At 49.5% G+C, this 57,671-nt stretch carries 38 protein-coding genes (1 of these 38 running past the window's edge); 32 read left to right on the top strand and 6 right to left on the bottom strand.

What is annotated here, in order from left to right:
• Positions 1 to 242: the 5' portion of an SDR family oxidoreductase gene (locus CFI03_RS23130; RefSeq protein ID WP_248760195.1), read on the bottom strand. 520 nt of this gene lie to the left of the window's left edge; only the first 242 of its 762 coding nucleotides appear in the window; the start codon lies at positions 240 to 242; the stop codon falls past the left edge of the window.
• Positions 243 to 554: 312 nt separating this feature from the next.
• Between CFI03_RS23130 and CFI03_RS23125 the strand changes: the two genes are divergently transcribed.
• The 7 genes from CFI03_RS23125 (at position 555) to CFI03_RS23095 (ending at position 13,612) form a co-directional block, all read left to right on the top strand.
• Positions 555 to 1,625 carry an alpha/beta hydrolase gene (locus CFI03_RS23125; protein ID WP_248760193.1) on the top strand — a complete coding sequence of 357 codons (1,071 nt, stop codon included), beginning with the start codon at positions 555 to 557 and terminating at the stop codon, positions 1,623 to 1,625.
• A gap of 164 nt (positions 1,626 to 1,789) precedes the next feature.
• Complete coding sequence (locus CFI03_RS23120; RefSeq protein ID WP_248760191.1) at positions 1,790 to 3,586, top strand: cache domain-containing sensor histidine kinase; 1,797 nt, start codon at positions 1,790 to 1,792, stop codon at positions 3,584 to 3,586.
• A 74-nt stretch (positions 3,587 to 3,660) separates the two neighbouring features.
• Positions 3,661 to 5,262 (top strand): response regulator, encoded by a 1,602-nt coding sequence (locus tag CFI03_RS23115; RefSeq protein WP_248760189.1) that lies wholly within the window; start codon positions 3,661 to 3,663, stop codon positions 5,260 to 5,262.
• Positions 5,263 to 5,466: 204 nt separating this feature from the next.
• Positions 5,467 to 6,834: an ABC transporter substrate-binding protein gene (locus CFI03_RS23110; protein WP_248760187.1), complete on the top strand. Its 1,368-nt coding sequence runs from the start codon at positions 5,467 to 5,469 to the stop codon at positions 6,832 to 6,834.
• Between the two features lie 77 nt (positions 6,835 to 6,911).
• Positions 6,912 to 7,796, top strand: coding sequence for a carbohydrate ABC transporter permease (locus CFI03_RS23105; RefSeq protein WP_248760178.1), 885 nt, complete (start codon positions 6,912 to 6,914; stop codon positions 7,794 to 7,796).
• 91 nt (positions 7,797 to 7,887) lie between these two features.
• On the top strand, positions 7,888 to 8,625 hold the full coding sequence (locus CFI03_RS23100; protein ID WP_236013215.1) for a carbohydrate ABC transporter permease: 738 nt from the start codon (positions 7,888 to 7,890) through the stop codon (positions 8,623 to 8,625).
• A 61-nt stretch (positions 8,626 to 8,686) separates the two neighbouring features.
• The gene (locus CFI03_RS23095; protein ID WP_248760176.1) at positions 8,687 to 13,612 is read left to right on the top strand and encodes an Ig-like domain-containing protein; all 4,926 of its coding nucleotides are present in this window, start codon (positions 8,687 to 8,689) and stop codon (positions 13,610 to 13,612) included.
• 68 nt (positions 13,613 to 13,680) lie between these two features.
• Here CFI03_RS23095 and CFI03_RS23090 read toward each other — a convergent pair whose 3' ends face one another.
• Positions 13,681 to 15,951 (bottom strand): glycoside hydrolase family 127 protein, encoded by a 2,271-nt coding sequence (locus CFI03_RS23090; protein WP_248760174.1) that lies wholly within the window; start codon positions 15,949 to 15,951, stop codon positions 13,681 to 13,683.
• Between the two features lie 171 nt (positions 15,952 to 16,122).
• Between CFI03_RS23090 and CFI03_RS23085 the strand changes: the two genes are divergently transcribed.
• From CFI03_RS23085 to CFI03_RS23035, 11 genes are all read left to right on the top strand, one after another.
• A complete protein-coding gene (locus CFI03_RS23085; protein WP_248760172.1) occupies positions 16,123 to 16,968 on the top strand; it encodes an AraC family transcriptional regulator in 846 nt (281 codons plus the stop codon).
• A 232-nt stretch (positions 16,969 to 17,200) separates the two neighbouring features.
• Positions 17,201 to 18,184 (top strand): ABC transporter permease, encoded by a 984-nt coding sequence (locus tag CFI03_RS23080; RefSeq protein ID WP_248760170.1) that lies wholly within the window; start codon positions 17,201 to 17,203, stop codon positions 18,182 to 18,184.
• Between the two features lie 15 nt (positions 18,185 to 18,199).
• Positions 18,200 to 19,081, top strand: coding sequence for a carbohydrate ABC transporter permease (locus CFI03_RS23075; RefSeq protein WP_015845843.1), 882 nt, complete (start codon positions 18,200 to 18,202; stop codon positions 19,079 to 19,081).
• Positions 19,082 to 19,146: 65 nt separating this feature from the next.
• Positions 19,147 to 20,739: an extracellular solute-binding protein gene (locus tag CFI03_RS23070; protein ID WP_248760168.1), complete on the top strand. Its 1,593-nt coding sequence runs from the start codon at positions 19,147 to 19,149 to the stop codon at positions 20,737 to 20,739.
• Between the two features lie 163 nt (positions 20,740 to 20,902).
• The gene (locus CFI03_RS23065; protein WP_248760233.1) at positions 20,903 to 22,675 is read left to right on the top strand and encodes a sensor histidine kinase; all 1,773 of its coding nucleotides are present in this window, start codon (positions 20,903 to 20,905) and stop codon (positions 22,673 to 22,675) included.
• Positions 22,623 to 23,369, top strand: a complete 747-nt coding sequence (locus tag CFI03_RS23060; protein WP_248760165.1) for a response regulator transcription factor — start codon at positions 22,623 to 22,625, stop codon at positions 23,367 to 23,369. Before CFI03_RS23065 ends, CFI03_RS23060 begins: the two co-directional genes overlap by 53 nt.
• A 5-nt stretch (positions 23,370 to 23,374) precedes the next feature.
• Positions 23,375 to 25,678 (top strand): glycosyl hydrolase family 95 catalytic domain-containing protein, encoded by a 2,304-nt coding sequence (locus tag CFI03_RS23055; RefSeq protein ID WP_248760163.1) that lies wholly within the window; start codon positions 23,375 to 23,377, stop codon positions 25,676 to 25,678.
• Between the two features lie 228 nt (positions 25,679 to 25,906).
• Complete coding sequence (locus CFI03_RS23050; RefSeq protein WP_248760161.1) at positions 25,907 to 26,827, top strand: ABC transporter permease subunit; 921 nt, start codon at positions 25,907 to 25,909, stop codon at positions 26,825 to 26,827.
• The gene (locus tag CFI03_RS23045; RefSeq protein WP_127490679.1) at positions 26,824 to 27,735 is read left to right on the top strand and encodes a carbohydrate ABC transporter permease; all 912 of its coding nucleotides are present in this window, start codon (positions 26,824 to 26,826) and stop codon (positions 27,733 to 27,735) included. Before CFI03_RS23050 ends, CFI03_RS23045 begins: the two co-directional genes overlap by 4 nt.
• A gap of 42 nt (positions 27,736 to 27,777) precedes the next feature.
• Complete coding sequence (locus CFI03_RS23040; RefSeq protein WP_248760159.1) at positions 27,778 to 29,559, top strand: type 2 periplasmic-binding domain-containing protein; 1,782 nt, start codon at positions 27,778 to 27,780, stop codon at positions 29,557 to 29,559.
• A gap of 28 nt (positions 29,560 to 29,587) precedes the next feature.
• The gene (locus tag CFI03_RS23035) at positions 29,588 to 31,126 is read left to right on the top strand and encodes a carboxylesterase/lipase family protein (protein WP_248760157.1); all 1,539 of its coding nucleotides are present in this window, start codon (positions 29,588 to 29,590) and stop codon (positions 31,124 to 31,126) included.
• On the opposite strand, the gene CFI03_RS23030 is transcribed toward CFI03_RS23035, so the two are convergent.
• Positions 31,119 to 31,910: a helix-turn-helix transcriptional regulator gene (locus CFI03_RS23030; RefSeq protein WP_201002196.1), complete on the bottom strand. Its 792-nt coding sequence runs from the start codon at positions 31,908 to 31,910 to the stop codon at positions 31,119 to 31,121. The two genes, CFI03_RS23035 and CFI03_RS23030, sit on opposite strands and share 8 nt — an antisense overlap.
• Positions 31,911 to 32,129: 219 nt before the next feature.
• Entirely contained in the window at positions 32,130 to 33,836 is a 1,707-nt protein-coding gene (locus tag CFI03_RS23025) for an RICIN domain-containing protein (protein ID WP_248760154.1), read from the bottom strand.
• 338 nt (positions 33,837 to 34,174) lie between these two features.
• On the opposite strand from CFI03_RS23025, the gene CFI03_RS23020 reads away from it, so the two are divergent.
• The 5 genes from CFI03_RS23020 (at position 34,175) to CFI03_RS23000 (ending at position 41,624) form a co-directional block, all read left to right on the top strand.
• Positions 34,175 to 35,848, top strand: a complete 1,674-nt coding sequence (locus CFI03_RS23020) for an extracellular solute-binding protein (protein ID WP_248760231.1) — start codon at positions 34,175 to 34,177, stop codon at positions 35,846 to 35,848.
• Positions 35,829 to 37,577, top strand: a complete 1,749-nt coding sequence (locus tag CFI03_RS23015; RefSeq protein WP_248760152.1) for a sensor histidine kinase — start codon at positions 35,829 to 35,831, stop codon at positions 37,575 to 37,577. Before CFI03_RS23020 ends, CFI03_RS23015 begins: the two co-directional genes overlap by 20 nt.
• On the top strand, positions 37,570 to 39,213 hold the full coding sequence (locus tag CFI03_RS23010) for a response regulator transcription factor (RefSeq protein WP_248760150.1): 1,644 nt from the start codon (positions 37,570 to 37,572) through the stop codon (positions 39,211 to 39,213). Before CFI03_RS23015 ends, CFI03_RS23010 begins: the two co-directional genes overlap by 8 nt.
• Positions 39,214 to 39,334: 121 nt before the next feature.
• The gene (locus CFI03_RS23005) at positions 39,335 to 40,765 is read left to right on the top strand and encodes a glycoside hydrolase family 43 protein (protein WP_248760148.1); all 1,431 of its coding nucleotides are present in this window, start codon (positions 39,335 to 39,337) and stop codon (positions 40,763 to 40,765) included.
• Between the two features lie 55 nt (positions 40,766 to 40,820).
• A complete protein-coding gene (locus tag CFI03_RS23000) occupies positions 40,821 to 41,624 on the top strand; it encodes an AraC family transcriptional regulator (RefSeq protein WP_248760146.1) in 804 nt (267 codons plus the stop codon).
• 196 nt (positions 41,625 to 41,820) lie between these two features.
• Here the strand turns inward: CFI03_RS23000 and CFI03_RS22995 are convergent, their stop codons facing one another.
• A complete protein-coding gene (locus CFI03_RS22995; RefSeq protein ID WP_248760144.1) occupies positions 41,821 to 42,981 on the bottom strand; it encodes a glycoside hydrolase family 27 protein in 1,161 nt (386 codons plus the stop codon).
• Positions 42,982 to 43,292: 311 nt separating this feature from the next.
• On the opposite strand from CFI03_RS22995, the gene CFI03_RS22990 reads away from it, so the two are divergent.
• The 9 genes from CFI03_RS22990 to CFI03_RS22950 all read left to right on the top strand — a co-directional run bounded on the left by CFI03_RS22990 (position 43,293) and on the right by CFI03_RS22950 (position 57,054).
• Complete coding sequence (locus CFI03_RS22990; protein ID WP_248760142.1) at positions 43,293 to 45,476, top strand: ABC transporter ATP-binding protein; 2,184 nt, start codon at positions 43,293 to 43,295, stop codon at positions 45,474 to 45,476.
• Positions 45,476 to 45,973: a DUF1854 domain-containing protein gene (locus tag CFI03_RS22985; protein ID WP_248760139.1), complete on the top strand. Its 498-nt coding sequence runs from the start codon at positions 45,476 to 45,478 to the stop codon at positions 45,971 to 45,973. The genes CFI03_RS22990 and CFI03_RS22985 overlap by 1 nt, the downstream gene beginning before the upstream one ends.
• Before the next feature lie 33 nt (positions 45,974 to 46,006).
• Positions 46,007 to 47,518: a glycoside hydrolase family 43 protein gene (locus CFI03_RS22980; protein ID WP_248760137.1), complete on the top strand. Its 1,512-nt coding sequence runs from the start codon at positions 46,007 to 46,009 to the stop codon at positions 47,516 to 47,518.
• A 48-nt stretch (positions 47,519 to 47,566) separates the two neighbouring features.
• Complete coding sequence (locus CFI03_RS22975; RefSeq protein WP_248760135.1) at positions 47,567 to 48,577, top strand: endo-1,4-beta-xylanase; 1,011 nt, start codon at positions 47,567 to 47,569, stop codon at positions 48,575 to 48,577.
• 178 nt (positions 48,578 to 48,755) lie between these two features.
• Entirely contained in the window at positions 48,756 to 49,493 is a 738-nt protein-coding gene (locus tag CFI03_RS22970; RefSeq protein ID WP_248760133.1) for an ABC transporter ATP-binding protein, read from the top strand.
• On the top strand, positions 49,456 to 50,508 hold the full coding sequence (locus tag CFI03_RS22965) for an efflux RND transporter periplasmic adaptor subunit (RefSeq protein ID WP_248760131.1): 1,053 nt from the start codon (positions 49,456 to 49,458) through the stop codon (positions 50,506 to 50,508). The genes CFI03_RS22970 and CFI03_RS22965 overlap by 38 nt, the downstream gene beginning before the upstream one ends.
• Positions 50,509 to 50,555: 47 nt before the next feature.
• Positions 50,556 to 53,426, top strand: a complete 2,871-nt coding sequence (locus CFI03_RS22960) for an ABC transporter permease (protein WP_248760129.1) — start codon at positions 50,556 to 50,558, stop codon at positions 53,424 to 53,426.
• Between the two features lie 3 nt (positions 53,427 to 53,429).
• The gene (locus CFI03_RS22955) at positions 53,430 to 54,317 is read left to right on the top strand and encodes an ABC transporter ATP-binding protein (RefSeq protein ID WP_127490662.1); all 888 of its coding nucleotides are present in this window, start codon (positions 53,430 to 53,432) and stop codon (positions 54,315 to 54,317) included.
• Positions 54,318 to 54,375: 58 nt separating this feature from the next.
• Positions 54,376 to 57,054 (top strand): endo-1,4-beta-xylanase, encoded by a 2,679-nt coding sequence (locus tag CFI03_RS22950; RefSeq protein WP_248760127.1) that lies wholly within the window; start codon positions 54,376 to 54,378, stop codon positions 57,052 to 57,054.
• A gap of 107 nt (positions 57,055 to 57,161) precedes the next feature.
• Here CFI03_RS22950 and CFI03_RS22945 read toward each other — a convergent pair.
• Positions 57,162 to 57,671 (bottom strand): transposase (locus CFI03_RS22945; RefSeq protein WP_248760125.1); only part of this gene is annotated, 510 nt, incomplete at its 5' end.

Raw genomic sequence — 57,671 nt, 5'->3', positions numbered from 1 at the left:
AAGAAAGCATATGCGGCTTGACGATCGTCAGCCAGCAGCACATCGAATTTCATGCTTTCCGCTTGGATGCCTTCTGCCTGCAGCGCTGCTGCCGCGACTTTTCCTCTCTCTCCATCGCGCGAACCGATGACGACATGAGCGCCGAGCTTGCCTAATCCGCGTGCCGTCTCCAGGCCGATGCCCCGGTTTCCTCCAGTAATGAAAGCGACTTTCCCTTCGAGATTGCTTTGGTATGCAGTCATGTTAATTTGCTCCTTCTCCCGGTTATTTGGTGAATCAAATTGAGTTTAGCCATATTCGACGTCTTTTTTAGAATGATCATTCCCAATAGACTCGAATTCATCATATCCTATTGAGAACGATCGGTAAAGAATTTTTTTTTTGCCGGTTGAACAGCTCTTGGTTGTTTAATTGCTCCTATGTTAATCACGGTGACGATGCATATCTCAGTTAAATAATTGCAAGTGAATATATAATTTGTAAGGTTACGTCGCTCTTTATCGTCATGATACTATTAACCTATTACCAAGCGACCGAAGGGGCGATCATGAACGATGAGAAATAGGAATGTAACTGCCGTGCCGGCTGAATATTTTAAATCAGTGAAGTCAGAGCTTCAAGGTACGATTCAAGAGGTTTCCTACGAGGCAAGCAGCTATATTGATATATCCCGGCAGCTTGTCGCCAAGGAGAACATCGCCATCAGCGAAGCGGGGAGAGGAACCGTTGCGGGCGATGCCATCTGGAAAAGATGCAATGTTTACCTGCCAGCGGGTTATGATTCGAGCGACAAGGACACCAGATACAATGTCATGTATTTGCTTCACGGCGTTGGCGGGAGTCAATTCGAATGGTTAAGCAGCAACGGTCAGGTTGACGAGCGATATATCATTTGCAACATATTCGATAATCTCATTGCAAAGGGGGACATCGAACCGCTGATCGTCGTATTCCCCAACGGAAGAAGCGCCCATGACTGGACGGACGCATCCTTTACGACCGAAGGAACCAATATGCTGGGATTCTATTACTTCGATTACGAGCTGAGACACGATCTGATTCCGTTTATAGAATCCAATTACAAAACTTACGCGAACATAACGGACACATCCCCTGAGGGAACCCTATTTAATCGCGCGCATCGAGCGATCGCCGGACTTTCGATGGGTGGAATGCAGGCTCTGAATCTGATTGTCGGCGGTTACAGATACGACTCGACGCGATTCACGGGAACCGAAAGTTCCTGGAACAACGGGTTGGATAAGACGGTGCCGGCGCCAGGCATGATAGATTTGTTCGCTTATGTCGGTGCTTTTTCGAATGCTCCCACATCGAGTGAAGGCAGCGTTCTTGGAGCAAGCCTGGGATCCTCCGATCATAAGCTCCAGCTGCTGTATATGACCTGTGGAGATGCCGATGGCGTAGCCATTACGAGCTACGCGAAATCGATAGAGGGGCTTACAGAACATGCGGGAAATCATCTTGGTCCTTTTTATCAAGTTCTGATTAAGGACGGTTTTCACGATTTTAATGTTTGGAATAACGGTGCCTACAACTTTAGCCGCCTGATATTTGGAAATAGCGAAGAGTATGCAGAATCGGATGTTATTCGGAAGACGCTTTAGAACCAAGGTTCCGGGAGAAAGCTGGTCATTTGCCGGCTTTCTTTTTTTAGTTTATTCCAACCTTTCAAGTTGACACTCCTTAAACCTCTGTTATTCTGAATGTACCCCGGTTGTTCTTTCCGCACATTCATTGTCCTAGTGAAGAGAAAGGAAGTAATGACGAAATGAAAGGGTTCGCGAAGTTTATAGGCGGGATTTCCATAAAGAATAAAATATTCATCTCGAATATTTTAATCATTGTCGTATTCATTTCCACCCAATCGATTTTTGCCAACACGATTTCACAGAAGGCGATTATCGATAAAGCCACAAATAACTCATCCCGGGAGCTTGTGCTCATCAAAAACAATCTTCAAACCTTGCTATCCTCCATCGAAGATTACTCCAAAATTCTAGCCAGCGATTATCGATTGCAGAACGCCCTCTATTACGATTATCTATTAAATAACGAGCCCAATGCGATCAAGCCGGTTGAAGGTTTGAACAACCTCTCGATGAACAAAACCCTTTCCGAGACGATCAGCAACATTGTCGAGCCTAACACCAAAATCAAGGCCGTCAGCATTCTTACCTCCAATCAACATTGGGTGGACGTTGGATTCGCCGACAATGCCTACGCCGCACGTCTATTCGGATACGGTTACGGAGCGGATGACCGGACCTATCTGCCCATTTGGACGGGGTTGATCAAATTCAGATTCCTATACGAAGGGGAAGACAACGTATTTGCGGTTTCCAAAACGGTCATTCACAAAGATACGGGAAAAACGATCGGCCGAATTTTTCTGTACGTCAAGGAAACGACCATCGCTTCCATTTACGAGGAAGGGAAAAATAAAGGCGGTAAATTTTATATCGTAGATGCCGACGGCCGGATTATTTCCGCGCAGAATAAAGCCATGCTATACCGGGACTTCAAGGAAGCCGCCTCCATCAGCATCCCCGAAGACGGTAAAGACGCAAGCTTCACTCAAGGTAGCGGAAGTCAAGAAATGCTGATACTCACCCATCGTTTCGAACCGCTGAAATGGACAATTGTAAGCGCTATCCCAATGAATGAGATAACGTCGGAGCGGAAGGAAATCAATCAGTTGATAATCGGGATTGGCGCGGCATGCTTGCTGCTGGCATTAATGGTCTCCTTCCAATTGTCACGCTCGATCACCAGCCCAATCTTCCGGCTTGCCAAGACAATGAGGGAAATCCGGACCGGAAAGATGCAGGTCAGAAGCTCGTACCAATCAACGGACGAGATTGGATATTTAAGCGAGGGCTTCAATAATTTAATGGATCGAATTGAGGCGCTTATGGCTGAGAACGTCGAGAAACAAAGGACAAAGGCCGAGATTGAATTTAAATTGCTGCAATCGCAAGTGAAGCCTCATTTTCTGTACAATACGGTGGAAACGATTATTTCTCTAATTAAGCTGGGGTTGGGGAAGCAGGCCATAACGGCCGCCCAATACATGGCCAATTTCTATAAGATCTCGTTAAGCAAAGGCAACGATATTATATCCATCGGTGAAGAGATGCGTCTTACGGAAAGCTATTTGGAAATTCAGCAGCTTCGTTACGTGGAATATATGGCATATACGATGGATATCGACGATGACATTTTGACCTATTCGATACCGAAGCTGACCTTGCAGCCCATCGTGGAGAATGCCATTTATCACGGATTGAAGCTCAAACAGGAAAAAGGAATCGTACGCGTCACGGGGAGACGCTCTGGCAATCATATCGAAATCGAAATTTACGATAACGGGGCTGGCATGCACAAGGATCAAGCGAAGGCGATATCAGCGGAATCGGGCGTCCCTGCGGAAGGCGGGGGATTTGGAATCAGAAGCGTATCCAATCGGATCCGAATGCTGTATGGGGACCGATACGGACTGCAGGTTGAAAGCGAATTCGGCGTTTACACGAAAATTATTATCGTATTGCCGCTTCGTCCCCAATAGCTTCTGCCGCATCCATGAGGCTCTTTTATATTATTCGCATGCCTAAGGATGGAATAGAACAGGAGGAACGGAATGTGTACAAAGTGCTTATCGTCGATGATGAATTCTACTTCAGGCAAGCCTTGAAGATCTCGCTGCCCTGGAGTGAGCTGGGGTTCCAAATAGCGGGTGAAGCCAAAAACGGGGCGGAAGCGCTGGAGCTGATGCCCGAGGTAGAGCCGGATGTCGTGTTAGTCGATATGAATATGCCGATCATGGATGGATTGGAATTTATACATAAAGCCAAGGAACGCGACCAGAAAACAAAATTTCTGGTGTTGTCGGGTCACAGCGAATTTGCGTATGCCAGGCAGGCCGTGCAATTGGGGGTTTCTAACTACGTGCTGAAACCGATCAATGAAGAAGAGCTCCAAAGCTCTTTGCTGAATATTAAGGACCTGATACGATCGGAGCGTTTGGGCGAGCTTGAACTCGACGATTTGAGAAAGCAGGCAAGCGAAGGCTTGTCTTACATGAAGGAACAAGTGCTCAATGATTGGCTGCAGGGCAGCTCCAGATCGCGACAGCAGCAGGACCGATTGCACGATTTGGGAATACCGCCGGAAGGCTTGCATTACCGGACGGTTGTCGTCGATCTGGATGCAGAAGATGAGAGACATCCTGATGAGGGGATGACCATTCATAAAGCCAAGGTGCAGGAAATCGCTAAGCGCTGCATGCAAAGCGCTTTTCACTGCGTTAGTTGTCAGGATCAAGACGGGCGTCTGGTTCTGATCCTAGGTGCGCCTGAAGGATCCTTCAACAATCTGGAAGCGATATGCGAAAGGATTCGATTAACCGTACAGAACGATACAGCCTATACGGTTACGATCGGCTTAGGCAATGGCTGCGATACGTATGAGTCCATCCCAAGTTCGTATAAGGAAGCGATAATCGCCTTGAAGCATCGGTTTGTATGGGGCGGCAACAAGGTGTTCGTTCACTCCCTGAAGGGTGAACCCGGAATGAAGACCGGATTGTACTCGGTGGAGAAGAGAAGCGGCTTGCTGATGCTCATGCGAATCGGGAACATCACCGAGACGGAAGAATGGCTCGTCCGATTTTTTCGTGATGCCCGCGATCAAAAGGCATCCATGGAAATGCTGCTTCTTGCCGGAATCGAAATCGTTTCCACATGCCTTGAATTTTTAGCCGAAGCGTCGCAAAGCTTTGAGGATGTTTTCCGGGATACGACGCAGCCCGACATGATACAGCATGTTCAGCGAATGAAGACGTTCAAAGAATTGGAGGAGTGGATACACGATCTGATTCTAAAGGCGATGGATCATGTGCATAGCCGCAAAACCAATAGAGCCGTCAAAGTCATAGAGGAGGTTAAGGCGTATATTTCGAATCACTACGGCAATGAGGAATTGCGAATCGAAGATATCGCAAGAAGCGTCCATATGAATTACAATCATCTCTGCTTCGTGTTCAAAAAGGAAACGACCTTTACGATCAATGACTACCTGACCGAAATACGGATTATTAAAGCGAAAGAGCTGTTTGATCAGGGAGAGAAGGTTATCCAAAACGTAGCGAGCCGGGTGGGCTATGCCGACGCCAATTATTTCAGCAAATGCTTCAAAAAATATATGGGAATTACGCCCAGCAAATATGTGAATCAAATCCAATAGCGCCTATCTACGGCAGATGCTAGACGAGAGTGAAAGTTTCTCTATCGTCTATTTTTTTTGCCGTTAATTTTACTGCCAGCCCGAGAATACTCTCTGTACGAAATTTAGGAAGATTCGTAAAATTAGCTCATGGTTAAGGTTGATACCGCTTTCAACGGCTGGATTCAACCGGTATCCGTTTCGACAAATAGGGGAGGTATAACAATGGTAACGAAGTCAAAGGCAGCGGCCATGGTCCTTATGGCAAGTACTCTACTGGTTTCATCGGCATGCGGAAGCGGGAACAACGCAAATTCCAACCAGCCGTCCAACAATCCGTCGGCCCCGGCGGCAAGCACGGAAGATAATAAGGAGACCGCGGCGCCGGACGGCAAAAAAATCAAGATGAGAGTTATCACGATTACGACGGACGAGAATCGCAATAACATCATGGAAAAATACATCAAGCCTAACATTGCCGCAGCGCTTCCGAATCTTGAAGTCGAGTTTGAGCCCGGCGGCGGCGGCGAGGATATGGCCAACAAATTGAAGACGTTGAATTCCTCCGGCGATATGCCGGACGTATTTTGGAGCGATGCGGGTTACTTTACCCCGCTGAAGAACACGGGCAGCATTCTCGATCTGACCCCTTATATTTCGAAAGACGGCTTCTTGGAGAAATATGCGGTGCCGGATGCGCTGAAGCACGTCGATAACGGGATTTACAGCCTCTCCTCCGGAGCCGATACGTATTTCACTCCCGTCATCTTTTACCATAAAGATATGTTCGAGGAAGCCGGGGTTAAAGTGCCGACCACGTTCGACGAGCTGATTCAAACCTCGAAGACGCTTAAGGGTAAAGGCATGGTTCCGGCCGTAACGCCAGGCAAGGACGGATGGGGGCCGAAGCTCTTCATGCTGCAGCAAATGATTCAAATCGGGGACCCGCAGGCGATGGCGGACCTCGTCAGCAACAAAACGGACTTTACCAATCCATCCGTCAAGGAAGGTGCGGCCCGCATAGAGACGATGGTCAAGGAAGGCGTGTTCCCAGACGGCATAGCCAACCTGGATTACGGTCCGGCGATGGAGATGTTTACGTCCAAAAAGGCTGCAATGCTCATGATGTTTACTTGGGAGCTGCCGAATCTGGCAAAAGACGAAACGGTTGATTTCTTCCCGTTCCCAAGCGCGAGCGATAAGTACGATCCTTCGCAGACCGTGCAATTCTGGGGCTCTCCGGTTAACGGCTATGCGGTAAACGGGAAAACCAAGCATCCGGAAGAGGCCGTCAAGCTTGCCGAATTCCTGGCCATGCAGGATGCGTTGTACTTCGAATCCTCTGGAGCGCCAATATCCTTGCAGACGGGCAATCAGGCAAATAACAGAAGCCCGCTCATGCAGAAGTTCGTTGACTGGTATAATCCGATCCCGAATAAAATCGCGTCTTTTGCTCTTAATTCGATAGATGCGAAAACCTCTGCCGAAATTTCTACGCAAGGAGCGAACTTACTGACGGGCGAATACGCTGCCGAAGATTTCAATACCGCGATGAACAAGATTTGGAGCGAGAATACGTGGTTTAACAAGTAACAAAGAGGCATTGACAGCTAAATCCCCTTCGGCGATCCCGGGGGGATTTAGACACAAATTAAACGGTGGAGAGAGCGATGAACAAGTACTTTAGCACCAAAATGTCCATATTTGTATTTGCTTCCCCGGCCTTGCTGCTGTTTACCGTATTTTGCGTATACCCCTTGCTGCCGGAGATCTGGATGAGCTTGCATAAGCATGACGGGTTTCGAAATTTGGGATTTGTCGGTTTGGATAATTACAAAGACGTGATGGCTTCGCCTTCCTTTTGGAGCGCCCATAAAAATACGTACCTTATCGTAGGCATCTCCTTATTGCTTGGGCTGCCCCTCTCCATGATGCTTTCGCTTTTTATGGATGCTCAAACCCCTAGGTTTCGCCGATTTTTCAAGACGGCGGCGATGTTCCCGGCTATCCTATCGGTTACGGTGGTTGCCCAGATCTGGCTGGCTTTCTACGAACCGAATTGGGGATTGTTTAACAGCATACTCCACTCGCTCGGGCTGAGCTCCTGGACGCATTCGTGGCTGACGGAGAAGAAAACGGTCATGCCCAGTATCGGGGTGACATTCCTGTGGCAATACATCGGTCTCAACGCGATGCTGTTTTATACGGGAATCAAGACCATACCCAAAAGCTACTATGAAGCGGCTTTGATCGACGGTGCCAATTTCGTTCAAGTCTGTTTGCGAATAACGATCCCCTTGCTGCAGAATGTCATCAAATACGTACTTATTCTGTCTACCTTAGGATCAATGGCCTTCTATTCGCATGTGCGAGTCATGACGGCAGGAGGCCCGGGCGACACATCCAGGACGGTCATCTACCAGATGTATTATACGGCATTCGATACTTCCGAGTTTGGCAAAGGCACCGCGATCGCCGTTATCTTTATTCTGGAATGCCTCTTGATCTCCTATGTCATCCAAAGGTACGTAGCTAGGGAAAAACTAGAGTTTTAAGCTAGGGGGGAGTTTTCTGAAAGTATTAAGCCGAGTGTTTTGGATAGCCGTCGGATGCACGTTTCTGTTTCCCTTGTACTGGATGGTAACGATGTCGTTGAAGTCCAAAAGCGAAGCGTACGACAATCCTTTTGGCGTACCGTCTTCCTTGGATTGGCTGAACTTCAGCGAAGCGTTGTCCAAATATCATTTTTATACGTATTTCGAGAACAGCTTGATTTATACGGCAGGGACGATTGTCATAACGCTGGCAACGGGAAGCATGCTGGCCTACTGCCTCAGCCGCATGCAATGGAAGTTCAATTCGGCGGTGTTGTTTTATGTATCCATGGGATTGATTGTGCCGATCGAGGTCGTTGTTATTCCATTATTCCAGCTGGTTAAAGCGCTGCATATCAAAAATAGTTATTTAGGCCTTATCCTGCCGTATTCCGGCTTCGCCATCGCTTCCTGCGTACTTATGCTGTACGCCTTTCTCCGTTCGTTGCCCAAGGAGCTGGAGGAAGCGGCATGCATAGACGGAGCGAATGTCTATCAGACCTATATAAGAATCATATTTCCAATCGTGATGCCGGCATTGGTTACGCAATGCGTTCTTATATTCATTCGGATCTGGAACGAATTCCCGCTTGCTTTTATTATTGCCTCCAAGGATCAATTTCGGCCGCTAACCGTGGGATTGCTTGGTTTCTTCGTCAATGTGGGAGTGACGGATTGGGGGTTGATCGGCGCGAGTATGCTGCTATCCAGCTTGCCTATGATAATCGTTTATTTGGTAGGCAACGAGAAGATCGAAAATGCTTTGACAGCCGGGGCTATTCTGAAATAGCCTCGCTTATACCGCTTAGGCAGCCATGTGTATACAATTTACTTACATCCAAGGAGGTTTTATGGAAGTGAGAAAAAGAGCATTCATTTGGGTCATGACTTTCGTAATGGTATTTTCCATGCTGCCCTTATCACGGTCGGTAGTCTCGGCCGACGGCGCGGCTGGTACTACCATCTATGTTGCAACGAACGGCAATGACAGCACAGGTGACGGAACCAAAGATAAGCCGTATAAATCGATTGCCAAGGCAAAAGAAGTCGTAAGGACGCTGCCTAAGACCGGCGGCGATATCGTCGTTCAAATCGCGGATGGATTTTATCCGTTAAATGAAACCCTGGTTTTCTCCAAGGAAGATTCCGGCAGCGCAAGCAGCACGGTCCGCTATGAAGCGGCACCGGGTGCGAAGCCGGTAATCAGCGGCGGCGAAATGCTGGCAAAAGGCGTATGGACGGAAGCCGTTGGCCTTACCCAGACCGGAGGCTTAAAGGCGTATAAAACGACCCTTAACCGGAGCGATAAACTGCGCGCGATCTATGTAAACGATAAACGCGCCAACATGACGACAAGTCCTCAGATCGCTTCGACGGGCAGAACCGTCACGGGGACCCCTACCGTCAGTTTTACCTCAGCCGATAACCCTTGGGCGTGGCAGAACGGCAGCAATATTCGGGCCGGCATCGTATTTGATGCCAGCGTAGGGCTGACGACGGAAACGAAAAACCCTCAAAACATCGAAGCCGAAAGCATGGGCGGCTCCACCGCCAGATGGGCGAGACCTTTCGTCACTTTCGCGTCGATCGAAGAGGCGCCGGCAGCCAGCAACAAACCCGGCGGCGTCATGCTCCGGTTCCAGATGCCGTATGGGGCGGTTTCACAGTCTCTAGGCAATAACACGCAGTACAATCCAGGCAACAATCAAGTCATCCGCAATGCTTTCGAATTCCTCAATAAACGCGGAGATTTCTATTTCGACCAGGCGGAAAGCACGCTCTATTACATCCCGCTGGCCGGCGAAGATATTAATACCGCCGACGTCGTTGTTCCAAAGCTTGAGACGGTCCTCGACATTAGGGGAATCCCGGTAGGAGACCGGTTGAATCCGATTGAGGGCTCGGATGACGGGCGCGTCAAAAACATCACCTTCAACGGGCTGACATTTGCCCATACGGACTACAAACTGTTTGAACTGACGGGCACCTACACGCTTAGCGACGGATCCGGTCCGGTAACGACCAGCTCCCGCGGCTACGCGTCCGTTCAGGGCTCAATCGTAAACAAGGTTTATTTCCCAAGCAGCATCAACTGGCATGAGACGTTCTACCGGGGGTATGACATACCGCCTGCCGTCGTCATGATCAACGCGGCGAGGAACATTAAGGTACTTAACGGCGAGATCGGACTTGCCGGATTTAATGGCATTCATATCGAAAACGATGCCAAGAACATCGAGGTCACGGGCAACTATATCGTGGATACGCTCGCTTCAGGCATTGTGGTGGGACATCCGCAGCATATCTATGAGAACGATGAGCCGATTAAGCAGGAATCCAGCGTTTCCGTCTCCGGCACGCCAATCAGGAACTGGGCTGGCGTTGATAAGGAAAAGTTTGCGGCGGGTACGGAAGCCGTGCCGGAAAATATTTATATTACCAATAACTTCTTGTACAGAACCTGCTACGGATTTCCGGGCGCCAACGCGCTAGCCTCTTTCTACACCACGAATATGCAAGTCCTGCACAACTACATTTACGACACCACTTACGGCGCGATGAGCATCGGCTGGGGCTGGGACGAGTACGACGGGTTCGGCTTTACCGCCCAAGGCACGAACAAGACAGGCGGTCCTTACCACGGTACGCATGAAACAAGCGTCGCAAGATCTCCGATCATTTCCACAACCTCAAGAAACAACAAAATAAACTATAACCGGATAGAGGAAATTTGCACGGTCGTTAACGACTCCGGTGCCATTTACTCACTGGGACGCCAAGGCGATCCGGGTAATTTGCCGGGCGGAGGGACATGGGACACCGTCAACAATTTGACCAACGACCCCGTCACCGATAAGAACAGCAACTGGAATCCCGACAACTGGACGAATTTCACCGAGATGAACTACAACTTCCTTAATCCGAATCCAACCGATAAGCCTACAACCTCCAACAACTGGACAAACGGATTCCATCCCGACGAAGGCAGCACATTCATTAAGATGATCGGCAACGTTGTGCAGTCAAAGCTCTCCCATGCACCTGGACAGAGCCGCCTTTTCGAATTTAACAATTGGAAGCGCAAAAGCGATATGATTGCCACCCAAGGTTACGTGGACGGGGATAACAACCAGAATGGCGCTCCTAGGATTACTTACGACAATTACAAAAGCGAAGCCCGCATTTGGCCGGTTAAGGGCAACGAAATTGTTCTGAATTCGGGGCTTACCAACGAATACACCCATATGATCCCAAGAAGCCTAATTGCGGATACCGAATTTGAGCTCGCTTCCAATGTCATCATGGGTAAAGGCGAGAAGCTGAACCGCAGAGGCCTGTTAAATGCTCAAGATACGGTCTGGCTCGCGCCTGCGAACACAACGGTCTTCAACGAAGGCAATACGATGACGAAAGCTGCGGGCAACGAAAAGTCAATCAAAGCTCCTTCTACCGCGGGTGAATACAAGCTCTATATCCAATACGCAGACGGCAGAGATACGGCCTCTTCCAAGTATACGGTTTACGTCGACCAGAACGCGTCAGCGATCAATGTGACGGATGGGGAAAATTACGAAGTTTCAGCGGTAAGGCCTCTTGAACTGACTTTGAGCAGAGACTACACTTATACGCTTAACGGCAATCCCGTGGCGAGCGGGTACAAAATCGCCACCGAAGGAAGCTGGAGCTTGGTCGCCAGCACGCCGACCGAACCGAATTCCATGACCATCAACTTTACCACGACCGTATCGGTGGCAAACAGGCTGCTCCCGGCGGATGTATCGGTAGCCCCGGGCGGGCAAGTGAGATTTGCTATCGATTTGGACGACTCGACTAAAAAGATATGGATTTCCTCGTCGAGCGGCGGACATTTCGATGGAGGCGACGATGAAACCGTAGCTTCCGGCGATATGCTCGCGATGACCGCGCCAATGCTGCCTGGTCCGTACATTATATACGTACTGGCGGCAGACGGCGAAGTACTGAGTCAGTCGCACGCTCGCGTCGTGGTGAGCGATAAGACGCCTGCCGATATTCCTAGAAACGGTCTTGATTTATGGCTAAAAGCCGATGAAGGCGTAGAAAAAGACAGCAGCGGCAACGTAACCGGATGGACAAATATGGGAAGCGTCCCGGCGAAGCTTGTCCCGGCGAACGTTCCCGGCAGCGGCGGCGATAATCTTGGAACGCCAACCGGCAACCCTACATTAAAGAACGATGTATACGATTATGTAGATTTTGCCGCGAACTCGAGGCCGCTGAAGGCCGCAGGCTTTAAAGATTATAACGGCAGCACGCAGATGACGATCTACACGCTTGTTAGACCAACAACGACAGCCAACAACTCTAGCGACCAAAACGGCCTTGTTTATTTCGGATTGAATGAAGCTTACCAAACATGGGCTGCCAATGACGGCTGGAGTGGCATTAATCTCGGTGTGGGAACAAACAGAGTTAACATTCGCTTTGGTAACGCGGATGGAAGCGTATCGGGCGGCGGGCAGCAAATTGCGACAACTGCCACGGACGGCCTGGTCAGCGTTCGCGCTCAGCTAAACGGAACCAATAGAGCCGTTTACGTAAATAACAACGTCGTCGGTACCCCTGGAACCAATGCGAAGGCGCTTAAAGGGAACAAATCGGATCTAGGCGTAGGCTACTCGATGGCGGCCGCAACTCCTTTCCGCTTCATGGGCAGAGTCGCACAGATTCTGATCTACGACAGGGTGCTGACGGCTGAGGAAATTTCGAAAGTAGAAGCTTATTTTAACGAGGTCAAAGCCGGCCGCGGCGGTTCCGCTAACCCTATAAACCCTGTGGCGGTCGACAAAACGCTGCTGACCTCCTTCATAGGGACGGTCAACAACCTGGATGATACGCTTTATACCACCGATTCATGGAACACTTTTGCAAGCGCTTTAAGCGAAGCTCAAGCTGCCGTTGCCAATAGCGGAATCGGACAGGAGGCAGCTGACAATTCCTATTACGCGCTGCGTAACGCATTCAAAGCGCTTCAACTGGCCGTTCCCGTAACGGAAATTACCGTCAGCGGGGAGAACGGCTCGTCCGTCATCAATCAGATCGGCGGCACGCTGCGGATGATCGCAGCCGTGAAACCGGATAACGCGACGGAGCGAAGCGTCACATGGACGGTCTCCGGACTTGACGGCACGGCGACCGGCGCTGCGACGATCGACGGTACCGGCCTGCTTTCGGCAGTCGCTGATGGTAACGTCCGGGTAACGGCCACCGCAAGCGACGGGTCCGGGGTGAGCGGCTCCAGCGTGGTGATGATTGATTCCGCCGCGCCGACGATCACCGTCATCGGACTTACAGACGGAAGTACGCTCGGCAATGCCGGCGAGTTCTCGGTACAGGTTGCCTTAACCGACAATCTGTCAGGAGTTGACGGCAGCAAGACGACGGTCACGCTGGATGCGAATCCTTATGCGCCGGGTTCGCCAGTGCCGCTGTATACGCTGGCTCCGGGTTCACACGCACTTGCCGTGTCTTCAACCGATTTGGCGGGGAATACCGCTACAGTAACGTTGACTTTCACGATAGATGTCGACTTGGAAACCCTCCAGGAGCTGGTGACGCTTTTTGCGGACAACGGGTCGATCGATTCGCACGGCATTTCCAACAGCTTGCTGAAAAAGCTGGAGGCTGGCCAGCTTGAGGCGTTTATGAATGAAGTGAAAGCGCAGCGCGGGAAGCATATCGCCGAAGAATCGGCAGACTATTTACTTCGGGATGCACACCTTATAACGGGCCGGTAGTCGAAAGGGCTATCTCTCGAATCCAATCGGATCGGGAGATAGCCCTTCACGCTGCTTTGTCATTATTTTTAATCAGCCGTATGCTTAATTGTTCTTAGGACGCCATAAATGCCGTTTAGCTTCCCATTCGGAATAAACTTAACGGTTACGGATGTTTTGCCTGCTGTTATGGCATGGGGGAGTTCAAACTGTTTTTCATAGAAGCTTCTCTTCCATACGTCAGGAAAGTCTTCGGTTGCCAGCAGCTTATCGTCGACGTAAATATCAAAGCTTCTGTTCGTATGCATTCGGTTAAAGGTAACGGCTAACGCGGCTCCCGGCTGGATCTTCATTCGATAGCTGAACCATCCTCCGGCTTCCGCCATCCTTCCGTTTAATCCTTCCCACGTACCGCTATGCGTGCGCTCGCCCTCAACCTGATGCTCCAATTCATATTGATCGTTGCCAACCTGTACGGAATCAATTGTTGCCTCTCTTAACCTGCGTTCCCTGTCCACAGCTTCTGCATGCTGCCGCAATTCCTCGGATTCATGATCCAGGAGGCTCCAATAAATGCCGTACCTTTCCCGGTGCTGCAGATAGTGCGGGGTAAAAATTAACCGTTCATCCATATCGGTGTTTCTCAGCGAGAAGGCCAGTTCATTCCCAAGACGTACGACATGCTTGTCGAATTGGGCAAGCCATTCCTTCACGCTCATCCCTCGAGGGACGATATAATCCTTCACGGCTATCCTTCTTGTCGCGATGTTTACGATAACTCCGGTTCTTGATTCCACCATATCTTCCTTGCCAAGCGCAGCGCTTAGAACGACAGGACCGTATTGCATGCCAATGACATGAGGAGCATCCGGCAGAGATGAGAAAGTAACCTTCATTGGGATACGAGCTTCTATTGTATCCCCATCCTTCCAGATCCGGTCAAGAACGACATACTGCCGCTGAACAGGAGCAATAACGGCTTCTCCATTAAGCAAGATCTCGACTTCTCCAGCAGTCCAATGAGGGATACGAATATGAATAGCAAGTCGTTTCGGAGTGCCTGTGCTTACCGTCAAATGGACAAGGTCACTATGCGGCAGCGAAGTCGTCTGCGTGACAACAGTGTGCTGCTCCGTCCAATCCAGTCTGCTGCTGTAGAATTGATTGACATAAAGATTATGGTCCAAATGGAAGTAGATGCTGTCATTCAGCTTAGTAAAGCTCTCCATTCCCGTACCCGTACAACACCAAAAGTGCTCAAAGGGCGAGCTGTAAACTTTGAAGTAACCGGTGGCCATCGGCTGGAAATACATCGTCATGCCGGTCTCCGGATTTTGCGAAGAAAGGATGGCATTTATATACGTTTTCTCGTAAAAATCGGCGTATTTGCTGTTTTGCGTGAGCTTGAACAGCTCTTTCGTCAGCTTCAGCATATTATAGCTGTTACAGGTTTCGCAGGTTACGTCCGACCGCTTGCTGTCCAGAATATCCGGTTCTCCGAAATGCTCGCATTCGCTATTGCCGCCAGTGATATAGCTGTGATGATAGGCGACCGTATCCCAGAAGTTAACCGCCGCTTCCAGGTAGCCGCGTTCGCTTTCGCCAAGCGTTAAATAACGGTTCAAGGCACCGATAAACTTCGGAATCATGGTATTGGCATGCTTGCCTTTAAGTACATCCTTTCCTTCCCGAAGCGCTTCGAACAAGCTGATCTCGTCGAATTTGTGAGCGGCTTCCAGATGAAGGCTATTGCCTGTGAGCTTGTACAGATCATACATGCAGTCGTTCATGCCGCCGTATTCGACCGCCAGAACGGTAGCCTGAAGCTCCTCCGACCAGGAACAGGCACGGTCCGCGACCCAATCGCCTAAGCGGCTGACAACCTCATAAGCTTGCTGCAGGTTGGTCGCTTGATAGATGGCAATTAGCCCGGCAATGATTTTGTGCATGGTATACCAAGGAACCCAAGCCGGCTTTCGGTTCTCCACATTGTCAAACAACGTCTCTGGAAAAGCGGATAAATAACCGCTCTCCTGCTGAACTTCAGCCAGCTCCGCAACCAAGTATTTCAGTTTCTCCAGCAGCTCGAAATCCTGCGTTTGAGCATAGGCTTGGGATACGGCCGTTAAGTAATGACCTAACGTATGCCCGCGAATTTCGGTATTCTCCCAGCCGGGATACTTGTCTGCTTTCGGCTGCAGGCCGCTAGTCTCCCTGAATCCGGCAATCAGCCGGTCCACGTCATAGCTGCGCAAATAATTCAATTCTTTCTGAAAGGCGTTCGTTTGGTATTCACTGTACAACTTCACCCGGTTCAGATCAAAATGGTTCAAAGCCGTACTGCCTGTTAATGCCTTCATGAACATCATCCTCTCGCGAATATGATAAAAGCTTATTACTAGCAGGCGGTCCCGGTAAATGGCGTAAGGTTTGATTATGTGTCAAAAAGGAAGTTAATTCGCAGGGATCTATCCGATTTGTTTGATTTATTCTACAATGAGGTGTAAAAAGGGCAGAAAGGGTGGTGTTTCATGACCAGCTTCAGCTTCCGTGTAGATCGGCCCGTAACCCTCGTAATGACCGGGAAATTTGTGGCACCAACTCCGGAGTGGAGGCACATGCACCGCATGCTGCACGAATTTGAGCTGTTTATTCAAACCAGAGGCACTTTATATATAGCCAAGGACAACGAGCGCCATATTCTGAACGAGGGAGACTTTCTGCTCATGCCGCCGGGAGCTGAGCAAGCCGGTTACAGGGAGTCTGACTGCAGCTTTTATTGGCTTCATTTTGCGGTTCAGGACGGATATCAACTCGAAGATAATGATCCGGGCTATGAGCCGGGGAAGGTATGGATTCCGGAGAAGGGGACGCTTAGAAGTCAGGATAAATTGATCGTATTGCTCAAGCAGCTGCAGGATTCCGTCCGCAGCTACCGGGAGCAGACACTCAACAATTATTTGACCACCGGGATACTATGCGAGTTGTATAATCAGCTTTATTTCATTCAGAACCAATCGGGCAAAAAGTTAAAGCAGCAGCAGCTTTATAATGACCTTGTGGATTATATCAAGTGGAATCGGCAGGAGAGTTTGAAGGTCAGCCAATTGGCTGAGCATTTTGGTTATAATGCCAAGTATTTGTCCTCTCTTTTTTCTGAGATTGCAGGAGTCCCACTGAAACAATTTATGCTTCAGGAGAAGATGGATGCCGCCAAATCGCTTTTGGCCGATACCAATCAGAGTATTAAAGAGATATCGCAACAGCTTGGTTACCTGGATAGTCATCAGTTCATGCATAGCTTCAAGAGGATGACGGGATTAACCCCAACGGACTATCGCAATGCCTATGCCAACCGGCTTCTATTTTACAGATAAACCGAAGCGATAGAGTGACGCGGCCGGCCGCGGCTGGTGACAATGCTGGACGTTATTAAGACAATCCACTTTATATGGTGGATTGTCTTTTTTTGTTAGTTCTAAGATTCTGCTATTTTTCATTCGGCAAAGAGGAGAAAAGCGATCTTAAGAAATGACAACGCTTTCTTAAGAATGTTGGCTTTCGACGGCTTGGTCCCGGCGAGTACACTGAAACAAAGGAGGCGCAGTTATGGAGTTGGGTACTCGGGTAACGGGAACTACGGGAAAAACAGAAGCACGAGCACAGTTATGGAAGCGGTTTAAAAAACAAAAAACGCTGCACCTGTTCGTTGGGCTAGGCATGATTTTTTTGCTTGTCTTTGCCTATACGCCGATGTTCGGCATTCTAATGGCATTTAAGCAGTATTCCATCTCAACCGGAATTAAGGGCATTTTTACGAGCGAATGGGTGGGGTTGAAGCATTTCAAGGAATTCTTTAACGACTACCAGTTCGGGATGATCGTTCGAAATACGCTGGTCTTGAGTCTTTTGAAAGTCTTTTTCGCTTTTCCGGCTCCCATATTGCTTGCCATTCTATTGAGCGAAGTGAAAAATGCGCATTTTAAGCGTTTTGTTCAAACGGTCAGCTATTTGCCCCATTTCATTTCGTGGGTTGTCGTCGCGGGGATCGCTTTCGCATTCCTGTCTACGGATGTCGGGATGGTCAATAAGGCACTTTTAGGACTTGGCTTGATCGACAAGCCGCTCGACGTACTGACCAATCCCAATTACTTCTGGGGCTTCGCGACGGGAAGCGCCGTCTGGAAGGAAATGGGTTGGTGGACGATTATCTTCCTGGCCGCTATAGCGGGCATTAACCCGTCGCTGTACGAAGCCGCGCAGATCGACGGAGCGGGCCGCTTGGCTCGAATTCGACATATAACGTTCCCCGGAATGAAAGGAACGATCGTGGTCGTGCTTATTCTGACAATCGGAAGCATTCTGGGCGGAGGGTTGGTCGGCTCCAACTTCGAGCAGGCTTTCCTGTTCGGCAACAGCATCAACAATCCAACCTCGGAGATCGTTCAAACCTATGCGTTCAAGGTGGGATTAAGAGACGGGAGATTCTCTTATGCCGCAGCAATCGATTTGATTCAATCCGTTATTTCCGTCATTCTGATTTTCTCCAGCAACTACATTGCCAAACGCACTTCGGGTTCAAGTCTATTCTAGGAAAGGGGAGCTGGCATGCAGCTCAGCCAGAAACAAAAAGACCGTTTCATGGACGTCTTGGTTTATGCGCTACTAGCCATTCTGACGTTATCCATGCTTTATCCGTTTTATTACGTTCTGATTCTTTCCTTCAATAAAGGAACCGATTCGCTTCTTGGTGGCGTTTATCTATGGCCGAGAACCTTCACCTTTGAAAATTACGCGAGGTTTTTGGATGATCCCCACTGGTACCGCGCATTTTTGGTCACGATTATGAGAACGCTTGCAGGAACCGCCTTGGGCGTCCTTTTTACCTGCTTGGTCGCATATGGGCTTTCGCACCGCGATCTGCTTTTCCGCAAAAGTTACTTCACGGTCATCATTTTCGCGATGTACTTTTCCGGCGGTTTGATTCCGTATTACGTCGTTCTGCGCTCCGTGGGACTACTGAACACGTTTGGCGTCTATGTCATTCCTTCCATGCTGAGCACGTTTTTCTTGCTCATTGCCATCTCGTTCTTTCGGGAAATTCCGAGCGAATTAAAAGAATCGGCTCATATGGACGGGGCCGGCGAGCTTGTTATTTTCTACCGGATCATGCTGCCCGTCTCGATGCCGCTGATCGCAACCATGTCCCTATTTCTGGGAGTTGGTCAATGGAACTCCTGGCTCGATTCCGCGTACTTCGTGCAGTCTGAAGGTCTGCGGACGCTAGCCTTCCGGATGATGGAGGTTATTAATAAGAGCAACGCCCCGATGGATGCTATAGCCGTTGCGAACAGTGCCTCGGCTGGCGTTACCAGCTATTCGCTTCAGGTAGCGGCCATGGTTATCTCAATCGCGCCTATCGTATGCGTGTATCCGTTTCTTCAAAGATTTTTCATTCAAGGAATTATGCTGGGTTCCGTGAAGGGCTGATTTTTAATTGGCATGATATTAAAGCGTTTGCTTTAATATAAACATCACTTGTTGGAGGGGTTACTTTGAACAGAAACAATGGGAAGAAGGCTCTGCTCCTATCGCTCATCCTTATGATGACGATAGCGCTGATGTCCGCATGCGGCGGCAATAACAACAATGACGGCCAGAAGGAAAACGCGGGTGCCGCAAATCCGTCTGAAACATCCTCGGAACCGCCCGCAAAAAACAACGAAGTGAAGGAGCTGTCCTTGTTTATCGATGCCTCGTGGTATCCGGTAAAAGAATGGAAGGGATCCGTTGCCGAGAAAATTACCGAAAAGACGGGAATCAAGCTAAAAGTAACGGTCGCTACGGATGACAAGCAGCTTCCGCTGATGATCGCATCCGGCGATCTTCCGGATCTGGTCTTTACGTATGCCAACATCGACCGGATGTCCGATTCGAAGCTTTCCTATCCATGGAATGAACTAATCGAGAAATATGCGCCGGATTTTAAGATCGATCCGACAAGAATCGCGATCCACACGATGGATGACGGCAATTTCTACACCGTGCGCAATTCCTTCGCAACCCAGGAGGAAATGGCTCAGAACAAATATTCGCTGGGAAGTGACGGAAACCCGGGTATCGCGGTGCGCGAAGATATTCTGAAGGAGCTGGGAAATCCGCCGATTGACACCATCGATAATTTTGTGAAGGTTCTCGGCATGGTTAAACAAAAATACCCGGACATGGTTCCCCTGATCATGGATAAGGATTGGATTGAACAATATTTCCTGCAGCAGTTCGGAGTCGAGGGTCTTCTGGACGGCTGGTACGAGCGTGATGGAAAAGTTGATTATGCGATAAGGCAGCCGGAAATGCTGGAATTTTTCAAATTCATGAACCGTCTTTACCGCGAAGGGGATATTCTGGCGGAGAACTTCGCTTATACGAACGATCAGATCGACGATCAGTATGCAACCAGCGGAAAGGCGTTTGCGCATAGCCATACGGTAAGCATAGCCGACATGGATAATATCAAGGTCAAAAACGCGGGCGGATCCTATACGTTCCAAATGCTGCCTAGCGCCATTTCGAAAAATGCGAAAGCCGTCAGCTCGGGACTAGGCTTCGCAGGCACGTTCATTACGAAGAAAAACAAGGATCCCGAGGCTTCGATCAAATTCCTTCAATACCTCGCGAGCGACGAAGGAAAGAAATTAACGATGTTTGGCGTCGAAGGCGAGCATTGGACTTGGAACGACGAGGGCTATCCGAATTTGAAATATGATCCGTCCGATGCCGATTTCGTGAACAGCAACGGTATCAAATGGTGGTACTTGTACAACGATGGCGTAACGGAAGGAATGCTGAGCTATGTACCGGGGGCTCAGAAGACGAAAGCCCTGATGGAGAAAAAAGAGTTTACGGTATACAAACCGGAGCTTGGCTTGATTCAATTGCAGCCGGATTCGGAAGAGAAGACGATTAAAACGAAGATCGATGAAATGATTAAAAACGAGAAGGTCAAAATTTATTTGGCGAAATCGGAAGAAGAAGCCGTGGCAAACTACGAGACCATGGTGAAGAACGCGGAGAAGATCGGCCTAGACCGGTTGGTGGATTGGGCAAACCAAACCTATCAGAAGAAGAAGGACCTGTTTAATAAATAAGACAAAGTCCGGTAGTAGCGCGGGTGCGTTACCGCCGGACTTTGCATGCTGATTTGCGATTGATCGTTTCGGGGGCAATGCGACTCTAGCGGAATTTTTTTGTACGTGATACGTTTACGATATATGGATTCCATATTTGGAGGGAAATGCTGCCGTGAGCATCATGCGCAAGATCGTGCTTGGATACGTCATTATGATCTTTATCCCGGTTATCGCTTTCGGTTATCATTATTACACGCAAATCTATGGAAACTTGACCCAGCAATTCGTAGAGAGCAGGCAGAAGATCCTGGAGCAGGCTTACGCCAATATGAAAACGGATTTCGCTAGAATTCAATCGGTACACCGGGTACTGCAATACAATCCTTACCTCACCGATTATCTGGACGGCGTATACGATTCCGACGCGGACAGCGTGTACGCGCTGACCCGATATATTCTCCCTCTGTACAGCCAATCGATGTTCGCCAATCCGGAGATCGAATCTATCGTGATCTATAAAATGAAGGATCGGGTGCTGCCCATAACCAATTTGTTTCGGGACAGGTCCATGCTGGATCCGCAGACAGAAGCTGCCGTCTCGTCGCTGAAAGCGGGGCAGGGAATATGGCTGCGAGCCGATCCGAACGTGTCGGAACCCGATCTGATTTATTACCAGTACATCTACAATACGCAAATTACGGAACGGATTGGCCTCCTTGAAATTCGGGTTAGCAACAGCTTAATCCGCAACTTCTATGCCGCCGCTGGGGTGGAGGGGAATTGGAAAGCCGCCATGATGTCCGGGCAAGGCAACTTGCTGACGAACGAAGCGGCTGGATTGGATCATAAGACGCTTAGTCTTCTGCATGAGGAGGGGCGGGACTTCTTCATTGACCGAACAACGATCGTCAATCAACTGAAGCTTGAGCCGCTGGACGTTCGCGTTATCATTACGGCTCAGGTTGGAGAGGTATTCCGTTCCGTGAAGCAGAAGGAACTGGTCCTAGTGACGATCATCGTGCTGCTATTATTAACCTTGTCCATCGCCTATTACTTGCTGGCTTCGACGATTACGAAGCGAATACTCAGGCTGGCCCGGCATATGCGCACGCTGAACGACGATAACTTGAGGGTGCTGACGATCCAAAGCGGCAAGTTCGAGAAGGACGAAATCGGTTTCTTGATCGGGGCCTATAATTCCATGGTGAAGCGAATGGACGAACTCATTAACAATGTCCACCGCGCCGAGCTGCGAAACAAGGAAGCGGCTTACCAGGTGCTGCAAGCACAGATTAAGCCCCATTTTCTCTACAATACGCTCGAAACGATCCGAATGGTTGCCGAAGCCAACAACGACAAGGAAGTTGCCGATATTTCGTTCTGGTTCGGGAAACTGATGAGGTACAGCTTGACGTCCGCGCAGCAAGAAACGGTTCTCGCGAAGGAAATCGAGATGGTCGATTTTTACATGAGCATCCACAAGATGAGGCTTCAAAGCCGGCTGACCTACGAGATTAAAGTTGATCTTGACGCCGGGCGGCTGGCCTGTCCGCGTTTTCTCTTGCAGCCTCTAATCGAAAACAGCATCGTGCATGGAGCATCCGCCGTTTTGCGCCCCGTTCATATACGGCTGCATGCGTCGGAAACGGAGGAAGAAGTTACGATCGACGTTACCGACAACGGAAACGGGATTGCGCCGGACAGGCTGCTGGAGCTGCGCGATCGGTTGTCCAGGCATGATGAGTTCAAAAAAGAGGATGAACCGGTTGGCGTAGGCTTAAAAAACGTTAACGAAAGAGTCAAGGGTTACTTCGGGGCCGAATCCCGGCTGGAAATCATTAGCGCTCCCGGGAAAGGAACCAGCTTGCGTATTGTTATCGTGAAAAGGACGGTGATGGACGTTGAAGATACTGATCGTAGACGACGAGCCTTTGATTCTGAAAGGGTTAGTTAAAATCGTAGAGGAAGTCGCGCCGGCCGGCTCCGACATTTGTTCGGCCTTCAACGCCTGGGAAGCCTTGGAGACGATAAAGCGCTTTATGCCCGATGTGACGATAACCGATATCAACATGCCGGAGAAGAACGGCTTTGAGCTGATTCATGATGCCAGGCTTGAAGGATTATGCGATCGATTTATTATCCTGACGGGCTATGACGAATTCGAATATGTCCGCCAGGCCCTTCGCTCGGGTGTTGTGGATTATTTGCTGAAGCCCTTGGATAAAAAGGAGATCGCGGTGCTGCTGAGCCGCGTCAAGGAGGAGCTTCCGGCCGCAACGGATTCGGAGTACAGCCGGCATGCCGAACGGATTCTGGCTTATTTGCAGCAGAATTACATGAACGATTTGTCCCTCGATCATCTCGCGGAACATATGAGTCTTCATCCGAATTATATCAGCAGCTTGTTCAAGAAGGAGACGGGGGATACCTTCGTCAATTACTTGAATTCGCTGCGAATCCGGGAGGCGCAGAAGCTATTGAAAACGCAGCCGCAGCTGACGGTTTGCGCAATCAGCCAGCAGGTCGGCTTCGACACCAAACACTACTTTGCGAAGGTATTCAAAAAGTATGCGGGCACGACTCCCGGCGCCTATCGTGAAAATAAAGAAGAGGACGAACCTATTCAAGCCATTAACGGAAAGGACTGAACGCAATGCCCGAGAACAACAGAGAACACGAGGACACGCTGCTCTATTATTCTCCCGCCAAGCAATGGGAGGAAGCCTTGCCGATTGGCAATGGACGCTTGGGTGCGATGATATTTGGCGATCCGCGCGCGGAGCGCGTGCAATTAAACGAGGACTCCTTATGGTACGGGGGTCCTAGGGATCGGCATAATCCGGATGCACTGCCCAATTTGGCGGAAATTCGCAAGCTAATATTCGAAGGAAAGCTTCAAGAGGCCGAGCGCCTGGCATCGATGGCTCTTACGGCCATTCCCGAGTCCCAGCGTCATTATGTACCCCTTGGCGATTTGTTTCTCCAGTTCGAGCATGCGGGGGAGATTCGGAACTACGAGAGACGGCTTGACCTATCGGAGGCCATTGTTCATGTTTCCTATACGGCGGGAGAAACGAAGTTTGCCCGCGAAATTTTCGCGAGCTACCCGGACAGAGCGATCGTGCTAAGGCTAACGGCGGATTCTCCCGGCCAAATCTCGTTTACGGTCCGAATGGGACGCGAGAGGTTCCGTTACGTTGACGAGATTCGCGCAGAGAACGGTAAGATCGTGATGAGCGGCAATAGCGGCGGAGGCGTCCGGTATTGCGGCGTCCTTGCATGCGTGCCCGAGGGGGGAAGCATGCGCACGATTGGCGAACACCTCATCGTCTCGAATGCCGATGCCGTTCTGCTGGTCGTGACCGCGTCGACGGATTTCCGCGAAGCCGACCCCGAAGCTGCTGCGCTCGGTGACGCCGGACGCGTTGCAGCAGCCGCCTATTCGGAATTGAAGGCTGCGCATATCTCGGATTACCGCAGCCTATACGATCGAACAAGGCTATGGATCGGAGCGGAGTCCGGCTTGAAGCCCGAGGCGGCAGAAACCTCCGAACGTCTCGGTAACGTTAAGGCCGGCCTTGAAGATCCCGGTCTTACGGCCTTGTATTTTCACTATGGCCGTTACCTTCTGATCGCCTCGAGCCGGCCCGGATCGCTGCCCGCGAATTTGCAAGGGATATGGAATAAGGATATGCTTCCCGCCTGGGACAGCAAGTTCACCATCAATATTAATACGCAGATGAATTATTGGCCGGCAGAGAGCTGCTATTTGCCGGAATGCCACCTGCCTCTCTTCGAGCTGATCGAACGCATGATTCCGAACGGCAGGCATACCGCCCGGACCATGTATGGCTTACGCGGAAGCGCGGCCCATCACAACACGGACATTTGGGCAGACACGGCCCCACAAGATTTGTGGCCGTCGTCGACGTATTGGCCGCTTGGTCTCGCTTGGCTGTCGCTTCATCTTTGGGAGCATTATCGATACGGAGGAGACACGGCGTTCCTCGAGCGTGTTTACCCGATGATGAAGGAGGCTGCGGTCTTCCTGCTGGATTATCTGGTCGAGCTTCCAAGCGGTGAATGGGTCACCTGCCCGTCCGTCTCTCCCGAGAATACGTACCGCCTGCCAAATGGAGAGACGGGCGTACTGTGCTACGGGCCGTCCATGGACAGTCAAATCGCGCGAGAGCTATTCCAGGCTTGCGCAGCCGCGGGAGAACGGCTAGGGTCGAATGATGAGCTTCTGGGCGAGCTGCGTCAGGCGATCGACAAGCTTCCCCCACCCCGCATCGGGCGATACGGACAACTGCAGGAATGGTACGAGGATTACGAGGAGGTAGAGCCTGGGCACCGACACATCTCTCATCTGTTCGCCTTGCACCCGGGAACCCAGATTACTCCTGATAAAACGCCGGAACTAAGCGCTGCCGCTCGCCGAACGCTGGAGCGCCGCCTGGCGAACGGGGGAGGGCATACCGGCTGGAGCCGGGCCTGGATTATCAATTTCTGGGCGAGACTGCATGAAGCGGAAGAGGCGCATGCTAACATAACCGCGCTTTTGTCCCACTCCACGCTGCCTAATCTATTAGACAATCATCCGCCGTTTCAGATCGACGGCAACTTTGGCGGCACGGCAGGCATTGCGGAATTGCTTCTGCAGAGCCATGAGGACACTATTCATTTGCTGCCTGCCCTTCCGAAAGCTTGGCCGGCCGGCGAAGTCCGCGGGCTCCGGGCGCGCGGCGGCGTTACGGTGGATATCGAATGGAAAGACGGGCTAATTCATCAGGCGATTTTGAGGCCGGATCGTAAAGGGACGTACCGCGTACGCTGCGATCACCCCGTAGCATTATCGTTGGATGGGGCGGCCTGCGAATCGGAAAATCCGGATAAGAATAGGAATCATCTATCGTTTGCCGGGGAAGCAGGCATGACTATCGTAATCCACGCATGAGTTTGAAACAATTCTCTTCCTTGTTGCGGAAGAGGATTGTTTTTTTGTATCCTATTAAGTTTATCGAAAACAACGTTATCTTAGGATACATCAATAATCGATGCGGAAACGTCATTGTTTAGAATATTTAGTTAATTTATACTGACTTCGACGCAAGTTATGAAAGCGCAACCATTCAGAGCCGAAAGGGTATTCTTGAAAAATTAAATGGAAAGGTGGCGTGATACGGTGCGATTACAGTCTTACAGCAAGAGGCGAATTTCAAAGATCAAGTTTCTTTACATTTTGCCCTTTATGATCTTGCTTGGTATCTTTGCCTATTACCCTTTATATGGGTGGGTATATGCTTTTTTTGACTATACGCCTCCGATCCCATTGTCCAAATCCCCGTTTGTCGGGCTCAAGTGGTTCCATTCGTTAGTTGAAAATCAGGTTAAGATTGATCAACTGCTTCAGGTTATCAAGAACACGTTTGGGATGAGCGGCTTGAACCTGCTCTTCTCTTGGCTCCCCATGATTTTTGCCATATTCCTGACGGAAATAAAAGCGGTGCGCTTCCGCAAGTTTATTCAAACCGTAACGACCCTGCCAAACTTTATCAGCTGGGTATTGGTTTATTCATTGGCGTTCTCCATGTTCTCAAGTGAGGGGATCATAAACGGTCTCCTGAAGATGCTCGGATTTATCGATTCGCCGGTTTTATTCCTTCAGAACTCCGACCATGTATGGTTCACGATGTGGATGTGGACAACCTGGAAAGCATTAGGCTGGTCCGCGATTTTGTATATTGCCGCCATTATGGGGATAGACGACGCTCTTTATGAAGCTGCCCATGTCGACGGTGCGACACGAATGCAGATCATCCGGTATGTCGTACTGCCAAGCATGCTGCCTACCTACTTTGTCCTGTTGATGCTGCAGATTGCGAGCTTCCTGAATAACGGCCTGGAGCAATATTTCGTATTTCAGAATGCCTTTAACAAAGATTCCATACAGGTTTTGGATTTATATGTATACAACCTGGCCATGGGAGGCGGCAGCTATTCGGTTTCCGTCGCGATTAGTATGCTGAAGAGCCTGATTAGCGTTGTGCTTCTCTTTTCCGTGAACAAATTGTCCAAGCTGCTGAGAGGGGAGAGCATTGTATGAGCAGAGTAAAAATGAAAGTCGGCCTAACCGACCGAATAATTTCTGTGGTGGTTTATACTTTGTTTTCCCTATTTGCTCTGATCTGCGTATACCCTTTCTATTCCATCATTATCAATACCATTAGCGCAAATGATATAAGCGCAAGAGGGGATGTCGTATTTCTTCCCAAACACATTCATTTTCAAAACTACCTGGACGTGTTCAAAATACCGGGCTTGTGGGACGCCACCCTGGTATCTTTGGGGAGAACGGTAATAGGCACATCATTGACCGTTGGCGCTTCCGCGTTTCTGGGATTTATGTTTACTCAAGAGGATATGTGGGGGAGAAAATTCTGGTATCGCTTTACGATTATAACGATGTTTTTTAACGCCGGGGTTATTCCTTGGTATTTGACTATGAAATCTCTGCATCTAACCAATAATTTTCTTGCTTATGTACTGCCCACCATCGTAGCTCCATTTTTCATCATTCTGGTCAAGACCTTCGTGGAGTCAACGCCCAAGGAATTGCAGCAGGCCGCAAGCATAGACGGCGCAGGGATTATGACGCTTTTTTTCAGAATCATGCTGCCTATAAGCAAACCCATTCTGGCTACGGTCGCCATCTTCTCGGCTGTGGACCAGTGGAATTCCTTTCAGGACACGCTGCTGCTGGTTACGGACAGCAAGCTGTACAGCCTGCAGTTCATTCTCTACAACTATATTAATCAGGCGAGTTCATTATCGACCATGGTCAACCTGCAAAATGCCGGCTCAACGGCCATGGCAAGCTTGGCCACCAAGCAGACGACAACTTCCATTCGCATGACCGTCACCATCATTGTGGTTGCGCCAATTCTGCTGGTGTATCCGATATTTCAAAGGTTCTTCGTTAAGGGGATTATGATTGGCGCGGTAAAAGGTTAACTTGCGCCATTATAATACATTCATCCAATGGGGGGTTATCAATTGAGCAGGAGCACTAAAACATTCAAAAAATGGACTTTGTTATCGGTTACCGGTACCTTGTTGTTGTCGACGGCATTAGCGGGCTGTCAGAGTTCATCCAATGAGTCAGCTGCTTCAGCAAAGCCAAGCAATGGGGAAGGCACAACCGAATCGGGAAAAGGGATTGATCATAGCAAACCTCTGACCATCACAGTCTACGATAATGCGGCCAATTACCAAGGCGAGCAGACAGGCTGGTATGGAAAGCTTATTAAAGATAAGTTTAATATCACTCTTAACATTCTCGCCCCGCAGGTTGCCGGCGATCAGCTGTATAAGACCAGAACGGCGGCAGGGAATTTAGGCGACCTTCTCATCGTGGATAACAGCCAGCTGGAGGAATTAATTCCGGCAGGACTCGTTATGGATATCACCGACAAGTTAAAAAACACGCAATTTCTGTCCAAATACGTAGATAATCACTTTAAGCCTTTTAATGCGGCTTTCGACAAGGTCAATCCGGACGGGAAAATATACGCGATGCCGACTTTTGAGGCAGATACGTCTCCAACAACGTTTTCCGAAGAAATTCCTTACTCCAGCCCAATAATGCCCTGGGATTATTACAAAGGAGTAGGAGCTCCCAAGCTGAATAATTTGACCGATCTTCTGAATGTGCTGAAGGAAATGCAAAAGAAATATCCAACTACGCCTGACGGCAAAAAAATCGTTCCCATCACGTTGTGGAAGGACTGGGATGGCGGAAGCATGGAAAACGTCCGCTGGCTCAGCAACTGGTACGGATACGAGCAGCCGGACGGAACTTCGACCATTCAGTTGAATGCCAAAGGCGATATTGTTCCTCTCATTGACGATAACAGCATGTACAAAAAGATTTTGCAATTCTATTTTACCGCTAATCAAATGGGACTCGTGGACCCCGATTCCGCATCGCAGGATTGGAACAAAGTTGCGGAAAAGCTGACGAATAAACAGGTTCTTCTCTTGTGGTACTCCTGGCAAAGAGGCTTCTACAACTCGATAGAAAGAGGCAAGAACGGCGACGGCAATGTGGCTGTTCCGATCGCCGATACCCGCATCATCCAGAATAGCGATGCCTATTACGGCAACGGCCGGGTATTTGCGCTTGGCTCGAAAGCCAAGGAACCGGAAAGAATCATGGAGTTTCTGGATTGGATGGTCTCTCCAGAAGGATTGCGTTATTATACGAACGGATTTGAAGGCTTCAATTATGAAAAATCCGAAGACGGCAAGTTTAAGCTCACCGAGGTTGGACAAACCGCTTTCCAGAAAAACACACCGGTTCCCGATCAATACGGTGGCGGCGGGTACCAGGATGGACAAAGCAAAATTAATAGCATGATTATGAGCGATTTTGTCGTGGATCCGGAAACAGGCGAATTTTATAACAACAACTATTGGAGCTCCACGATCGAGGCTAACAAGACAGCACTAACCACAGACTGGCAGAAGACCTACAACGCAACAAATGCCACCGAGTATTACACGAAAAACAATATGATCGACATCGTGCCGAATATAAATACGAGCCTTGGCAGTGATTCGTCGGATATTAAAAACAAACGCAGCCAGATTTCGGATTATGTAAAAAATACATCCTGGAAGATGGTATTCGCTAAGAATCAAGAAGAATTCGATCAGTTATGGACAAAAATGAAGAGCGATGCCGTAGGGCTTGGCTGGAATGACGTTGTTGCCGTGGATACGGAAAGAGCGCAAAAAATCATAAAAATGCGTAATGATGCAACAACCGGCAAGTAATTATTTTGGTTGAAGGGAGAATGAATTCATGCTCAGAATTGTACAAGTGGAAAACGGGACGGTGCAAGGACTACCGGCAGCAGATCCTCGAATTACAAGCTTTAAAGGGATACCTTTTGCCGCTCCGCCGGTAGGAGAGAACCGTTGGCGTGCGCCTCAGCCCGCCAGCCACTGGGAAGGGGTGCGGAAAGCTTACGAATATGCGCCGATCCCTCTTCAGGTTAGGCAGGAGCTTGATGACAACAATATATATACGCGGGAATGGGCCGTGGAACCGGATATCGCGATGAACGAGGATTGTCTCTACCTGAACGTTTGGACCCCGGCGAAAAAGGCAGATGAACAGCTTCCCGTATTTGTGTGGTACTTCGGCGGTGGCCTGCAGGTTGGTCATCCTTCCGAGATGGAATTTGACGGAGAACGCATCGCCCGAAGAGGGATCGTTGTAGTCACCATCAGCTATAGACTGAATGCATTCGGATTTCTGTGCCATCCTGAAATTACGGCAGAAGCGCCGGATGCGCCGGCAAACTTCGGCCATCTCGACCAGCAAGCCGCTACTAGATGGGTCAAGCGCAATATTGCCGCTTTCGGCGGTAATCCGGACGATATAACGATTGGCGGACAATCGGCTGGCGGCGGCAGTGTCATGAACCAGCTGACTTCACCGCAGAACAGCGAACTTTTTCAGAGAGCGATTGTTCAGAGCGGATTATTTGCCCCGCTATACCCGAACGCCGGAATGCCAAGGTTTCTCCGCTCGTTGGAGGAGGCCGAACAGGAGGGCATCCAGTTCTTTAACTATCTCGGAGTAACCTCGCTTGAAGAAGCGCGAAATCTAGATGCTGTCTATTTACGGGATAAGATAGTGGAATATAAAGCTTTCTGGGGGACCGTCGTAGATCATAAGTTTAACGTGGGGAACTCGTTTGAGCTATTCCTTCAAAACAAACGATTGCAGGTGCCGGTTATGTTCGGTCATACATCGTCCGAATTTATCAGTGCTCCTCAAGCGGGTTCATTGGAGGAATTCCAACAATTGGCCGTCAAGCTGTTCGGCGACGGCGCCAAGACGTTCCTGGAGCTATGCGAATATTCAACAGGCAGCCTTGAAGAAGTTATTAAGAAGGCTTCGGTTAACGGCATCGAATATGCCATTCGGATTGCAGGTCAAGCTAATGCCGAAACGGGGGGCCATACGCCTCTTTATTATTACAATTTCGATGCCGAGATTCCGGGCTGGGATAATCCCGGAACGTTCCATTCGGTCGATCTTTGGTTCTTTTTCGAGACCCTCGCCAAATGCTGGAGGCCGTTCGTTGGCAAACACTACGATCTCGCCCGGCAAATGTGCAACTACTGGGCGAACTTCATCCGTACCGGAAATCCGAACGGCTTAGATTCAACGGGAGAGGAACTGCCGCAGTGGGAAGCTTATACGCCGGATGCTCCGTTCGGAATGAAGTTTGCGGATGCAGCCGAATTTGTCAGGGAGCAGCCGAATGACGTGATGAAGTTCCTCGTAGAGGAATATTTTAAAGCGAATCGGTTGATTCAGGTCAAATAACCGGATGTTCCCGAACCTGTTCGGAATGGCTGGCCTGTAACCGGAAATTTCTTGGCGAGAAGCCGGTCACTTGTTTGAATTGCCGGCAGAAGTGTTCCACGTTTTGGTATCCGCATCGATCGGCAACTTCATGAATGGTTCGGGAACCTTGGAACAAATATTCTTTGGCAAGACGAATACGGCAGTTGATGACATCCTCCATGCAAGATATTCCGAAAGTCTTTTTGTAAATGGTTTGCAGATAACCCGGGCTAATTCGGACGTATTCCGCCATTTTCGGAACCGTCCAATGATCGCCCGGGCTATTTTGAATAGCCGCACGCAGACGTAATAGATCGTAGTATTGCGTTGTAAAGCCGTCATGGCAATAGGACTCCAGTAGCTTGTTGAACAAGGTTCGCAGCAAACAATCAATGGAAGACTTCTTGTAATCTCTATTAAAATGATGCTCGATCACAAGCAGTTCGATTAACTTGTGGCAATAATCCGGATCATCCAGCGAGAATGGAATGCCGGATGGAAGGTTTGAAACGTACGGTTCGTCCGATTCAAAGCGGATCCAGTCGTTTACATATTTATCGGCGCAAGCTTTGTAATAGATTTTCTGATGTGCCCGATACAGGACAGCGCTTTGAGAGGGGTATTTTTGGAGTTCTCCGTTTACCCAGAATTGTGCGGGGGTCTTGGTAATGACCAGAAGCCAACAGTGATGGCCTTGAGGAATATCAAAAACAAAATTACTGTCATGCGCAGCATCGCTTCCGACATAATGGATATGGTTCAACCGATAGACTCTCCCTTCAAACGGCATATTCCTACTGCACGATCTATAATGAAAGAGCATATCTTCAAACATCCAATAATGGAATATACATTCTTTAGAAGTTACTATTAAAATAATAGGTTTATAGATCAGGAGGATTAGAAAACCTGCTCTTTCGATAAAACGTCGTAAGAATGAATGGGGCAGTCACCTTGGAAAAGGACTGCCCCATTTGTTTTGTTAGTTGATTTTCACCAGTTGCCACTGCTGATTCAGGTTGCCCCGATACAAATTCTGTTGGATCAAAGCGGAGTTGTTTGTCGAGGAATTGGCAACCTCAACTGCTTTGTTGCTATTTACGTTAATGATGCTCCAATATCCGTTGCTCAGCTTAATCAGCCGGAACTGCTGAGCGGTATTATTGTAATCGGACATGAGCTGAATGGCTTCCCCGTTGTTCGTTGTCCCGTTGCGTACATCCATGACTTTGTTGTCGGAAGAGCTGACGCTTCGAAGTTTATAGTAATTGTTATAGGTACCTTGATCCGTAATGACCCATTGTTGGGCGGTAGCGCCATTATCCGTATATTGCTGAAGCTGCAAGGCATTCGTATTCTGGCCTCCCGGTACCTCAAGCGCTTTTCCCGAGGCCCGGTTTATAATTTTGTAGGTCGATCCCGACTGGATGCCATTCCAGATTCCGTTCCATGGATGCAGCTGCGCCCGCTCATAATACCATTCGAAAATAAACCTGGCCATTCCGTCCCTTGCGGTATTGCCGTCGTACTTCAAGCCGGCCGTCGGATCGGCGAAGGAGCTTCTGGTGCCGGGCTCGAGCAAGAAACCGTTCATGTGAACGGCTACGCTGACATTGCCTGCCGCTGTAAAGATAGCTTTCGTATTTTTGCCAAAGCCCTCATTGGAGCCGTTGAACAGGTCCCAATAAGAAGAGTCGCCGGATAACGTCTTGAACCATGTCGTTTCGGTAATATTGATTGGGTAATTGTTGGCGCATGGCTTGATCGTATCATCCCAGATCTGCTGAAGAGCGGCATAATCGTCATGGGCGCCGTAACCCGGATACCAATGAACGGCATACCCGTAATTGTTGAGCGGATCCGTCAGCGGATAGGAAGCGCACAGCTGGTAGTATTGATCCCAGCCAAGCCCTGCCGCCCAGATCACATTGTCTGCACCGTTATTCCGGATCGTGGAAATGATGGAGTTTTGGAAGGTCTTGAGTGAATTCCAGTAGGCAACAAAGTCGCTTTGTGCAGGATTGCCTCCCCAGGAGCCGTTGGCGAAGGCTTGAACGGGCTCATTAATAAGCTCGAACATGACGTTATCCGCACTCTTGATAGCCGTTTGAGAGGACAAATAACCCCAGATTTGATTAAATTTATCGAGATTGGCTTGCGTTGTCGCCTGGTTATTAAGAATAGTGAAGTCAAGGCCAAGCGTGACGTATACCCCTTTGGTCTTGGCATAGTTGATGTATGGAATGATAACGTCCTGGGTTACGGATTGCAGTCCCGCGAAATTGTATGTGCCGGCTGCGACATCGCCCATGTCCTCGCGATCGATAAACAAGCGAACCTGGTTCATATACCAGCCGTGGTTGTTGCCGTATTTACTTGATGTATTGGTGAAAGTATCCGTAATGTCCTTCAGATACGCCAGAACTGCCGCATGTCTGTTCCCGCCGTATTGATCCAGATAATATTTGCTGTCCTGGTACGTCCAATACGAACCGGAAGGTTGATGCCAACCGCTCAGCAGCACGGGCTGGCCGCTGCTGTTCACCAGCTGATTGCCGCTCACATGAAGCTTGGACATGGTCATTCCCGACCACGCTTTCGCCGGATGACTGTTCACCAAGAATGGCGTTAGCATAAGCGCCACTAGGGTGAACAGCTTCAGAATCCAGCTTGAATTGCTCTTTTTCATTAATACCCAACTCCTTTGAAATTTGATTGCATGGGACTGTGATTGTATGCGCTTGCAGAAATGAGTGTACTATTCGGATGCGAGCGTTGAACACCTGTCTAATTATGGGGGTTAGCCTGTTTGATAATGGAGCAATCGGCCTTGCCGATACTCGTGCTTTCCTGTACATTGGATTATGCTAAAAAGTAAACAACGGGTAACGACATAAAGAGATGTGTATTGTATTATCGGGTGTCTGCCCAGATAATGAATTACATACAGCTCGTCGCGCTGCGCCCGAGTGAAAAGGGGAAATCCTGTTGCGGATACCAAGGCCAAGGATAAACAAGATAAAGCTTATGCTTGCTGCGCTGATGCTTCTATCAGCCTTATCTGCATGCAAGAATGAAAACAACGCCAAGCCGCCTGAAGAGCAGGAGAATTCGAATACGCCAGTACCGGCATCGAATGCAGATCGTTCGCTCAGTCGTTATGCTCCGCCTATCGAGCTGTCCTTTGTAAGAGAAGTCGGTGAAGGATTAGAAGGCTTAATAAGCAACTTGCCGGGAGAAACGCTGGAAGATAACCGGTGGACAAGACTGACCGAGGAAACTCTGGGAATCAAGATCAAATATGATTGGACGGCGAAAGGGGATCTATATCGTCAGAAGCTTGGCGCATCGATTGCATCGGGACATATTCCGGATGTTGTTCAGGTAAGTGCCCAGCAGCTTAGGGAACTGAGTAACGCCGGCTTGATCGAGGATTTGACGGATGTATATGAACAATATGCTTCCGCGCTTACGAAGAAAGTACTTAGCGAAGAAGGAGACGGCCCGTTTGAAACGGCAACGATCGATGGCAAGCTGATGGGTATTCCACAGACAAGCTCTTCGATTGAAGACGCGGATGTATTATGGATCAGAACGGATTGGCTGAAGAGGCTGGGGCTGTCGCCGCCGAAAACGATGGATGACTTACTGGCGATTTCGAAAGCGTTTACAGAAAGAGATCCAGATAATAACGGCAAGGACGATACCTTCGGGATTGCAGCAACGAAATATTTGGGTGACCCGGTTATGGGACTTGTTGACCTTATGGCCGGTTATGACGCATTCCCGAATATTTGGATCAAGAATCAGCAAGGAAAGCTGGTGTACGGAGGTATTCAGCCGGAGGTAAAAACGGCTTTGAAGGTGATTCAGGATATGTACAACCAGGGCCAGCTTGATCCTGAATTCGCTTTAAAAGACGGGGATAAGGCGGGCAAGCTTATAACTTCCGGGAAAATAGGAATGATCTACGGGGAGCAGTGGGCCTCTTTTCTGGTGCAAACGAGCCGGAACAATGATCCGGACTCGGATTGGCAGGCTTATCCCATTGTTTCTGCAACGGGCGATGCCCCAAAGGTGCCCCTTAAATTCAATACGAACACCTTTTTCGCAATCAGAAAAGGCTATGAGCATCCGGAAGCTATCGTGAAGCTCTTTAATCTGCATCTGGAGAAGAACTGGGGGCAGACCGCAGAATACGAGAAGTATTACAACACGACTTACGCGGTATGGCAGTTGTCTCCGGTTACCCCGTCTCCTACAAGAAAAAACCTGGAGGCTTACAGGCAGATTGAAGAAGCCCGCAAGAGCGGTAATCAGGCGAATCTGAAAGACGAAGCCATCTATATCAAGAAGAGAATGGATCAGTATCTATCGGGAGACGCCGGCGAATCAGGCTGGGGCTGGTTTAAGACGTATGGTCCAACAGGTGCGTTTTCCATCATTGATCAGTATGAGAAAAACAATCAACTGCTGTACGAGAGTTTTGTAGGCGCTCCTACGGATACCATGATTGACCTGCAGCAGATCCTTAGCGATCTGCAGGATCAAACCTACATCAACATTATTTTGGGCAGACCTATTGATGACTTCGACCAATTCGTACAGGACTGGTACAAGCTGGGCGGCGACAAAATAACAGCCGAGGTTAATCAGTGGTATGAACAACGGAGGTATTCACTTGATAAGACTGCCCGCTAAGTCATGGCGAAATGCCTTATTTGTCAGGCTTATTATTACGAATTTAGTCGTTATCCTGCCAATTATTTTACTGGGGGTGTACCTGTACAACTGGAGTTATGCAAATGCCAGTAATGAGATATCGAAAAATACGACTGCCCAGCTTTCTTATTACCTGGAAGATTTGGATCATCAAATCGAATGGCTGGAAATTCAACAGTATGATATTTTGCAGGATAATGATTTGAACAAACTGGCGGTTACCTGGAATTTGATGGATAACGCCGACAAGAAAGCCAGCATCGATTATTTGCTTCACCGGTTTACTTCTATTAAGAATAGCAGCGTTTATATAAAAGATATTTACGTTCATGTGCGGACTATTCAGAAGACGATTTCCTCCAACAATGGAGTTGATGATTTCAATCAGCTCAGCTTCAATTATTTTCACAATGTAGTGGATAAGAAGGAAGCACGTCTCATCCTCTATGATCATTCCCTTCACCTCAGCGCTGCTAAATACGGAGGCAAGGAAGGGGATCCAGTATTTATCGTCCAGATTGAACTCAATATGGATAAGCTCCGAGAATCGCTGCAGCAGATCAGTGTTTATCCAGAGAGCGGCTCATTCCTTATCTCCAATAAAATGGGATATACATTGGCAAGTAACGGAGATACCTCGGATGATTTGCAGAGCTCTGTGATTGGTGCTCTTCATGCCGAAAAAAATACGTTGATCACGCAAATCGGCGACAAAAAATATCATCTCGATAAGGCTTATTCCGAACCGCTGGGATTGTCCGTCATTACCTATTTGCCCGAATCGGTAGTGAAGAAGCCATTGAAAGGATTCAACAACTGGGCATGGATCTTCGCCCTGACATCCTGCTGTGCCATTGTTATTTATGCCTTATCGACGTATAAGTTTGTTCATAAGCCATTGCTGTTGTTAGTACAGAGCTTCAGAAAGATGGAAGGAGGTGCACTCAACATTTATATTGACCATGAGAAGAAGGATGAATTCGGCTATTTGTATAACCGGTTCAACCAGATGATTAAGAAGCTGCAGACGCTGATCGATCAAGATTTCAAACAAACGATGATGATGCAGAAAGCAGAGCTTAAGCAGCTTCAATCCCAAATTAAACCGCATTTTTTGTACAATAGCTTTTTTATTCTAAACTCATTGGCGAAAACGGGGGATTTGGAGCGCGTTCAGCTCTTCACGAACATGCTTGGCGAGTATTACCGCTTCATCACCCGCAACGGAGAGGATAACGTTCTCTTGGCTGAAGAAAGCCGGCATTCAGGCATGTATACCGAAATTCAGAAGCTCCGGTTCTCCAGAAGAATTAAGGTAGAGTTCGATGAGCTGCCGGAGAGCATGGAGCGAATCCGGGTGCCGAGGCTGATCATTCAGCCGATTATCGAGAATGCCTACGAGCATAGCCTGGAGAAAATGACCAATGAAGGCTTGCTCCGCGTTTCCTTCGGCATGAATGAGGAAGAAGCGAGAATTATTGTGGAAAATAACGGCGACCATCCGATCACAGACGAACAGATTGAAGCCCTGCAAGCAAGATTGGACAGCAAAGGGGAATCCGGTGAAATGACCGGCATGATTAACATCCACCGGCGCATAGTTCTGACTTACGGAGAGGGCAGCGGCTTGTTTCTGTCCAAAAGCGAGTTGAATGGCCTCAAAGTAGAGATCAGAATCAAGCTTGAGGGGGCTGGTGTTATTGTATAGATTGCTGATTGTTGATGATGAAGACATTATTACAGACTCGCTATACGAGGTGTTCCATCGGCTTATGCCGGAGAAGCTGGATGTCTGCAAGGCCTACTCTGCGAAGGAGGCCTTGCACTGGATGTCGCGGACGAGGATTGATATCGTATTGACCGATATCAGCATGCCGGGCATGAACGGTCTCGAGCTGTCGGAGGAGATTCAAGCCTTTTGGCCAAGATGCAAGGTCATCTTCCTGACGGGTTTTAGTGAATTTGATTACGCGTACAAAGCCATACAGATGCCGAAGGTTCGTTATTTGCTGAAGACAGAAGGTTATGACAAGGTTACGGCAACCGTTCAGGAAGTGATGCAGGAGATCGAGCACGAGAATCAGATGAGCCAAATGCTCGAGCAATCCCGCGAGCTGCTTTATACGCTTGAGCAGATGGCACAAGGGGATTACATTCGGCATTTGCTCCAGGAAAGCCATGGGCATAGTCTGGACAAGGACAGGCTGACCGATGAGTTTCATAAAATGAACATTGGCCTGAATCCGGCTTCTCCCGTACTCCTTGTCATGGGGCATTTATCGTATCCGGAAGGTGCCTCTTATATTGAAAGAAGCGGACTTCTTACAAAGGCGCGAATGGTGTGCAATTCTTATTTGTCCGAGAAAACGAGACAAATCGGGATTGTAGACAAGCAAGGGGATCTCTTATGGCTGCTGCAGCCCTCCGAGCATGAGGAAGAGAAGTTTTATAACCATTTGGTTCGTTACCTGGAAGGTACATTGGAATTAATTCAGGAGACTTGCCTGCAATCCCTGCGTTTGCCCATAGCTTTCACGATAAGCGGTAGCTCCTGCGGATGGGAAGCCATAAACCGGCAATATGATCGGCTTCGCCAGCTGCAGCTCATGAGAATCGGCGGAGAAGGCATGACAATTATTGTGACTGACCGTGGCGAACAGCTTGAAGAGCCGCATGAGCTGCACAGGAAAGAAGAAGGTCTAGTAGCCCCGAAAGCCGAAATGCTGGCAGCGTTCCTGGATGCGGGCAAACCCGAGAAATTCGACGAAATCTTCGAGGAATTAAGCTTGGCGATGCTCCACGAGAATAGTTCTGTTAAAAGAAAGATTGAAATCTACTATTCGATTGCCCTTATTCTGTATGCGCATATTAACCGCGCGGGGCTTTGCGGCGAGTTTAGCGATTACTGCAAGCTGATGCGTCTGGATGAGCATTCCTCCATGCAAGAAGCCGTTCGATACTTAAGGCAGGTAACGGATCAGCTATTTAAGGTGAAAAGTCCGGAAAATAAAGAAAATGCGGCCACCGTCATTGATAAAATTTGTCAGTATATCAATGAGCATTTAAACGAGGATTTGTCGCTTGTCCGGCTGGCCGAGATCAATTATTTCAATCCTTCTTACCTATCTCGATTTTTCAAGCTGGAATGCGGCGTCAATTTATCCGAATACATCGATAATTGCCGGGTTAGGAGAGCCAAGGAGCTGCTTAAGGAGGATGAGCTCAAGGTGCGCGAGGTCGCTGTTGAGGTAGGCTACGAAGCGGCACATTCCTTTACGAGATTTTTCAAGAAAGCTACCGGCATGACGCCACAGGAATATCGGGACGCTCTCACCCATACTTGAGGAGCTAACCATGAAAAAACGGTTTAATTTGAACATTGTTGTAGGACTAGGCTGCCTTACAGCCGTTCTCATACTATTGATCACATCCCATCATTCGATAACGAATCAGGAGGAATTAACAATGGAAGATTTACAGGTAAAACTGGCTAGCGCGGTAGGTAAAGTGCCGCCGCAAGGAAATCCGCTTGTTTCGCATAAATTCGGGGCGGATCCTTACGCTCTCGTGTTTGATGGCCGCGTCTATCTTTATACGACGAATGACGTGCTCGAATACGGCGAGGACGGAAGCGTGAAGGATAATACGTACGGCAACATTAACAAGATTGGCATTATTTCCTCTGCGGATCTGGTGAACTGGACGGATCACGGGATCATCAACGTTGCAGGTTCTGAAGGCGCTGCCAAATGGGCCACGCAATCTTGGGCCCCTGCTATTGCCCATAAGGTCATTAATGGACAAGACAAGTTTTTTCTTTATTTTGCGAACAATGCGAGCGGAATTGGCGTGCTGGAAGGCGACAGCCCAATCGGCCCGTGGAAGGATCCAATCGGAAAAGCGCTGATCTTAAGATCAACTCCAGGCGTTGAGAAGGTTACCTGGTTATTCGATCCGGCCGTGCTCGTGGACGATGACGGCAAGGCGTATATTTACTTCGGCGGCGGTGTGCCGGAGGGCAAGGACGAAAGTCCGGATACGGCACGGGTCATGCAGCTTGGAGACGATATGATCAGCGTAGTAGGCGAAGCGCAGGTTATCCCGGCCCCATTTATGTTTGAGGATGCCGGCATTAACAAATATAACGGGACTTATTACTTTACGTACTGCTCGAACTTCTATAACGGCGACCGTCCGGAGGGCAGCCCTCCTGCAGGAGAGATCGCTTATATGACCAGCGACAGTCCGATGGGACCGTGGACGTACCGGGGAACGATTCTGAAAAATCCCGGACATTTTTTCGGAGTAGGCGGCAACAATCATCACGTCATCTTCGAGTTTAAGAATGCCTGGTATATTGCTTACCATGCTCAAACCTTGTCGAAAGCGATGGGAGTTCCGAAGGGTTACCGTTCCACGCATCTGAATGAGCTTAAGTTCCGGGATGCCGATCGGTCGATTCAGGAGATTACGGCGAATTACGAAGGCGCAGCTCAAATTCAATTATTTAATCCTTATGAGTCCGTAGAAGCGGCAACGATAGGATGGAATGCGGGAATTGCCACGGAAGCTTCCCCGGATGGCAGCTTGACCGTAACCGATATTGACAGCGGCGATTGGATAGCGTTATCCAAGGTTGATTTCGGAAGCAATGGCGCTTCCAGTTTTGCGGCTTCGGTATCGGAAGCATCCGCAGCTGCAATCGTTGAGCTGCGGCTGGATGCGGCCGATGGCAAGCTGATCGGAACCTTGCCGGTTCGGGCAACGGGTGACCAAGCGGCGGAATACCAAACGGAGGTAAGCGGTGCAGAAGGCGTGCATGACTTATACCTCGTGTTCAAGGGACAGCCTGACAGCAAGCTGTTTAAGCTGCATAGCTGGCAGTTCGGCCAATAATAGGAGAGGATCGCGGCGACTCAAAGCCGCGGTCTTTTTTTGGAAAGGAAATTTTATGAGGTTGTTGGATGCATTTAACAGCAGTCAGTTAATTTGTACCTATAGCGGCTATAAGCCCGCCAACAGGCATAAGTGGGGACCTGGCGTACGTGATATTTATGCACTGCATTTTATAATCAGCGGGAAGGGAACGCTGGAGACGAATAATCGGCAGTATCCGTTATCGACAGGCGACAGCTTCATGATTTTTCCGAAAACGGAGATCTACTACTACCCTGATCCCGAGGATCCTTGGGAATATGTATGGATCGAGTTTAAAGGAGATGAGGCGGAGAGGCTGATAGCGATGACCGGGCTTGAGCCGGATAATCCTGTAGTTGCCGCATGTCCGGCTGATTTAAAGCCCTACTTCCCTCAGGTCGTAGGCGCTGATACTAGGCGCTTTGTAAAAATGAGAACGGAAGCTCAATTACGTCTGCTTCTTTCTTATTATGTGGAGTTCTATCCAAGAGAAGCTCAACCGATTGATTATGTCCAGCTGGCGAAGGAATATATCATGATTAATTATTGGCGGACAACCTTGACGGTATCGGATATTGTGAATGCTGTCAGCCTGGAGCGGAGCTATCTGTTTCGTTTGTTTAAGGAGGCTTCCGGAATGTCTGTTTCCGGCTATATGACCGCATACCGGATGGAAAGAGCCCGGGAGCTGCTGATGTCGTCCGGGTTGTCTATCAAGTCGGTCGCCTGCTCGGTAGGATACAAAGACCAGCTGTATTTCTCAAAGGTATTTAAGAAAGCAACGTCATATACACCTTCTGAGTATATGACGCTGCATGGTCGGGACGAGAAGCATTAACGGAAGAGGACGCAGTGTCCGGATTCCCGGAAATAGCGTATCAGCTTTTCAATGGGCTCACGTCCGCAGTTCAGCTTTGCGCCGAGACAATCGATACACAAGAATTGCTGAGCCGTTCTGGAGACAAGCTTCATGTATATCGCTCTATCATCCGCCTGAAGAGAGGCCTGGCAGTTCATGCAAGTTTTGCTGCTCATTATTTAACCAGCTTGGCACGGACAATCAGGCAGTCATGTGCCGGCACTACGGGAGCGAACCTCTCTTTGAACACGCCAAGCTCCTTATGCTCCCAGCAATCATACAGAGATAAGGAGAAGCCGGAAGCATAAGGAAGACCAATATCCCAAAATTGCAGCGACAGCTCCCGCTGATTATCGCTTAGATTGAAGAAGCCGATAGCCACGTCGCCGTCCGCCAGTACTTTTACCAGCATAAAGACATCATCAGCATGGAACCATTGGGGCTCCGGCTTAATCCGGTAGGCTCCGCGGCTTTCGATATCCTGATTGATAGCGATCAGATCCGGGTTGAGCAAAATATCTTTGGTCGCCTGATTAGCTGTACGGATATCGCAGCCAATCATGAGCGGTGAACCCATTAAGCTCCATAATGAGAAATGAGTCTTGTATTCATTGTCGCTGCAGCCGCCTATTTTACTGCCGATAAACGAGTTATTGCTGCCCCCGTACATGCCGACAATCAGCATATCCAGATCATTATGGCAGAAGGATCCGGTATAACATTCCTTGTCCAGCTGTGATAGGGCCAGATTTTTAATAGAATCCCAGTGATCCTGAATATCGCCTGTTGACCGGTACATATGGGCACCTGACTCACGTATCCACTGGTAGACATTATCTTCGCCCCAGTTGCAGGCAGAGAAGAGAATGTCCCTTCCGCTGTTTTTAAGGGCAAGGCTCATTCGCTTGTACAGCAGCTCTCCCGAGATATGCCGGGGTTTGAAGCAATAATCGTACTTCAAATAATCAACGCCCCACTCAGCGAATAATTGGGCATCTTGAAATTCATGCTCAAAGCTGCCGGGAAAGCCTGCGCAGGTATGGGTGCCAACGCATGAATACATCCCGAATTTCAAGCCTTTCGAGTGGATATAATCGGCGAGTGCTTTCATCCCGCTTGGAAATTTGGCTGGATCAGCAACAAGATTCCCCTGCTGATCACGCTGCTTCAGGCTCCAGCAATCATCAATGACGATATATTCATAACCTGCCGCTTTGTATCCATCCGATTCGAATCGGTCGGCAACATCCCGGATTAACTGCTCATTGATGTCCCAGGTAAAAGTGTTCCATGAATTCCATCCCATAGCGGGAGTTATGCCAAGAGGCTTATCCAAAAGTTACACATTCCTTTCTTGTGCCCGCAGACAAGGGCTGGATTTGAAATTTGAATGATTCGTAAGTATTTAAACATAGGTTGCCTGCGGCAGCCTATAGCTTGACGTTGCTTCTATATGGACAATTGTTGTTTCCGATGAGGCTAAGCTTTGCGGCCCTATATGAAATGCCGGTTATCTATAACTTGACGGGTAATAGAGCCGAAATCCGGCAGGTTGCTGGAGCTTAAGGGTAGAGCTAAACTTTCCTTGTTGCGCCAGTTACGATGTGACGGCTATATCCAATTAAGCAGGAGGAGACTATGTCTATTATGGATCAACTGCCTGAGCAGCTGCGGAATCAGATAACAGGAGAATTGCTGTTTAGCGTGAAAACCGACCTGCTGTTCGACGGCCGCTTCGGAGAACAATGGCTGGCAGTGACGGACCAAGACATCAGGGTGTGGCAGAAAGATGGTTCGCCGGCTATTCAGTTTGCAGTAAGCGAATTGAAAGAAGCACGTGCTGTCGCAGCGGTAGGAGGTGGCATGCTGCTCGCGGATACCGTTGATTGTCCCGTTGTTATAGCGCGTTATACGGCAGCAATGACGCCGGTATTCAACTTCGCGGCAAAGCTGATCAGTGCGCTTGCGAAGAGAGAAGAACTGCCGGTATTATCGGAGCGAGATATTCCTAAGCATTGCCCAACCTGCGGCAATCCGCTTCATGAAGGCACGAAGGTTTGCCAGCTGTGCATGAACAGCGGTAAAGCCGCTGCCCGGATGCTGCGCTACGCCAAGCCCTATAAAGGACATTTGGCAGCAGCGGCCTGCATGCTTATATTGACCACATTGGTTGAGTTGGTTCCGCCTTATTTGACAAAAGTCATTATCGACGATGTGCTTCAGGCCCAGAATAAGGGCTCTATATTATTGTTTCTTATTCTAGGGTTAGGCGTTACAACCTTGATGCTGTCCGTCATGCAGACTGTGCGAGGATACATCGGCGTATGGGTCGGCTCTAAGCTAATGGGGGATCTTCGCAAGGATATATACGGTTCTTTAATGCGTCTTTCCATCTCGTTCTTCGACCGCCGGCAAACCTCGCAGTTTATCGGGCGCGTGAACAGCGATTCGGAAGCGATGCGGCAGTTCATGACAGACGGGGTCGTCTTTGTGTGCGGGGAATCTTTGCGAATCGTCGCGATATTCGTTATTATGCTGAGCCTGGACTGGAAGCTATCGCTATTTGCGCTGTTGCCCGTACCGGTCATGATCGCGGTGTCGATGACGATCTGGCCGAAGATTGGGCGCCGCTGGTACCAGCAATGGCGCTCAATCTTCCGCTTGAATACGCTGGTTGGCGATTCGTTGCAGGGTATCCGTGTCGTTAAAGCATTTGGCAGGGAACGGGAGGAGATGAGCCGTTATGCAAGTGCCAATGTCGAAGTGGTTCGGAACAATATCCGGATGGAGGGACTATGGCAGTTCATGTTCCCGGCTTTTAATTTTATTGCGGGAATAGGGACGCTGCTCATCTGGTTTAACGGAGGTAACAAGGTGCTTCATGAGAATATGCAGCTTGGGGTTCTAATGGCTCTTGTTGCTTATCTCGGCATGTTGTTTGGACCTTTGCAATGGGTCAGCCAAATGATTAACTGGGCAAGCAATGCCATGGCTGCCGCCCACCGTGTATTCGAAATAATGGATACGCCGTCGGAAGTTCCGGAAGCTAATCAGCCAGCAGCTCTTGGGACCATTCAAGGTCTGGTTCGATTCGATAACGTCACCTATGGCTATGAGAAGCATCATCCTGTACTGAAAGACATTAATCTCCGGGTGAGGCAAGGCGAGATGATTGGCCTCGTAGGACATTCCGGAGCGGGCAAGTCGACCTTTATTAATCTGATCTGTCGGTTCTATGATACGGATGAAGGAGATATTTATATCGACGGTATCTCTATCCGGGAAATCAGCCAATCCGATTTGCGGAAGCAGATCGGCGTAGTGCTTCAGGAGACATTCCTGTTCGACGGTTCCATAGCGGATAATATCGCATATTCGAAGCCGGATGCTTCGCCCGAGGAGATTATGCGGGCAGCCAAAATTGCAAATGCGCATGAGTTTATTGTCCGTCTGCCGGACGGCTACGACACACGCGTAGGGGAACGAGGGCATAAACTTTCCGGCGGCGAGAAGCAGCGCGTGGCAATTGCAAGAGCCATTATCCATGATCCACGCATTCTGATTCTGGATGAAGCGACAGCATCCGTTGATACGGAAACAGAACAGCAGATTCAGGAGGCGATCTCCCGGCTTATCCAAGGCCGGACGACATTCGCCATCGCCCACCGGCTGTCTACACTCCGCAATGCAGACCGGCTGGTCGTATTGGACCATGGCAAAATTGTTGAGGTCGGCACCCATGAAGAGCTTCTGGGCAAGGAAAAAGGGTTTTACCGCAAGCTTGTGGATGCGCAGAAAGAGCTGGCTCAGATTAAGGGGGTAGAAGGCTGATGGCAGACCTATACGATATCCGGATGTTTAAGCCGGAAGAGATCTACTTCAGCCGCGGCAAGGGCGGCGTTCTGCAAGGCGTGGTGGACGGTAAACCGTACGAAGAACTAGTTATCTACCGGACCTTTCCTTTCCGGTTTGCTTCCGAATATATTTCGGTAAGAACGACTGAGGGGAAAGAGCTAGGCATTATCCGCAATATTGCGGAATTGTCGTCTGAATGCGCCGCTGAACTGGAGAAGGAACTTCAATTCCGATATTTTCTGCCTAAAGTACAACATATAACCAGCGTGAAGTTTAAGTCGGATTTGTGGATATGGGAAATCGAGACCCATCTCGGCGCAACTCGGCTGACGATGAGAAATTTGCACGAGCATCTTCAATTCCCGGGAGGCAACCGGATCGTTCTGACGGATATGAATGGCAAACGCTGCGAGATTGCCGATTGGCAAATCCTTGATGCCCATAGCAGGCGGCAGCTGGAAGATGTCCTTTAAATCTATTAATCAAAAAAGAGAGGGGAACTTCCAATGAGCAGTACTATTATAACGAACCCGATTATTTGGGCGGATGTACCGGATATTGATATGATTCGCGTAGGAGACACTTTTTACATGGTCAGCACCAGCATGCACTCCATGCCTGGCTGTCCGATTATGAAATCTCGCAATCTGAAGGATTGGGAGATTGTCAATTACGTATTTGACAGGATCGAAGATCATGCGGCCCACAATCTAGCGGACGGCAAAGGTATTTACGGAAAAGGCTCCTGGGCATCCAGCCTGCGCTATCATAACGGAATCTTCTATGTCTGCTTCTCCAGTAACGATATGCAGCAATTTTATATTTACCGGACCGAAGATATCGAGAATGGGAAATGGGAACGCTCGGTGATCAAGGGGCTGCTGCATGATCCGGCACTCCTCTTCGACGAAGACCGCATCTTTGTGTTCAGCGGCAATGGAGATATTTATATTACCGAACTAACAGCGGATGCAGCTTCCATTAAGCCTGACGGAATTCGTCAACTGCTGCTTGAAGGGGAGCGGGATGGCATTGGACTGCGTATTGAAGGCTGTCATGCTTATAAAATGAATGGTTATTACTATTTGTTCTTCATCGACTGGCCAAGAACCGGACATGGCCGACGCAGGGAGCTGTGCTATCGCTCCAAGGAGCTGCTTGGGCCTTATGAATATAAAGTCATCTTGGACGATGATCTCGGCTACCACAACAAGGGAGTTGCGCAAGGCGGAATCATCGACACACCGGCCGGTGAATGGTATGCCTTCTTATTCCAGGATCATGATGCGGTCGGACGGATTCCTTGCATCCTGCCTTTGACTTGGCAGGATGGCTGGCCGGTGATTGGCGACGGCGGCAAAGCGCCTGTAACCTTTAAGACGAATTTACCGGAGTCGGTGTCTATGCCGCTCGTGATTAGCGATGAGTTTGATTATGAAGAGAACAAGCTGGCATTGAACTGGCAATGGAATCATAATCCGGACAATTCGCGCTGGTCGGTCACTGCCCGGCCGGGTTATTTACGATTGGAAACCGGCGATATCGTTGATCGTGTCGTATTGGCTCGCAACACGCTGACCCAGCGGACGGAAGGGCCGGCGTGCAGCGGAACAACGGTGCTTGATTTGTCCGCTATGAAAGATGGTGATTATGCCGGTCTTGTCGCACTGCAAAGCGGGTATGGCACAGTAGGCATACAAGCGGAGGACAATGGTGAGCGTTATGTCGTAATGGGGATAAACCGAGGCGACGGCGGAATGGAAGCCGTGGAAAAGCTTGAATATAACGGTAACCGCATTTATGTGAGAATTGATTTTGATTTCCGCGACAGCATTGATCTGGCCTATTTTTATTATTCGGAGGACGGGGCAGAGTGGAAAGCGATCGGACGCCCATTGCAGATGAAGTACACGCTGGATCATTTCATGGGCTACCGGATTGGCTTGTTCAATTATGCAACCAAGCAATCCGGAGGCTATGTTGATTTTGACTACTTCCGTTATACCAGAACGGTTTAACAAGGCTCGGGTAGTAAAATTTCAAAGGAAGAAGAGGTGCGATTAAGCATGGAGAGTACAGTTAATAAGCGGGATAAGCAATCGTTAGCCGATGCATTTCAAAATGATTTTTTGATTGGTGCGGCAGTTAATCATCGCACGATCGTCAGCCAGAGCGAGCTGTTGAATCAGCACTACAACAGCATAACCGCTGAGAATGAAATGAAGTTTGAGAGCCTTCATCCTAAGGAACATCTGTACACCTTCGAGCGAGCAAATAAGATTGCGGGCTTCGCCCGTGAGAATGGCATGAAGCTTAGAGGCCATACGCTGGTTTGGCATAATCAGACGCCAGATTGGGTGTTTGAGGACGGCCATGGAGGAATAGCCGGCCGCGAGCTGCTGCTTGCCCGGATGAAGTCTCACATTGAGACGGTTGTGAATCGGTACAAGGATACGATCTACTGCTGGGATGTCGTAAACGAAGCCGTGACGGATACCGGCGAAGAAAGCTTGCGTCCTTCCAAATGGCTGCATGGCATCGGAGAAGATTACATCGAGCAGGCATTCCGTTTTGCCCATGAAGCCGACCCTGATGCTCTTCTGTTTTACAATGATTACAATGAATGCAACCCTGGCAAAAGAGAAAAGATTTACTCCCTCGTGAAAGCGCTGCTTGAAAACGGCGCTCCTGTTCACGGCATCGGTCTCCAGGCGCATTGGAATCTGTTTGATCCGTCTTTGGATCTGATCCGGGAAGCTATCGAGCGTTATGCATCGCTTGGCTTAAAGCTGCAAATTACCGAGATGGATGTGTCCATGTTTGCTTTTGACGATAGACGAACCGATCTTACGGCCCCTACGGCTGATATGATTCGGCTGCAGGAAGAAAGATACAAGCAATTTTTCGAACTGTTCCGCGAATATAAGGACGTACTGACCGGCGTAACCTTCTGGGGAGCGGCGGATGATTATACCTGGCTGGATCACTTTCCGGTTAGAGGAAGGAAAAACTGGCCGCTTCTGTTCGATACGAAGCAGCGTCCCAAAGAAGTGGTTAAAGAGATTATTGGACAATAAAAGGAAGCTTAGAGTAAAGCACGTTCCAATTGGGAACGTGCTTTTTTTGGCTTCATACTTTCTATACCTTGGCAGGTGTTATACCAAAAGCCGACAGGTTGTTGCCTCTTTCTGTTAGCACTACACTTTTTAAAGAAGGCAGAAATAGGGGCGTTAAAAGGGAAAGGGGGGAACAATCATGCTGGCCAAGCAGGCAGAACAGGCAGTAACAATCGGAGAAACACTGCTTAAGGCAACAGGCATAAAGCGGGTATTCGGGAAAGGGAATGCCGGAGTTACGGCTCTGTCAGATATCCAACTTGATATTCCGGCCGGTTCCATGGTCGCGTTGAAAGGGCGTTCAGGCTCCGGAAAAACAACATTGCTTAATATTTTGAGCGCGCTTGATGAGCCCACTGAAGGGCAGGTTTTTTTTCAAGGGGTAGAAATGACCGGCTTATCGGCCAAAGAGAGGAATGCCTTGCGCCGCAAAGAGATCGGATTGGTCTTTCAGTCGTTCGGGCTGATTCCGCTTATGTCCGCTTACGAGAATGTGGAGTTTGGGCTTCGGATAGCTGGAACGCAGGTGAAAGGGAACAAGGAAGCAGCCGAACGGGCTCTCGAACGGGTAGGCATGCGGGAGCGGATGAAGCATCGTCCGATGGAATTGTCCGGTGGAGAGCAGCAGCGAGTGGCCATTGCGCGTGCCATTGCGCATGAACCTGCGCTTCTGATCGCTGACGAGCCGACTGCGGAATTAGACAGCCGAATGGGACTGCAGGTGATGCGGGTGTTCAGGGATCTGGTTAACCGTTCCGGAATGACGATTCTGCTTACTACGCATGACCCGGGTATTATGGAGCTCGTCGATCATGTTATTGCATTGGAGGATGGAAAAATTGTATCCGAAACAACGAATCATGCGCCTCTTATCTAGCAGGGGAACAAAGCGGGCTGCTGTCTTTGCAATCATTGCATTAACACTGTCGGGCTGTTCTCTTCTTCCCCGCGAAGAAGCGGTACTGCAGCCACCGCTTATTCAGCCGGTTCAGGAAAAGCTTGATCTGGTGGAGGCAACTCGCGGCAGTATTCAAACCTCGCTGAAGGGTACGGCAACCTTTGTTTCCTCGAATGTGAAGACGCTGTCATTTACCGAATCGGGCGGACAGCTGAAATCCGTTAATGTCAAGCTTGGACAAGAGGTGAAGGCCGGCGACCTGCTGGCCGAGCTGGAGACAGAGGATCTGGCGCTGCAGGTAAGGCTGCAAAAACTGAGCGTAGAGCGGGTGCAGCTTCTGTATAGCGAAGCCGTGAGGGATGGAGCGTCCGGAACAGACAAGCGGCTGAAGGAAATCGACCTTGAACGGGAACAAATATCGCTGCAGGCCATGCAAAGCAGGCTTAACAAGTCGCAGCTGTACTCCCCAATCTCAGGAACGGTGATCTACGTCGATTCCATTAAAACCGGGGACCGCGTAAATGCCTATCAAACCATCGTTACGGTGGCCGACCCCTCCAGCATGCAATTGACTTATGTGGCATCGGATGCCAAGGATGTGCTAGGCGTGGAGGCAGGAATGCCCGTCAGCCTGAAGTACAAGGGAAAGGACTATACGGGTAAAGTGCTGCAGTCTCCATCGAGCGCTCCGGTCAGCACGGATCAGGCAAAGCCGAACGGCAATGCCGTAACCATTGTTATGGGGATCGATCATGCGCCCGAAGGCATTCAAATCGGACATAGCGCCGATATGACCATTGAACTTCAGAAACGCGAAAATGCCATCGTGCTGCCTCGTAAGGCGATCCGGTCTTACATGGGCCGATCCTATGTACAGGTTGCAGACGGCGAGCGGAAAAAAGAAGTGGATGTCGAGGTGGGTCTAACAACCCCAACCGAGGTGGAGATCGTTAAGGGGCTTGAGGAAGGACAGCAGGTCATTCTGAACAATTGACGGTATAACGAAGCCTTGATGACAGGGCGCAAGAATGAGGTGTACGCATGGCATTATGGACAATGATTCTCCGCAAGATGGCAAACAACAAATGGCTTCAGCTGAATTTATGGTTTGGTCTGACCGTATGCGTGGCTCTTTTCAGCTCAATGCCGCTTTATTCGAATGCCATTCTAGAGAGGACTCTGCAGAAGGAGCTTCAGCTGGTCCAAAGCAAGAATTCCGTATATCCCGGTTACGTGCGGGTCAGCACATCGGTTTCTTCGACCAAGATGGATCAGAAAACGGCTCAGGCGATTGGACGCGCGGACCGGTACATTCAATCGATTCCCGAGCGGATGGGACTGGAGGCGCTGTCCTTTTATCAGCAGCGTTTCACCCAAAAGATGAAGGTGTACGGAGCGGACGCATCAGAGCAGGAGAAGAAGACGCAAAAGACAACGGGAGGCTTCAAATCGTTGTCCGATATGGAAAAGAGAGTACGTCTCATTGACGGCCGAATGCCGGTTGACCGCACGGACGGCTTGTTTGAAGCGGTGGTTACGCAAAAGTTTCTGAATTCCGTTAAACGCGATTTAGGGGAGGAACTTCTGGCGGAGACGGCGGATAAGCATTTGTTCCGGGTCATTCCGGTGGGGATTATCGATACCGATCCGGCAGCAGATCCGTATTTGCCTTTTCTGGCGACGGATGAGCCTGACGGATTTATCATTCCCTTCCAGCAATTCGAGCGCGAATTTATTGCGAAGGACGGCAAGGTAAGAGTATCCGACCTGGAATGGCGTTATGCACTGGACTACAAGCAGATGAGCATTGATAAGATCGAGGCATTTACCGAAGCCAATCGGGCGATTCGAAGTTATTTCCGCGGACGGCTTGGTTCCGCAGAGATTAATATTCCCGCGAATGAGACGATAGCCTCCTATCAAGGCAAGCAAGATAAACTTGATGTGATGATGCTGTCTTTGTATTCTCCGGTCATGCTCATGCTTGGTTTCTATCTGTATATGGCGGCAAATCTCGTCATTGAAAGGCAAAAAACGGAAATATCCGTTCTTCGAAGCCGAGGAGCCAGCCGGCTCCAGATTATGACGGCTTATACGCTGGAAAGCTTGGTACTGGGAATTAGCGCACTCGCCGTGGGTCCTTTTCTTGGCGTTACCTTCACGAAAGTATTGGGGGCCGCGAGCGGATTTCTTGAATTTGTGCAGCGCTCGGCTCTTGAGGTCAGCTTGACAAGTAATGCTTACAAGATTGCGGCCGCGGCTGTAGGCGGAGCGATCGTACTTATCCTGATCCCGGCGTTTCTCGCAACCCGGGTGTCGATCGTCAGCCATAAGCAGCAGGCGGCAAGGCTGACCAGGATCTCATTCTGGCACAAGACAGGCATCGATATTTTGCTTGCCGGCCTGGCTTTGTATCTGCTCTACAATTTCAATAACCGGCAGGAGGATTTGAAGCGTCTGGCCCTGAATTCGGATGACCTGCAGGTGGATCCGCTGCTGTTTTTAATGCCCGCACTATTTGCGCTGGGAGCCGGACTGCTGGTGCTAAGGATTTATCCATGGTTTATTCGGCTTGTTTATTGGGTCGGACGCAAGTGGTGGCCGCCTGCGCTGTACAACACGCTTATACAAATCAGCCGTTCTTCAGGCCAGTATTTGACGATCAAAGTATTTCTGATTTTGACGGTATCTACCGGTTTGTTCAGTGCCAATGCGGCCCGGACCATCAACGATAACATGGAAAGCAAAATCCAATATAACATTGGCGCAGATATGACCTTGACCACGCGATGGGAAAGCGATGCTCCTCCGCCAAGCCTGCAGGGGGCCGAGCTTCAGAATCAGATGGGAGACAATTCCGGCGAGAAGCGGGTGCAATATACGGAACCGCCATTCCAGCCTTTCCAAGAGCTCAGCGGTGTTGAAGCATCAGCCAAGGTGTTCCGGAAAGAAGGGGCCAGATTCAGCGCAGGCAGCGCGAAAAAAACTAACGGCGCAGCCACGCTGGTTGGTATCGATACGAAGGATTTCGGTCAAACCGCCTGGATGAAGGACGGTCTTCTCGATTATCCAATCAACAGCTATCTGAATCTTATGGCGACCAATCCGAAGGCCGTTCTCATCTCGCGGTCGCTAGCTGACGCGGCAAAGGTAAAGCCAGGAGATCCGATAAACATTTATTGGGACGGACTGGATGAGGCCTTGTTCACCGTCTACGGCATTATTGATTATTGGCCGGGCTGGAATCCGCTGCCTGCTGCTGCCGATGGTGAAGAAAAACCAACGAAGCCAAATCTGATCGTCGGCCATTTAAGCACGATTCAGAACCGGCTCGCTGTTGAGCCTTATGAAGTGTGGCTGAAGCTGAAGGACGGCGTTTCCAGCCAGTCCGTCTATGATCAATTGACCGCAGCGAAAATCAATGTGACCGGTTTGCATGACGCGAAGCAGGAGCTGATTACTTCCAAGAATGATCCGTTCCGCCTGGCCATCAATGGAGTCATGACGCTGGGCTTTGTCATATCCATGCTGATCAGCTTTTTTGGCTTCCTGTTGTTCTGGGTGCTCGCCTTATCCGGCCGAACGCTGCAATACGGGGTTTTGCGGGCAATGGGGATTCCATTCCCGCAAATTATCGGCATGCTGCTCAGCGAGCAGCTTCTTACCTCCGGCGCGGCCGTTATTATCGGCGTGTTAATCGGCAATATGACCAGCGAGCTGTTCGTCCCGCTGTTCGAAATGTCATTTGCGACGGCCGAGCAGGTTCCGCCATTCGAGATCGTCTATAAGCTCAGCGATTATTTGCAGCTTTACAGTATCGTAGGCCTTACTCTCACGATCGGTCTGCTTATACTTGGCTACCGGCTGTCCCGGACGCGGATTGCTCAGGCGCTGAAGCTGGGGGAGGAATAAACCATGATCAGATGCGAGGAGCTCGTCAAAATCTACAAAACCGCCGATCTCGAGGTGGTTGCTTTGCAAGGATTGGATATGCAGGTCGAAGACGGTGAGCTGATGGCAATCATCGGCAATTCCGGGAGCGGGAAGTCGACACTGCTGAATATGCTGGGCGGTCTGGATAAGCCCTCTGCAGGCAGGCTGTTCGTAGACGGCAAGGATTTGCTGGCGTTCGGCGAAAAGGAGCTTGTGAAGTATAAACGAGAGACAGTTGGTTTTGTATGGCAGAACAATGCCCGCAACCTCATTCCTTATCTGACGGCTCTTGAAAACGTAGAGCTGCCCATTCTCCTGAAGGGGAGGCGGCGCAGAGCCCGTGCAATCGAGCTGTTGGAAGCAGTTGGACTTGGCCATCGCTTGAAAAACAAGCTCAGCGAGCTATCCGGGGGCGAGCAGCAGCGGGTGGCGATTGCCATCGCCTTAGCCAATGAGCCTAGGCTGCTTCTCGCGGACGAACCAACCGGCTCGCTCGACACAAAGACCTCTGAGCAGGTGCTGGATCTGTTCCGGAACCTCAATCAGACGCTTGGCATTACCGTCGTGATCGTCACGCATGACCCGCTGCTGGCCCGCAAGGTCGATCGGGTCGTGCAGATCCGGGACGGCAAAACCTCTGCGGAAATGATCCGCAGAGAATCGTATGCCGATGAGCTGGCACGGCTGGATGCCGAGCATTTGCAGGCCGAGCAGAAAAGCCATATCGAATATGCGGTTCTCGATAAGGCAGGACGTCTCCAGATTCCCGCAGGCTATTTGGATGCCGAGGGCTTCAAGGACAGCAACAAGGTGCGAGTTGAGATGGAGGAAGGGCGCATCATCCTTTATCCGCAGGAAATGATGCCATGATCCGCTCGTAAGGGCGGTTAATGGAATATACAAGAAAAGCGAAAGGTGAGGTGTATTAATGAAGAAACAAGGTTTGAAACGCTCTCTTTCAGGCGTGCTTGCCATTGCTGTGACGCTGGCTTCCTTGTCCTTGAGCATGCTGCCGAAGCAGGCGGAAGCGGCAGCAAGTACGGTGAAATTGACAACGGATTTTGAAGACGGCACGGTCCAAGGCTGGCATGGACGCGGAGGCAATGAAGTGCTGTCTGCCTCGGGAGTCGCCGCTCACACCGGGTCCTACGGTCTTCAGGTAACGGGCAGATCGCAAGGCTGGAATGGCCCGCAGCTCGATGTAACCTCCATGATGACGGAAGGGAAAACCTATGCACTTGCCGCGTGGGTCAAGCTTCCGGCAGGAACAGCTGCCTCATCGGTATCGATGACGGTTCAGCGTACGACGGACGGAACTACGAATTATGAAGGGGTTACCTCCGGGAATGTTACAGGAGACGGTTGGGTAAAGTTTAGCGGCCAATATCAATTGAAGCAGCCGATACAAAGCCTCTCCGTTTACTTTGAAGCATCCTCTAACCCGACATTGGATTTTTATGTAGACGATTTTTCGATCGAACAGCTTCCTGAACCGGAACCTATCGTTATCCAGCAGGATATTCCATCCTTGAAGGATGTATTTGCCGATGATTTCAAGCTGGGAACGGCAGTATTGGTTAATGAAATCGAAGATCCAAACAGTCCGGATGCTCAATTGGTTAAAAAGCATTTCAACAGCTTAACTGCCGGCAATGAGCTGAAGTGGGATGCTACGGAGCCGCAGGAGGGGCAGTTCAACTTCACGCGCTCGGACAAAATTGTTGATTTTGCGGTGGAGAACGGTATTGCCATGCGCGGTCACACGCTGATCTGGCATTCTCAGACACCAAGCTGGGTGTTCTACGATGAGAATGGAAACCTGGCAAGCAAAGAGCTGCTGTTTGCCAGGATGAAGCGCCATATCGACGCTGTCGTCGGCCGTTACAAAGGCAAGATCTACGCATGGGACGTTGTGAACGAAGTGCTTGAGCCGGGCGATAAAAAGCCGGGCGGTCTCCGCAACAGCTTATGGTATAAGATCGCGGGAGAAGAATTTATTGAGAAGGCATTCGAATACGCGCATGAAGCGGACCCAAATGCGAAGCTGTTTATTAATGACTACAATACGAATATGCCGGACAAGCGGCAGGATTTGCATGACTTAATCAAACGTCTGAAGGATAAAGGCATTCCCGTTGACGGCGTTGGCCATCAGACGCATATCGGCATTGAGTATCCGCAGGTTCAAGAGCTCGATGACATGATACAGGCGTTTACGGATTTGAATATTGAGCAACAGATAACAGAGCTGGATATGAGCGTTTATACCAATGACAATGATGCTTACGAGACATTCCCATTGGAGCTTCAAGTGAAACAAGCGAAGCGATATAAGGAAATTTTCGATGTATTCCGAAAGCATGCAGATCAGCTGACCGCCGTTATTTTCTGGGGCAAGGACGATTTAAATACGTGGCTGCGCACCTTCCCGGTCGACCGCAATAACTGGCCGCTGCTGTTCGACGAACGGCTTCAAGCGAAATATGCCTATTGGGCACTGGTAGATCCAAGCAGGCTTCCGGTAGACATTCAGAATACATCGGCGGCAAATGCCGTTGCGGAAATTGACGGCAAGCTGGAGGATGCCTGGAACAGGTCGCCTTACGTCTCCGTTAAGAGCGAAGGAACGGATGTCGCCAAGTTCAAGTCGCTGTGGGATTCACGCTACCTTTATCTTACGGTTGACGTGACGGATCCAAGCACGAACGGGAATGATGCGGTAGAAGTATTCATCGACGGCAATAACGGTAAAACAACCTCTTACGAAGCGGATGACAAGAAATATACGTTCCGCCGGAGCGGAGCAAATCCGAGTAAGCCTGCTGATTACAAAGCCGTTAAGCTAGCCGACGGTTACCGGATTGAAGCGGCTATTCCGGTTGATGGCCTATCGCTGAATAACAAGCTAGGATTTGATGTACGCATTGTCGATAAGGCGGGCAGTACAGTAACAAAAACCTCCTGGAACGACAGAACGGGGTCGCAAGATGCCGATACGTCCAAATATGGCGTTTTAACCTTAATTGAAGGTCCGCAATATACCGAAGCTCCAAAGGGCTCGCCCATTGTTGACGGCGATATAGATTCCCTCTGGAGCAAGGCAAACGTCATTACGACAGACCGCTGGGTGCAGGGAGCAAACGGGGCTACGGCAAAAGTTAGAACGCTCTGGGATGAAGGGCATTTATATATACTTGCGGAAGTGAAGGATGCATTGTTATCCAAGAAAAGTCCTAATGCGTGGGAGCAGGACTCGGTAGAAATATTCGTCGATCAGAACCAAGCTGCAACTGCGAGCTATCAAGCGGATGATGGGCAGTACCGGATCAACTTCGACAACGAGCAAAGCGTGAATCCCGGCTCTTTAAGCGGAAATCTGGTATCTGCGGTAAAACGCACGGCTGATGGTTATCTGGTAGAAGCCTCCATTAAATGGAACGGCACGCCTCCGGCAGCCGGGGACATAATTGGCTATGATGTTCAAGTGAACAACGATGAAGACGGCGATGGGGATCGTGACAGCGTGGCGATTTGGAATGACCGTACAGGGCTGTCCTACACGAACACTTCCGGCTTTGGCCTATTGAAGTTATCGGGAACAAAGTAAACGAGCGCAGCGCCAAAGGGGCCGTCTCAAAAGGTGATCGCTCAATGTAAAGACGGCTCGCATAAGTAATTAAAGAGTGATTTTTATAAAAATGGCGCTGTTGAGGGTTACCCTTGCAGCGCTATTTTTGCTCTTGCTGCTTTCTTCAGCAAGTTATGGGCAAGCGAAAGCCACCCGACCTCGAGACTCACTTTCGGCAAGCCTCGAAGCAGGAATCTGCGGAATCCCCGATTATTCTTTATTTGGCCAAACACACTTTCTGGTTCATGCATCCGTCGAACCGACAAGGCATGTCCATTTTCGCGCTTTAGCTGCTCCCTCGCTTGCTGCTTGAGCCGTAAATACTCCTTGCTAACCTTTATTTCTCGATCTCCTTGTGCCTTTGTGCACCTCTCCTTTAGTGGACAGCCCTCGCAAGACATACTGCGATAGTTGCGAGTAACAATTTCGTATCCGCTCTCGGTGGTACTTCTGCTTTCATAGCGGAATAGAAGTTTTTGGCCTGCCGCACATGTCCAGGTATCTTCGTTCTCGTCATACAACCAATTCTCAAACTTGCTAATATCTTGTTTCCACGCTTTGGTGTTTTCTTTGTGATAGGTATTGTACTTTACAAG

This window comes from Paenibacillus sp. ATY16, assembly GCF_003399985.2.
Classification (GTDB): domain Bacteria; phylum Bacillota; class Bacilli; order Paenibacillales; family Paenibacillaceae; genus Pristimantibacillus; species Pristimantibacillus glycanilyticus.
The sequence above is the reverse complement of the archived record's forward strand: the minus strand, read 5'-3'. Positions and strand labels throughout refer to the sequence as shown.

Excerpts from the sequence above, each read along its gene's own strand:
- CFI03_RS23125 (WP_248760193.1), top strand. The coding sequence starts at position 555 with ATGAGAAATAGGAATGTAACTGCCGTGCCGGCTGAATATTTTAAATCA.
- CFI03_RS23120 (WP_248760191.1), top strand. The coding sequence starts at position 1,790 with ATGAAAGGGTTCGCGAAGTTTATAGGCGGGATTTCCATAAAGAATAAA.
- CFI03_RS23110 (WP_248760187.1), top strand. The coding sequence starts at position 5,467 with ATGGTAACGAAGTCAAAGGCAGCGGCCATGGTCCTTATGGCAAGTACT.
- CFI03_RS23105 (WP_248760178.1), top strand. The coding sequence starts at position 6,912 with ATGAACAAGTACTTTAGCACCAAAATGTCCATATTTGTATTTGCTTCC.
- CFI03_RS23100 (WP_236013215.1), top strand. The coding sequence starts at position 7,888 with ATGTCGTTGAAGTCCAAAAGCGAAGCGTACGACAATCCTTTTGGCGTA.
- CFI03_RS23095 (WP_248760176.1), top strand. The coding sequence starts at position 8,687 with ATGGAAGTGAGAAAAAGAGCATTCATTTGGGTCATGACTTTCGTAATG.
- CFI03_RS23090 (WP_248760174.1), bottom strand. The coding sequence starts at position 15,951 with ATGAAGGCATTAACAGGCAGTACGGCTTTGAACCATTTTGATCTGAAC.
- CFI03_RS23085 (WP_248760172.1), top strand. The coding sequence starts at position 16,123 with ATGACCAGCTTCAGCTTCCGTGTAGATCGGCCCGTAACCCTCGTAATG.
- CFI03_RS23080 (WP_248760170.1), top strand. The coding sequence starts at position 17,201 with ATGGAGTTGGGTACTCGGGTAACGGGAACTACGGGAAAAACAGAAGCA.
- CFI03_RS23075 (WP_015845843.1), top strand. The coding sequence starts at position 18,200 with ATGCAGCTCAGCCAGAAACAAAAAGACCGTTTCATGGACGTCTTGGTT.
- CFI03_RS23065 (WP_248760233.1), top strand. The coding sequence starts at position 20,903 with ATGCGCAAGATCGTGCTTGGATACGTCATTATGATCTTTATCCCGGTT.
- CFI03_RS23055 (WP_248760163.1), top strand. The coding sequence starts at position 23,375 with ATGCCCGAGAACAACAGAGAACACGAGGACACGCTGCTCTATTATTCT.
- CFI03_RS23045 (WP_127490679.1), top strand. The coding sequence starts at position 26,824 with ATGAGCAGAGTAAAAATGAAAGTCGGCCTAACCGACCGAATAATTTCT.
- CFI03_RS23035 (WP_248760157.1), top strand. The coding sequence starts at position 29,588 with ATGCTCAGAATTGTACAAGTGGAAAACGGGACGGTGCAAGGACTACCG.
- CFI03_RS23025 (WP_248760154.1), bottom strand. The coding sequence starts at position 33,836 with ATGAAAAAGAGCAATTCAAGCTGGATTCTGAAGCTGTTCACCCTAGTG.
- CFI03_RS23020 (WP_248760231.1), top strand. The coding sequence starts at position 34,175 with ATGCTTGCTGCGCTGATGCTTCTATCAGCCTTATCTGCATGCAAGAAT.
- CFI03_RS23005 (WP_248760148.1), top strand. The coding sequence starts at position 39,335 with ATGGAAGATTTACAGGTAAAACTGGCTAGCGCGGTAGGTAAAGTGCCG.
- CFI03_RS23000 (WP_248760146.1), top strand. The coding sequence starts at position 40,821 with ATGAGGTTGTTGGATGCATTTAACAGCAGTCAGTTAATTTGTACCTAT.
- CFI03_RS22990 (WP_248760142.1), top strand. The coding sequence starts at position 43,293 with ATGGATCAACTGCCTGAGCAGCTGCGGAATCAGATAACAGGAGAATTG.
- CFI03_RS22985 (WP_248760139.1), top strand. The coding sequence starts at position 45,476 with ATGGCAGACCTATACGATATCCGGATGTTTAAGCCGGAAGAGATCTAC.
- CFI03_RS22980 (WP_248760137.1), top strand. The coding sequence starts at position 46,007 with ATGAGCAGTACTATTATAACGAACCCGATTATTTGGGCGGATGTACCG.
- CFI03_RS22975 (WP_248760135.1), top strand. The coding sequence starts at position 47,567 with ATGGAGAGTACAGTTAATAAGCGGGATAAGCAATCGTTAGCCGATGCA.
- CFI03_RS22970 (WP_248760133.1), top strand. The coding sequence starts at position 48,756 with ATGCTGGCCAAGCAGGCAGAACAGGCAGTAACAATCGGAGAAACACTG.
- CFI03_RS22960 (WP_248760129.1), top strand. The coding sequence starts at position 50,556 with ATGGCATTATGGACAATGATTCTCCGCAAGATGGCAAACAACAAATGG.
- CFI03_RS22955 (WP_127490662.1), top strand. The coding sequence starts at position 53,430 with ATGATCAGATGCGAGGAGCTCGTCAAAATCTACAAAACCGCCGATCTC.
- CFI03_RS22950 (WP_248760127.1), top strand. The coding sequence starts at position 54,376 with ATGAAGAAACAAGGTTTGAAACGCTCTCTTTCAGGCGTGCTTGCCATT.